57 protein-coding genes (1 of these 57 only partly in view) are annotated in these 56,070 nt (G+C 71.7%); 22 read left to right on the top strand and 35 right to left on the bottom strand.

The window, feature by feature from the left end:
• The 3 genes from ACLZOT_RS09705 to ACLZOT_RS09695 all read left to right on the top strand — a co-directional run.
• Positions 1-1,674, top strand: the 3' portion of a protein-coding gene (locus tag ACLZOT_RS09705) for a lysylphosphatidylglycerol synthase domain-containing protein (RefSeq protein WP_416968377.1). The gene continues 1,071 nt to the left of window position 1, outside the view; only the last 1,674 of its 2,745 coding nucleotides appear in the window; its start codon lies off the left edge, out of view; it ends in the stop codon at positions 1,672-1,674.
• 156 nt (positions 1,675-1,830) lie between these two features.
• Entirely contained in the window at positions 1,831-3,375 is a 1,545-nt protein-coding gene (locus tag ACLZOT_RS09700; protein ID WP_416968376.1) for an alpha/beta hydrolase, read from the top strand.
• 114 nt (positions 3,376-3,489) lie between these two features.
• On the top strand, positions 3,490-5,019 hold the full coding sequence (locus tag ACLZOT_RS09695) for an alpha/beta hydrolase (RefSeq protein WP_416968375.1): 1,530 nt from the start codon (positions 3,490-3,492) through the stop codon (positions 5,017-5,019).
• 65 nt (positions 5,020-5,084) lie between these two features.
• Here the strand turns inward: ACLZOT_RS09695 and moeZ are convergent, their stop codons facing one another.
• The 13 genes from moeZ to ACLZOT_RS09630 form a co-directional block, all read right to left on the bottom strand.
• Entirely contained in the window at positions 5,085-6,263 is a 1,179-nt protein-coding gene (gene moeZ, locus ACLZOT_RS09690; protein WP_416968374.1) for an adenylyltransferase/sulfurtransferase MoeZ, read from the bottom strand.
• A gap of 63 nt (positions 6,264-6,326) precedes the next feature.
• Positions 6,327-7,061 carry a spherulation-specific family 4 protein gene (locus tag ACLZOT_RS09685; protein WP_416968373.1) on the bottom strand — a complete coding sequence of 245 codons (735 nt, stop codon included), beginning with the start codon at positions 7,059-7,061 and terminating at the stop codon, positions 6,327-6,329.
• Positions 7,049-8,008 (bottom strand): NAD-dependent epimerase/dehydratase family protein, encoded by a 960-nt coding sequence (locus ACLZOT_RS09680; RefSeq protein ID WP_416968372.1) that lies wholly within the window; start codon positions 8,006-8,008, stop codon positions 7,049-7,051. The genes ACLZOT_RS09685 and ACLZOT_RS09680 overlap by 13 nt, the downstream gene beginning before the upstream one ends.
• A gap of 52 nt (positions 8,009-8,060) precedes the next feature.
• On the bottom strand, positions 8,061-8,276 hold the full coding sequence (locus ACLZOT_RS09675) for a hypothetical protein (RefSeq protein WP_416968371.1): 216 nt from the start codon (positions 8,274-8,276) through the stop codon (positions 8,061-8,063).
• Complete coding sequence (locus ACLZOT_RS09670; protein ID WP_416968370.1) at positions 8,270-9,673, bottom strand: hypothetical protein; 1,404 nt, start codon at positions 9,671-9,673, stop codon at positions 8,270-8,272. Before ACLZOT_RS09670 ends, ACLZOT_RS09675 begins: the two co-directional genes overlap by 7 nt.
• A complete protein-coding gene (locus ACLZOT_RS09665; protein WP_416968369.1) occupies positions 9,670-11,520 on the bottom strand; it encodes a glycosyltransferase in 1,851 nt (616 codons plus the stop codon). The genes ACLZOT_RS09670 and ACLZOT_RS09665 overlap by 4 nt, the downstream gene beginning before the upstream one ends.
• A 257-nt stretch (positions 11,521-11,777) precedes the next feature.
• Complete coding sequence (locus tag ACLZOT_RS09660) at positions 11,778-13,370, bottom strand: dipeptide ABC transporter ATP-binding protein (RefSeq protein ID WP_416968368.1); 1,593 nt, start codon at positions 13,368-13,370, stop codon at positions 11,778-11,780.
• Positions 13,367-14,365: an ABC transporter permease gene (locus ACLZOT_RS09655; RefSeq protein WP_416968367.1), complete on the bottom strand. Its 999-nt coding sequence runs from the start codon at positions 14,363-14,365 to the stop codon at positions 13,367-13,369. The genes ACLZOT_RS09660 and ACLZOT_RS09655 overlap by 4 nt, the downstream gene beginning before the upstream one ends.
• Positions 14,362-15,378 (bottom strand): ABC transporter permease, encoded by a 1,017-nt coding sequence (locus ACLZOT_RS09650; protein ID WP_416968366.1) that lies wholly within the window; start codon positions 15,376-15,378, stop codon positions 14,362-14,364. The genes ACLZOT_RS09655 and ACLZOT_RS09650 overlap by 4 nt, the downstream gene beginning before the upstream one ends.
• Before the next feature lie 36 nt (positions 15,379-15,414).
• A complete protein-coding gene (locus ACLZOT_RS09645) occupies positions 15,415-17,136 on the bottom strand; it encodes an ABC transporter substrate-binding protein (RefSeq protein ID WP_416968365.1) in 1,722 nt (573 codons plus the stop codon).
• A 256-nt stretch (positions 17,137-17,392) separates the two neighbouring features.
• The gene (locus tag ACLZOT_RS09640; protein WP_416968364.1) at positions 17,393-17,485 is read right to left on the bottom strand and encodes an Ms4533A family Cys-rich leader peptide; all 93 of its coding nucleotides are present in this window, start codon (positions 17,483-17,485) and stop codon (positions 17,393-17,395) included.
• A gap of 57 nt (positions 17,486-17,542) precedes the next feature.
• Positions 17,543-19,021 carry a DUF3152 domain-containing protein gene (locus ACLZOT_RS09635; protein WP_416968363.1) on the bottom strand — a complete coding sequence of 493 codons (1,479 nt, stop codon included), beginning with the start codon at positions 19,019-19,021 and terminating at the stop codon, positions 17,543-17,545.
• A gap of 5 nt (positions 19,022-19,026) precedes the next feature.
• The gene (locus ACLZOT_RS09630) at positions 19,027-19,992 is read right to left on the bottom strand and encodes an alpha/beta fold hydrolase (RefSeq protein ID WP_416968362.1); all 966 of its coding nucleotides are present in this window, start codon (positions 19,990-19,992) and stop codon (positions 19,027-19,029) included.
• Positions 19,993-20,226: 234 nt separating this feature from the next.
• Between ACLZOT_RS09630 and ACLZOT_RS09625 the strand changes: the two genes are divergently transcribed.
• The 4 genes from ACLZOT_RS09625 (at position 20,227) to ACLZOT_RS09610 (ending at position 22,123) form a co-directional block, all read left to right on the top strand.
• Positions 20,227-20,457, top strand: a complete 231-nt coding sequence (locus ACLZOT_RS09625; protein WP_416968361.1) for a hypothetical protein — start codon at positions 20,227-20,229, stop codon at positions 20,455-20,457.
• A 201-nt stretch (positions 20,458-20,658) separates the two neighbouring features.
• Positions 20,659-21,315 carry a TetR/AcrR family transcriptional regulator gene (locus ACLZOT_RS09620; protein WP_416968360.1) on the top strand — a complete coding sequence of 219 codons (657 nt, stop codon included), beginning with the start codon at positions 20,659-20,661 and terminating at the stop codon, positions 21,313-21,315.
• 144 nt (positions 21,316-21,459) lie between these two features.
• Positions 21,460-21,684, top strand: coding sequence for a DUF3107 domain-containing protein (locus ACLZOT_RS09615; RefSeq protein WP_010350493.1), 225 nt, complete (start codon positions 21,460-21,462; stop codon positions 21,682-21,684).
• Between the two features lie 169 nt (positions 21,685-21,853).
• Positions 21,854-22,123, top strand: a complete 270-nt coding sequence (locus ACLZOT_RS09610; RefSeq protein ID WP_416968359.1) for a hypothetical protein — start codon at positions 21,854-21,856, stop codon at positions 22,121-22,123.
• A gap of 132 nt (positions 22,124-22,255) precedes the next feature.
• Here the strand turns inward: ACLZOT_RS09610 and ACLZOT_RS09605 are convergent, their stop codons facing one another.
• A complete protein-coding gene (locus ACLZOT_RS09605) occupies positions 22,256-23,008 on the bottom strand; it encodes a ferritin-like fold-containing protein (protein ID WP_416968358.1) in 753 nt (250 codons plus the stop codon).
• Positions 23,009-23,487: 479 nt separating this feature from the next.
• Between ACLZOT_RS09605 and ACLZOT_RS09600 the strand changes: the two genes are divergently transcribed.
• Positions 23,488-26,256: a DEAD/DEAH box helicase gene (locus ACLZOT_RS09600; protein WP_416968357.1), complete on the top strand. Its 2,769-nt coding sequence runs from the start codon at positions 23,488-23,490 to the stop codon at positions 26,254-26,256.
• Positions 26,257-26,566: 310 nt separating this feature from the next.
• Entirely contained in the window at positions 26,567-27,517 is a 951-nt protein-coding gene (locus tag ACLZOT_RS09595) for an alpha/beta fold hydrolase (RefSeq protein ID WP_416968356.1), read from the top strand.
• Between the two features lie 17 nt (positions 27,518-27,534).
• Here the strand turns inward: ACLZOT_RS09595 and ACLZOT_RS09590 are convergent, their stop codons facing one another.
• The gene (locus tag ACLZOT_RS09590) at positions 27,535-28,431 is read right to left on the bottom strand and encodes an NYN domain-containing protein (RefSeq protein ID WP_416968355.1); all 897 of its coding nucleotides are present in this window, start codon (positions 28,429-28,431) and stop codon (positions 27,535-27,537) included.
• Between the two features lie 183 nt (positions 28,432-28,614).
• Between ACLZOT_RS09590 and ACLZOT_RS09585 the strand changes: the two genes are divergently transcribed.
• Complete coding sequence (locus tag ACLZOT_RS09585) at positions 28,615-28,767, top strand: hypothetical protein (RefSeq protein ID WP_355861963.1); 153 nt, start codon at positions 28,615-28,617, stop codon at positions 28,765-28,767.
• A gap of 72 nt (positions 28,768-28,839) precedes the next feature.
• Here the strand turns inward: ACLZOT_RS09585 and ACLZOT_RS09580 are convergent, their stop codons facing one another.
• The 3 genes from ACLZOT_RS09580 to ACLZOT_RS09570 form a co-directional block, all read right to left on the bottom strand.
• On the bottom strand, positions 28,840-29,445 hold the full coding sequence (locus ACLZOT_RS09580; RefSeq protein ID WP_416968354.1) for a MarC family protein: 606 nt from the start codon (positions 29,443-29,445) through the stop codon (positions 28,840-28,842).
• Between the two features lie 125 nt (positions 29,446-29,570).
• Complete coding sequence (locus ACLZOT_RS09575) at positions 29,571-30,428, bottom strand: PHP domain-containing protein (protein WP_416968353.1); 858 nt, start codon at positions 30,426-30,428, stop codon at positions 29,571-29,573.
• Positions 30,429-30,557: 129 nt separating this feature from the next.
• On the bottom strand, positions 30,558-31,199 hold the full coding sequence (locus ACLZOT_RS09570) for a DUF6758 family protein (protein ID WP_416968352.1): 642 nt from the start codon (positions 31,197-31,199) through the stop codon (positions 30,558-30,560).
• 156 nt (positions 31,200-31,355) lie between these two features.
• Here ACLZOT_RS09570 and ACLZOT_RS09565 point away from each other — a divergent pair, with 156 nt between their 5' ends.
• Positions 31,356-32,594, top strand: coding sequence for an MFS transporter (locus ACLZOT_RS09565; protein WP_416968351.1), 1,239 nt, complete (start codon positions 31,356-31,358; stop codon positions 32,592-32,594).
• A gap of 35 nt (positions 32,595-32,629) precedes the next feature.
• Here ACLZOT_RS09565 and ACLZOT_RS09560 read toward each other — a convergent pair whose 3' ends face one another.
• Complete coding sequence (locus ACLZOT_RS09560; RefSeq protein WP_416968350.1) at positions 32,630-33,217, bottom strand: suppressor of fused domain protein; 588 nt, start codon at positions 33,215-33,217, stop codon at positions 32,630-32,632.
• A 412-nt stretch (positions 33,218-33,629) separates the two neighbouring features.
• On the opposite strand from ACLZOT_RS09560, the gene ACLZOT_RS09555 reads away from it, so the two are divergent.
• Complete coding sequence (locus tag ACLZOT_RS09555; protein WP_416968349.1) at positions 33,630-34,769, top strand: magnesium and cobalt transport protein CorA; 1,140 nt, start codon at positions 33,630-33,632, stop codon at positions 34,767-34,769.
• Positions 34,770-34,779: 10 nt separating this feature from the next.
• Entirely contained in the window at positions 34,780-35,280 is a 501-nt protein-coding gene (locus tag ACLZOT_RS09550; protein WP_416968348.1) for a hypothetical protein, read from the top strand.
• Positions 35,281-35,302: 22 nt separating this feature from the next.
• Here ACLZOT_RS09550 and ACLZOT_RS09545 read toward each other — a convergent pair whose 3' ends face one another.
• A complete protein-coding gene (locus tag ACLZOT_RS09545; RefSeq protein ID WP_416968347.1) occupies positions 35,303-36,025 on the bottom strand; it encodes a hypothetical protein in 723 nt (240 codons plus the stop codon).
• A 175-nt stretch (positions 36,026-36,200) separates the two neighbouring features.
• Between ACLZOT_RS09545 and ACLZOT_RS09540 the strand changes: the two genes are divergently transcribed.
• From ACLZOT_RS09540 to ACLZOT_RS09530, 3 genes are read left to right on the top strand one after another with little or no spacing between them, the layout of a single operon-like run.
• Positions 36,201-37,484: a magnesium transporter MgtE N-terminal domain-containing protein gene (locus ACLZOT_RS09540; protein WP_416968346.1), complete on the top strand. Its 1,284-nt coding sequence runs from the start codon at positions 36,201-36,203 to the stop codon at positions 37,482-37,484.
• Positions 37,474-38,016 carry a DUF1003 domain-containing protein gene (locus ACLZOT_RS09535; protein ID WP_416968345.1) on the top strand — a complete coding sequence of 181 codons (543 nt, stop codon included), beginning with the start codon at positions 37,474-37,476 and terminating at the stop codon, positions 38,014-38,016. Before ACLZOT_RS09540 ends, ACLZOT_RS09535 begins: the two co-directional genes overlap by 11 nt.
• Positions 38,017-38,058: 42 nt before the next feature.
• The gene (locus ACLZOT_RS09530; RefSeq protein ID WP_416968344.1) at positions 38,059-39,192 is read left to right on the top strand and encodes an Mrp/NBP35 family ATP-binding protein; all 1,134 of its coding nucleotides are present in this window, start codon (positions 38,059-38,061) and stop codon (positions 39,190-39,192) included.
• Positions 39,193-39,200: 8 nt separating this feature from the next.
• On the opposite strand, the gene ACLZOT_RS09525 is transcribed toward ACLZOT_RS09530, so the two are convergent.
• The 6 genes from ACLZOT_RS09525 to sigE all read right to left on the bottom strand — a co-directional run bounded on the left by ACLZOT_RS09525 (position 39,201) and on the right by sigE (position 44,951).
• On the bottom strand, positions 39,201-39,611 hold the full coding sequence (locus ACLZOT_RS09525) for a hypothetical protein (RefSeq protein WP_416968343.1): 411 nt from the start codon (positions 39,609-39,611) through the stop codon (positions 39,201-39,203).
• 215 nt (positions 39,612-39,826) lie between these two features.
• Positions 39,827-40,486 (bottom strand): hypothetical protein, encoded by a 660-nt coding sequence (locus ACLZOT_RS09520; protein WP_416968342.1) that lies wholly within the window; start codon positions 40,484-40,486, stop codon positions 39,827-39,829.
• Positions 40,487-40,609: 123 nt separating this feature from the next.
• Positions 40,610-41,074: a sec-independent translocase gene (locus tag ACLZOT_RS09515; protein WP_416968341.1), complete on the bottom strand. Its 465-nt coding sequence runs from the start codon at positions 41,072-41,074 to the stop codon at positions 40,610-40,612.
• A gap of 225 nt (positions 41,075-41,299) precedes the next feature.
• Positions 41,300-42,895: a trypsin-like peptidase domain-containing protein gene (locus ACLZOT_RS09510; protein ID WP_416968671.1), complete on the bottom strand. Its 1,596-nt coding sequence runs from the start codon at positions 42,893-42,895 to the stop codon at positions 41,300-41,302.
• A 227-nt stretch (positions 42,896-43,122) separates the two neighbouring features.
• The gene (locus tag ACLZOT_RS09505) at positions 43,123-44,214 is read right to left on the bottom strand and encodes an anti-sigma factor family protein (RefSeq protein ID WP_416968340.1); all 1,092 of its coding nucleotides are present in this window, start codon (positions 44,212-44,214) and stop codon (positions 43,123-43,125) included.
• Between the two features lie 32 nt (positions 44,215-44,246).
• On the bottom strand, positions 44,247-44,951 hold the full coding sequence (gene sigE, locus ACLZOT_RS09500) for an RNA polymerase sigma factor SigE (RefSeq protein WP_416968339.1): 705 nt from the start codon (positions 44,949-44,951) through the stop codon (positions 44,247-44,249).
• A 237-nt stretch (positions 44,952-45,188) separates the two neighbouring features.
• Here sigE and ACLZOT_RS09495 point away from each other — a divergent pair, with 237 nt between their 5' ends.
• Positions 45,189-45,887, top strand: coding sequence for an O-methyltransferase (locus ACLZOT_RS09495; RefSeq protein WP_416968670.1), 699 nt, complete (start codon positions 45,189-45,191; stop codon positions 45,885-45,887).
• Between the two features lie 155 nt (positions 45,888-46,042).
• Here the strand turns inward: ACLZOT_RS09495 and ACLZOT_RS09490 are convergent, their stop codons facing one another.
• Positions 46,043-46,210 carry a DUF3117 domain-containing protein gene (locus tag ACLZOT_RS09490; RefSeq protein ID WP_187747395.1) on the bottom strand — a complete coding sequence of 56 codons (168 nt, stop codon included), beginning with the start codon at positions 46,208-46,210 and terminating at the stop codon, positions 46,043-46,045.
• 359 nt (positions 46,211-46,569) lie between these two features.
• Here ACLZOT_RS09490 and ACLZOT_RS09485 point away from each other — a divergent pair, with 359 nt between their 5' ends.
• Entirely contained in the window at positions 46,570-47,361 is a 792-nt protein-coding gene (locus ACLZOT_RS09485) for an enoyl-CoA hydratase/isomerase family protein (RefSeq protein WP_416968338.1), read from the top strand.
• Here the strand turns inward: ACLZOT_RS09485 and ACLZOT_RS09480 are convergent.
• The gene (locus ACLZOT_RS09480; protein ID WP_416968337.1) at positions 47,358-47,930 is read right to left on the bottom strand and encodes a DNA-3-methyladenine glycosylase I; all 573 of its coding nucleotides are present in this window, start codon (positions 47,928-47,930) and stop codon (positions 47,358-47,360) included. The two genes, ACLZOT_RS09485 and ACLZOT_RS09480, sit on opposite strands and share 4 nt — an antisense overlap.
• Positions 47,927-48,262: a DivIVA domain-containing protein gene (locus ACLZOT_RS09475; protein WP_416968669.1), complete on the bottom strand. Its 336-nt coding sequence runs from the start codon at positions 48,260-48,262 to the stop codon at positions 47,927-47,929. Before ACLZOT_RS09475 ends, ACLZOT_RS09480 begins: the two co-directional genes overlap by 4 nt.
• A 121-nt stretch (positions 48,263-48,383) precedes the next feature.
• Between ACLZOT_RS09475 and folP the strand changes: the two genes are divergently transcribed.
• Entirely contained in the window at positions 48,384-49,244 is an 861-nt protein-coding gene (gene folP / locus ACLZOT_RS09470; RefSeq protein WP_416968336.1) for a dihydropteroate synthase, read from the top strand.
• Between the two features lie 3 nt (positions 49,245-49,247).
• Here folP and ACLZOT_RS09465 read toward each other — a convergent pair whose 3' ends face one another.
• The 4 genes from ACLZOT_RS09465 to dapE all read right to left on the bottom strand — a co-directional run bounded on the left by ACLZOT_RS09465 (position 49,248) and on the right by dapE (position 51,872).
• Positions 49,248-49,571: a hypothetical protein gene (locus ACLZOT_RS09465; RefSeq protein ID WP_416968335.1), complete on the bottom strand. Its 324-nt coding sequence runs from the start codon at positions 49,569-49,571 to the stop codon at positions 49,248-49,250.
• A 48-nt stretch (positions 49,572-49,619) separates the two neighbouring features.
• Positions 49,620-49,883 carry a hypothetical protein gene (locus ACLZOT_RS09460; protein ID WP_416968334.1) on the bottom strand — a complete coding sequence of 88 codons (264 nt, stop codon included), beginning with the start codon at positions 49,881-49,883 and terminating at the stop codon, positions 49,620-49,622.
• A gap of 89 nt (positions 49,884-49,972) precedes the next feature.
• Entirely contained in the window at positions 49,973-50,719 is a 747-nt protein-coding gene (locus ACLZOT_RS09455) for a TIGR00730 family Rossman fold protein (protein WP_416968333.1), read from the bottom strand.
• Between the two features lie 76 nt (positions 50,720-50,795).
• A complete protein-coding gene (gene dapE, locus ACLZOT_RS09450) occupies positions 50,796-51,872 on the bottom strand; it encodes a succinyl-diaminopimelate desuccinylase (RefSeq protein ID WP_416968332.1) in 1,077 nt (358 codons plus the stop codon).
• An 84-nt stretch (positions 51,873-51,956) separates the two neighbouring features.
• Between dapE and ACLZOT_RS09445 the strand changes: the two genes are divergently transcribed.
• On the top strand, positions 51,957-52,913 hold the full coding sequence (locus ACLZOT_RS09445; protein ID WP_416968331.1) for a heavy metal transporter: 957 nt from the start codon (positions 51,957-51,959) through the stop codon (positions 52,911-52,913).
• A gap of 140 nt (positions 52,914-53,053) precedes the next feature.
• A complete protein-coding gene (locus ACLZOT_RS09440) occupies positions 53,054-53,473 on the top strand; it encodes an ATP-binding protein (RefSeq protein WP_416968330.1) in 420 nt (139 codons plus the stop codon).
• 120 nt (positions 53,474-53,593) lie between these two features.
• On the opposite strand, the gene ACLZOT_RS09435 is transcribed toward ACLZOT_RS09440, so the two are convergent.
• Both ACLZOT_RS09435 and fdxA read right to left on the bottom strand, forming a co-directional pair.
• Positions 53,594-54,685: a bifunctional succinyldiaminopimelate transaminase/glutamate-prephenate aminotransferase gene (locus tag ACLZOT_RS09435; RefSeq protein WP_416968329.1), complete on the bottom strand. Its 1,092-nt coding sequence runs from the start codon at positions 54,683-54,685 to the stop codon at positions 53,594-53,596.
• A gap of 79 nt (positions 54,686-54,764) precedes the next feature.
• Entirely contained in the window at positions 54,765-55,082 is a 318-nt protein-coding gene (gene fdxA, locus ACLZOT_RS09430) for a ferredoxin (protein WP_010350536.1), read from the bottom strand.
• 140 nt (positions 55,083-55,222) lie between these two features.
• On the opposite strand from fdxA, the gene ACLZOT_RS09425 reads away from it, so the two are divergent.
• Positions 55,223-56,070 (top strand): GNAT family N-acetyltransferase (locus tag ACLZOT_RS09425; RefSeq protein ID WP_416968668.1); only part of this gene is annotated, 848 nt, incomplete at its 3' end.

Genomic DNA, 56,070 nt, shown 5'->3' with positions numbered 1-56,070 from the left:
GCGCTGCTCGCGTACGCGGCGATCGCGGCGGGCGCCAACGCGCCCAAGCTGATCGCGATGTCCGAGCTGGGTCCGGACGCCGTGATGCTGGTCTACGAGCACACCGGCGGGCGCACGCTGGACTCGCTGGCGGACGCGGACATCACCGACGAGGTGCTGCACAACGCGTGGCACCAGGTACGCGCGCTCCAGTCGCGGCGTATCGCGCACCGCAGGCTGGCGGGGGACGCGATCCTGGTGGATCGTTCCGGCACGGTGATCCTCACGGATCTGCGCGGCGGCGAGATCGCGGCGAGTTCCCTGCTGCTGCTCATGGACGTCGCCCAACTGGTGACGACCCTGGGGCTGCGCGTGGGCGCGGAGCGGGCGGTGGCCTCGGCGGTGAGCGTGCTCGGTCCGGACGCGGTCGCCGACTGTCTGCCGATGCTCCAGCCGATCGCGTTGACGCGCTCCACCCGCGCGACGCTGCGCCGGCTGGCCCGGGAGCGGGCGCAGCGCGAGCGGGACGCGGTCCTGGAGGCGTCCAGACAGGCCAAGCAGGCCCGTTCCGAGGCCGCGGAGGAGCCGGAGGCGGTCTCGTCCGGGAAAGCCGCCAAAAAGACGCTGAAGGCCGAGGCACGGGCCGAGAAACGGGCCCTGGACGAGGCGCTGGAGGGGGCCCGCGAGGACGACCTCCTCACCCAGATCCGGCACGAGGTGCTGCTCATCCGCCCGCAGGCGCCGGTTGAACCGGCCCGCCTGGAGCGAGTGCGCCCGCGCACGCTGCTGAGCTTCATGGCGGGCGCCCTGGGCGCGTACTTCCTGCTGACCCAGCTCACCCACATCGAGTTCGGGCCGCTGATCTCCAACGCCGAGTGGGGCTGGGTGGCCGCCGCCGTGGCGTTCTCCGCGCTCAGCTACGTCGCCGCGGCGATGAGCCTGCTCGGGTTCGTGCCGGAGCGGGTGCCGTTCCCGCGCACGGTCGCCGCGCAGGTCGCCGGGTCCTTCGTGAAGATCGTCGCGCCGGCCGCGGTCGGCGGGGTCGCCCTCAACACGCGGTTCCTGCAGCGGCAGGGGGTGCGGCCGGGGCTCGCGGTGGCCAGCGTGGGCGCCTCGCAGCTCTTCGGGCTCGGCTGCCACATCGTGATGCTGCTGTCCTTCGGCTACCTGACTGGCATCGAGAAGACGCCGTCGCTGACACCGTCCCGGACGGTCATCGCCGGGCTGCTGACGGTCGCGGTGCTCGTCCTCGTCGTGACCTCGGTGCCGTTCCTGCGGAAGTTCGTCGCCACGCGCGTGAGGTCGCTGTTCGCGGGTGTCGTGCCGCGCATGCTGGACATCCTCCAGCGCCCGCAGAAGCTGATCACCGGCATCGGCGGCATGCTCCTGCTCACCGCCTGCTTCGTGATGTGCCTGGACGCCTCGATCCGCGCGTTCGGCGACGAGTCGACGTCGATCAGCCTCGCCAGCGTCGCGGTCGTCTTCCTCGCCGGCAACGCGCTCGGCTCCGCCGCGCCCACCCCGGGCGGCGTCGGCGCGGTGGAGGCCACCTTGACGGTCGGCCTGATCGCCGTGGGCCTCCCCAAAGAGGTAGCCGCCCCCGCGGTCCTCCTCTTCCGCCTCCTGACCCTCTGGCTCCCGGTCCTCCCCGGCTGGATCGCCTTCAACCACCTGTCCCGCAAGGGCGCGCTGTAGCTCTACGGGGCGGTACGGGCTGCTCTGTGCCGTCGGTACGGCCACGGCGGGCACGCGCGGGCGGGCGAGGCAGCGGGGCACACGAGCCTCACGCGCGGGTGCCCCGGTCCCTCGTACGGCTCCCGTCCCGCGCGCGCGGGAGTGTGCGGCGCCAGGATGGGGATCATGGCGAAACGTTCCGTCGCGATGATCTCCGGTCTGGTGCTGCTGTCGTCCCTGATGGCGGCCTGCGGAAGCGGGGCGGGGGATGAGGGTTCGGCGGGGCAGAAACTGAGCTGGAAGGACTGTCCGGCGCCCTCGCAGGCGGAGGGCGGAGGGAACGCGCCGTCTCCGCTGCCGAACGGCGGGACGTGGCAGTGCGCGACGATGCGGGCGCCCCGGGACTGGGCCGAGCCGGACGGGGACACGATCGGGATCGCGTTGATCCGCGCGCGGGCCAGTGGGGACGCGGACGACAGGATCGGTTCGCTGGTGTTCAACTTCGGCGGTCCCGGCGGCTCGGGCGTGACCACCCTGCCGTCGTTCGGCGCGGACTACGCCAAGCTGCGCACCCGGTACGACCTGGTGAGCTTCGACCCGCGCGGGGTCGGCCGCAGCGCCGGCGTGAAGTGCGAGAGCGACCAGCAGCTCGACGCCTACTTCCAGCAGGACATGACACCCGACGACGCCGCCGAGCGCACGCAACTCCTGGCCACCACCAAGGAGTTCAACGCCGCCTGCGAGAAGAACTCCCCGAAGATGCTCCCGTACGTACGGACCACCGACGCGGCCCGGGACATGGACCTCATGCGGCAGGTCCTGGGCGACGGGAAACTGCACTACTTCGGCATCTCGTACGGCACCGAACTGGGCGGCGTCTACGCGCACCTGTTCCCGAAGAACGTGGGCCGCGCGGTCCTGGACGCGGTGGTCGATCCCACGCAGACCTCCGAACAGGGCTCCCTGGGCCAGGCGAAGGGCTTCCAACTGGCGCTCGACAACTACGCGCGGAACTGCGTCTCCCAGACGGAGGACTGCCCCGTCGGGAACACCGCGCAGGAGGTGAAGGACCGCATCGCGGGGCTCCTCAAGAGCCTCGACGCCAAGCCGCTGCCGGGCAATTTCCCGCGCGTGCTCACGCAGACCGCCGCCACCAACGGCATCGCCCAGGCGCTGTACTCGAAGGACTTCTGGGAGTACCTCACCGAGGGCCTGGAGCAGGCGTACGACGGTGACGGCAAGGTCCTGATGCTGCTGTCGGACCTGATGAACGGCCGCAGCCCGAACGGCGAGTACAGCAACATGTCCGCCGCGAACACCGCCATCGACTGCGCCGACGACAAACCCCGTTACACCCTGGCGGACGTCGAGCGCCGGCTCCCCGAGTTCCGGGCCGCCTCCCCCGTCTTCGGCGACTTCCTCGCCTGGGGCATGGTCAGCTGCACCGACTGGGCCGTCCCCGGAGCCGCCGACCATCCCGACGTGAGCGCGCCCGGCGCGGCCCCGATCCTCGTCGTCGGCAACACCGGCGACCCGGCGACGCCGTACGAGGGTGCCCGCCGGATGGTGGAGGCGCTGGGCAAGGGCGTCGGCGTCGAGCTGACGTACAAGGGGCAGGGACACGGCGCGTACGACAGCAAGGACAAGTGTGTGCGGGCGGCGGTGGACGGCTACCTGCTGGACGGCAAGGTCCCGGCGGCGGGAACCGTCTGTCCCCGCTGAAGCTGCTGGTCACAGGGTTATCCACAGGCTCTCACAGCCATCGCTCGCTCCGCCTACGATGACTGCACAGCCGTTCGACGCACGGAGCGGACGGCACGAGGGCGGGGGTGCGCGATGGCGCGATTCGTACGGTGGGCCGCGCTGGGGGCGGTCGCGGCGCTGGTGCTGGCCGGGTGCGGCAGCGGATCGAAGGAGAAGGCGGACGACGGCGGGAAGACACCGGCCTCGGACGCTCCCGCGGCGTCCGGACTGCCCGTATCACTGACCGGACAGAAGCTCGACTGGCGGCGCTGCACGGGAGATTCGGCGCTGGACGACGCATGGCAGTGCGCGACGCTGAAGGCGCCGCTCGACTGGTCGAAGCCGGCGGGACGCACGATCGACGTCGCGCTGCTGCGGACGAGGTCGAGCGGATCGGCGAGCGAGCGGATCGGCTCGCTGCTGTTCAACTTCGGTGGTCCGGGCGGCTCGGGCATCGACACCCTGCCCTCGTTCGCCCCGGGCTACACGACGCTGCGCGAGCGCTACGACCTGGTGACCTTCGACCCGCGCGGAGTCGGCCGCAGCGAGGGCGTGCGCTGCCGCAGCGACAAGGAGATCGCCGCCGCCGAGAGCGTGGACGCCACTCCGGACACGCCCGCCGAGGAGCGGGCGTTCTTCCAGGACGCCGACAGCTTCGGCCAGGGCTGCGAGAAAGCGGCGGGCGAACTGCTGTCCCACGTGTCGACGACCGACACGGCGCGCGACATGGACCTGATGCGCCAGGTCCTGGGCGACAGGAAGCTGTACTACTTCGGCACCTCCTACGGCACCGAACTCGGCGGCGTCTACGCGCACCTGTTCCCGAAGAACGCGGGCCGGCTGGTCCTGGACGCGGTGGTCGACCCGACCGCCGACGCGGTGGGCCACGCCCGCAACCAGGCTCAGGGCTTCCAGCGGGCGCTGGACAACTACCTGAAGTCGACCGGCCAGGACCCGAAGGCGGGCACCCGGAAGATCGCGGCCCTGCTGGAGAGACTGGACGCGAACCCGCTGGCGACGTCGTCCGACCGCGAGCTCACACAGGTCCTGGCGATCACCGGCATCGTCACCCCGCTGTACTCCGAGTCCTCCTGGCCGAGCCTGACCAGCGCGCTCAAGGAGGCCGAGGACGGCGACGGCTCGGGCCTGCTGGCGCTCGCGGACGCCTACAACGAGCGCGACGCCTCGGGGCGCTACAACACGGCGACCCACTCCCAGCGGGTCATCTCGTGCCTGGACGACAAGCAGCGTCCGACGCTCGACGAGACGCGCGGGATCCTCCCGGAGTTCGAGAAGATCTCCCCCGTGTTCGGCCCCTTCCTCGCCTGGGACAGCACGGGCTGGTGCCACGACTGGCCGGTGCCGGGCCAGTACGAGACCCCGGAGGTGAGCGCCCCGGGCGCGGCCCCGATCCTGCTGGTCGGCAACACCGGCGACCCGGCGACACCGTACGAGGGCGCCCGCAGGATGGCCGACGAACTGGGCGAGAAGGTCGGGGTGCTGCTCACCTGGAAGGGCGAGGGACACGGCGCGTACGGCAGCGGCAGCGACTGCGTCGACTCGACGGTGGACGCCTACCTGATCGACGGGACGGTGCCGGGGGACGGAAAGGTCTGCTCATGACCGCGGCGGGGGCCTCCCCCACGCGTGGTGGGCGAGGCCCCCGCCGTCCGGGAGCGGGAGCGGTCTCAGTAGACCGGCTTGTGCGGTTCGATCTGGTTGACCCAGCCGATGACGCCGCCGCCGACATGGACGGCGTCGGAGAAGCCGGCCGACTTCAGGACGGCGAGGACTTCCGCACTGCGGACACCCGTCTTGCAGTGCAAGACGATCTTCTTGTCCTGGGGCAGCGACTCCAGGGCGGTGCCGAGCAGGAACTCGTTCTTCGGGATCAGTTTGGCGCCCGGGATGGAGACGATCTCGTACTCGTTCTGCTCGCGGACGTCGATGATCTCGATGTTCTCGCCCTCGTCGATCCACTGCTTGAGCTGCTTCGCGGTGATCGTCGAGCCGAGGGCGGCCTCCTGGGCCTCCTCGGAGACGACGCCGCAGAACGCCTCGTAGTCGATGAGTTCGGTGACCGTCGGGTTCTCGCCGCACACCGCGCAGTTCGGGTCCTTGCGGACCTTGACCTGGCGGTACTGCATCTCCAGGGCGTCGTAGATCATCAGACGGCCGACGAGGGGCTCACCGGTGCCGGTGAGGACCTTGATGGCCTCGGTGACCTGGATGGAGCCGATGGACGCGCACAGCACGCCCAGGACGCCGCCCTCGGCGCAGGAGGGGACCATGCCCGGCGGCGGGGGCTCCGGGTACAGGCAGCGGTAGCAGGGGCCGTACTCGGACCAGAAGACCGACGCCTGGCCGTCGAAGCGGTAGATGGAGCCCCATACGTACGGCTTGTTGAGCAGCACGCACGCGTCGTTGACCAGGTAGCGGGTCGCGAAGTTGTCGGTGCCGTCGACGATCAGGTCGTACTGGCTGAAGATGTCCATCACGTTCTCGGCTTCGAGCCGTTCCTCGTGGAGGATCACGTTCACGTACGGGTTGATGCCGAGAACCGAGTCGCGCGCGGACTCCGCCTTGGAGCGGCCGATGTCGGCCTGGCTGTGGATGATCTGCCGCTGGAGGTTGGACTCGTCGACCTCGTCGAACTCGACGATGCCCAGCGTGCCGACACCCGCCGCGGCCAGGTACATCAGCGCCGGCGAGCCCAGGCCGCCGGCGCCGACACAGAGCACCTTCGCGTTCTTCAGCCGCTTCTGCCCGGCCATCCCCACGTCGGGGATGATCAGGTGGCGGGAGTACCTGCGGACCTCGTCTACGGTGAGCTCGGCGGCCGGCTCGACCAGGGGTGGCAGCGACACGGGGACTCCGTTGGTCGGTCAATCACTACAGTTGTTCTCTCTGCAACACTGCCACGCGCTTCTTCATTCCGAGACACCTGTCCCGATCCGCGAGACGATCTCGTCCCAGTAGCCGGGCAGGGTCTCCCAGGGGTCGTCCCGGCCGCCCCGGTCGGAACGGTCGGTGAACCAGATCGTCGCCGCGCCCTGCCAGCGGGCGATCCGCAGCGCCTCGTCGAGGTGCGTACGCGGCACGCCGTGCACGAAGTGGCAGAAGCGCTCCGGGGGATGCTCGGCCGTCCACTGCGCCGCCTGCGACCAGCGGTACTCGCTCCAGGGCCCGGAGAAGGTCACCAGCTGGTCGGCGTGCTCGGCGTATCCGGGGTGCGGGTGGGTGCCGTGGCCGAGGACCAGGTGCGCGTCGTCGGCGAACTCCCGCAGCGCGGCGGCCAGTTCGCCCGTGCCCGCGAGACCGGCGCGCTCGGCGGGGCAGCGGTCCAGGAGGAAGCCGTCGACCCGGTACCAGCTCGCGTAGCGGCCCGCGTCGTCGAGGAGTTCACCCCGCGCGCGTGCCCCGCGCGCGGAGTCGAGGCGGCCCAGGACGCGCACGCCCGCGTTGCGCAGCCGTCCGGCGACCTCCAGGCAGTGCGGGTCGGGGCGCGCGCCGGGGCCGTCGGCGACGTCCAGGACGGCCCAGTGCAACGGCGTGCCCGGGCGGGCGAGTTCGCCCCACTCTCCCGGCGCCAGCAGGGGATGCGCGATCCCGGGGACACCGAAGCCGGTGCGCACCCCGGTGCTCGCCCCGGTCACATGCGGCACGCGGCCTCCATCCAGATGTCCGCGAGGGACTCCTCCAGGTTGATCCGGGGCCGCCAGCCGAGCCGGTCGCGCGCGGTGCGCACGTCGGCCTGCTGCCAGCTCCCGCAGCCGTCCGGGTACGGGTACGCGACCGGGGCGGCGGGGTCGTGCTCGTGCCGGGGGTGGCCGATGGCCGCCCGCATCGGCCCCGGAGGGACGTCGAGTTCGTGCAGCGAGCCCGCGTACCCGGCCACCCGCGCGAGGGTCGCGGCGGCGTCCCGCAGGCGCACCGCGCGGCCGGAGCCGATGTTGATGACGCCCTGCGCGGCGGACAGCGCGGCGGCGTGCACCGCGCGGGCGACGTCCCGGACGTCCACGAAGTCGCGCTGCGCGCCGAGGCCCGCGAGCTTCAGTTCGCCGTCGCCGGACTGCATGGCGCGGCGCATCGCCTCCGCGAGGCGGCCCAGCGGACTCCCCGCGGGCGTGCCGGGTCCGGCCGGGGAGAACACCCGCAGCACGACCGCGTCGAGGCCGGAGCCGAGGACGAGTTCGGTGGCGGCGAGCTTGCTCACGCCGTACGGGCCGCCCGGGCGCGGGACGGCGTCCTCCGCCGTCGACGAGCCGGGCTGGCTCGGGCCGTACTCGGCGCCGCAGCCGATCTGCACCAGGCGTGCGCCGCAGCCGCTGCGCCGCAGCGCCTCGCAGACCGTGGCGACGGCGACCGTGTTGTGCCGGATCAGCTCCTTCGCGCCGCCGCGTGTGGCGCCCGCGCAGTTGATGACGACCTGGGGGTGGACCGCGTCCAGGAAGCGCGTCAGCGCTCCCGGGCTGCCGGACGCGAGGTCGAACCGCACGTCGGCGTCGTCCCCGCGCCCGAGCGCGGTGAGCTGCGCCGCCGGGTCGGCGAGCAGCCGGTCCGCGACGAACCGGCCGAGGTATCCGTTGGCTCCGATCAGCAGCACCCTCATCGCGCCGCCCCCAGGAAGTGCAGGGCGCGGGTCGCTCCGGGTCGAGGCGTGGTCATCTGGTCTCTCCTTCGGGGGTGGTGCGGTTGCCCGCGGCGGGGTGGTGGGGCGCGCTCGCCACGCGCGTGGGGGGTGCCCGGCGCGGGCCGTGCACGGGGGCGAGGCGCCGTCCGGCCGTCATGACACGGCCGACACCGGCGCGGCCGTACGACGGGCAGGGGGACGGCTTGGCCGGCGTCGCGGCGTCGGCGGCGGGGCGGGCGCTCAGCACGGCCGGTCCGTCCGCGCGTGGGCCGACGCTTTCGTGAGGGTGCGGGCCGTGTGGATCAGGAGGACCGTGGCGGCGGCCGTCGCGGTGAGGGCGGGGATCGCGGCGGGGCTCCAGGCGGTCACCAGGGTGTCGACGGGGACGGAGAGCGCGTCGCAGCCAGGGAGGCGGCCCGCGAGGACGGTGGCCGGGGCGAGGGCCAGGGCGGCGGCAGCGGCGGACAGGACGACCGCGGGGGCGTGCGTGAAGCCGTGGACGGTGAGCAGGCGCGCGAGGAACAGGAGCAGGCCGAGGGGGACGACGCGCGCGTACGCGGCAGGTTCGCCCAGCAGCGCGCCGCACAGCGCGGTGAGGCCCGTGAGGGCGGCCGCGTACAGGGCGACCGTGCCCAGCAGCAGCGGTCGTACGGCTCTGGCGAACTCCTCCAGGCCGCGGCTGCCGCACAGTCGGCGGCCCGCGCGGACGGCGAGGAGGTGGGCGCAGCAGGCGGCGGGCGCGCAGGCCAGGGCGAGGGTCAGCAGGGGTGCGGCGGTCAGCGGCCAGGGGGCGTCCGGGGCGAGGCCGGGCGGGCCGTCGGGGCCCCCGGTGACGGCGCCCGCGAGGAGTCCGTCGCCGACGGCGGCGTACAGCAGCAGCCAGCAGGTCGCCGGGACGGTCCGGCGCGGCACCGGGCGCGGACGCCGGCGCGGGCTCAGCGGGCCGTGGCGCAGTACGGCGCGCAGCGCGAGGGCGACGGCGAGGACGCCCGCGCCGAGGACGGCCTGCCGTTCCGTGCCGGCCGTGCGGTGCAGCCCGGCGACCGTCGCGGCGCACAGGGCGCCCGGGAGGAGGCCGAGCAGCGCCCACGCGGGGCGGGTACCGGAGGCCAAGCGCTTGGAAGGCGCCTGCTCTGTCGGGGCGTTCTCCCTCGGCACGCGCGCGTACATCTCCTCGGCGAGCGAGAAGACGTCCCGGTGCCGGAACCGGGCGGCGTCCCGGTCGGTGAGCCCGTGCGCCTCCAGCCCGGCGGCGATCTCCAGGGGGTCCACGGCGCGTTCGCACAGCTCTCGGTGGCGGTGCAGCAGGGTCTTGACGGGGTCGACGCCGGTACGGCGGGTACCTACGGCGTTGTCCCGCGCCGCAGGGGAGCCGTCCCGGCCGACCTCTCGCGCTGCCGAGGGCCTGTCCGCGCCTGCGTCCCGGGCCACCGCAGGCTCGCCCCCACGCGCCGGCCGCGCCGCAACGGCCCCGCCCTCGCGCGCGTCCCGGGCAGCCGCACCCTCGCCCCCGCCCGACCCGCGCGCCGTACTCCCCGGCGACGGCTCCCCCAGCGCCTCCCCGACCCACTCGGCCGACCGCTCGTCCCACGCCCCCGCGCTCCCCGGCGCCTCGGCCCGGTCGAGCCCTTCCACCCCGCTCACAGGCGCCCCTCCCCCACCGGAACCGCCGTACACGCGGGCCTGCCCAAGCCCACCCCCACCGGCAGGGCAGCGGGCACACCGCACCCCGCGCTGCCCCCGCCTTCCGGCACCGCACGCGCGCCAGAGCCCCCGGCACCTCCCGCCCTCGCGAGCCCCTCGTCCCCGGCCTCACCGCCGCCTCTCCGCCCGGCCGCCCACCCCGGTACCCGGCGCCCGGCCCAGCGCCCCGCCAGATGCGCCTCCGCGGGCACCCCGAACGGCATCGGCTCCCCGTCCTCGCCGACGACGACACGCCGGACGGGACACCGGGACACGACGTCCAGATAGATCGCGTCGAACGCCGCGACGTTCTGCTCCACCGTGAACAGCTCCAGCGCGCGCGCCCGCGCCGCGGCACCCAGGCGCGCACGGCGCTCGGGGTCGCGCAGGAGTGCCACGCACGCCTCGGCGAGCGCCCGCGGGTTGCGCGGGGGGACGACGAGCCCGGTGCCGCCTATCGCCTCGACGACGGCACCGACGTCGGTGGAGACGGTGGCGCGCGCGCAGAGCATGGCTTCCACGAGCCCGTCGGGGAACCCTTCGACGACGCTGGAGAGGACGACGACGGAGCCGGCCGCGTACGCCTCGGCGGCGCCGGGGAGTTCGGGCCCGCCGGGTTCCTCGAAGGAGACGGGGTTGTCGCCGACGGCGTAGGAGCCGGGGGCCTCGTCGGGGAAGAGCTGGGCGGCCAACGCGCGGCAGTGGCCGAGGTAGGCGGCGCCCTCGGCGTCGGCGGGCGTGCCGACGACACGCAGCCGGGTGCCGGGCTCCTGGCGGCGGACCTCGGCGAAGGCGTGCAGGAGGGAGACCAGGTCCTTGGCGGGCTCGATCCGGCCGACCCACACGAGGGTGCGCGGGTCGGCGGTGTCGGGCGCCTCGCCGACCTCGGCGAAGGGGGCCGCGTCGAGCCCGGGGTGGACGGTGCGCAGCTTGGCCGGGTCGGCGCCGCACCGTTCCTGCCAGCGGCGCGCGTGCGCGTTGCCGGGCGTGATGCGGGCCGCGCCCCGGTACACCTCGGCGGCGAGCCGTCCGTGGAAGGCCGCGAGCAGGGCTCGTACGGGAGCGGCAGCGCCCTCCGGCACACCGCGCACCCCGCGCGCACCTGGCGCCCCGCGCCCCGCGCGCACATCGTCCGCGCCCCGCGCACTGTCACCGCCCTCGAAACCCCCACTGCCCGCCCCCTCAGAGCCGGCCGCACTCTCCAGATAGTGCGTCCGCAGCCTCACCCCGTACTCCGTCACCACGAGCGGCACCCCGAAGAAGTGCCCGGCGAGCAGCCCGGGAAGGGCCGTGATGCCCCCTGAGGCCGCGTGGCAGAGGTCGACGGACCCGAGGGCGTCCTCCTCGTACCAGGGCAGCGACAGGGGCCTCAGGGCGCGTTCCAGGCGGTCCGTGACGGCGAGCAGGTCGGGGACGCGGGCCTCGTGGGCGGCCGGACGGGCGCCGGGCGCGCGGCAGGCGCGTTCCAGGGCGCGTACGGCCCGCTCGGAGCGGAGCGCGCCGGGCAGTCCGCCGGTGTCGCGGGCGAGTTCGGCGAGTGCGTACAGCGCGTTGCCGAAACGGTCCGCCTCAGCGGTGGAGGGGGACGCCGAGCAGATGGCCGCCACCAGTTCGCCGTACGCGTCCAGGAAGCGCCGGCGGGCTCGGCGGCCGTGGGGGGCGCCGTCGTCGGGGCGGTGATCGGCGGGCGGGAGCGCGTAGACGGCGAACTCGTGCTGCCCGAGCCCGCGCACGAGCCGGTCGCACCAGAGTCCGGCGTCACCGCTCAGATGCGGCCGGCCACCCTCCGTCAGCAGTCCGATGCGCACGAGCGCACCCCCGATCTCCCCTTCAGGGAGCCGTCGTTGACCCGACGGCTCACAGCGGGAAGAACGTATGCGGACAAGGCGGTGGTGCGGCGGACGGTTGTCCGTCGCACCACCAAAAGGGGTGAACGGTCGTAACTTTCCCGTGCGGGTCGCGTTCTGTCGCGCTAAGAGATCACACGGTCACCGAAGGCGGGCCGAAAATCACACGAAAACGCCCCGAGGCGCGTCTCACGGCACCTCGGGGCGTTCGGGTTCGCTCACGCGGCGGCGAGTTCCCGCCGTTCGGCTCTCCTGCGCGCGGCGACGCCCGGATCGAGCGCCGGTACGGCCGCCAGGAGCTGCTTGGTGTAATCCTCGCGCGGCGAGTCGTACACCTCGTCGGCGGGCCCCTCCTCGACGATCCGGCCCTGCCGCATGACGGCCACCCGGTCGCTGACCTGGCGGACGACGGCGAGGTCGTGGGCGACGAAGACGAGGGCGAGGCCCAGTTCGCGCTGGAGCTCGCCCAGGAGGGCGACGACCTGCGCCTGCGTGGTGACGTCGAGCGCCGAGACGGGCTCGTCGCAGACGATCACGCGCGGGTCGGCCGCCAGCGCGCGGGCGATGCCGACGCGCTGGCGCTGGCCGCCGCTGAACTCGTGCGGGTAGCGGTCGTAGTGCCCCGCTTCCAGGCCGACGCGCTCCAGGAGCTGCGTCACCCGCGCGCGGATGCCCTTCTCGTCCCGCTCGCCCCGCGCGCGCAGGGGGTCGGCGATCGACTCGCCCACGGTGCGGCGGGGGTTGAGGGAGGAGACGGGGTCCTGGAACACCATCTGGACGGCGGGGTCCACGCGCGTGTGCGCGTGCCCGTCGTAACGGATCTCGCCCGCCGTGGGCTTCAGGAGGCCCACCAGCATGCGTCCCAGGGTGGTCTTGCCGCTGCCGCTCTCGCCGACGACCCCGAGGGTCTCGCCCCGGCGGACGGTCAGGGAGACCCCGTCGACGGCCGCGAACGCCTTCTTGCCACGCCCGAACTCGCGCCGCAGACCGGTGGCTTCGAGGACGACGTCGTCGGTCGCCTCGGAGACCGTGCGCCGTACGTCCACGCGCGGGACGGCGCCGAGCAGCTCGCGCGTGTACGCGTCCTTCGGGGCGGCGAGGACGTCCCCGATCGCGCCGTGCTCGACGAGCCTGCCGTGGCGCATGACGAGGACGTCGTCGACACTCTCGGCGGCCACGCCCACGTCGTGGGTGACCAGCAGGAGGCCCATGCCGGTCTCCTCGCGCAGGGTGTGCAGCAGGTCGAGGATCTGGGCCTGGACGGTGACGTCGAGGGCCGTGGTGGGCTCGTCGGCGATCAGCAGGTCCGGTTCGCAGGCGAGGGCCATCGCGATCAGCGCGCGCTGGCGCATGCCGCCGCTGAACTCGTGCGGCCGCGACCGGGCCCGGCGGGCCGCGTCGGGGATGCCGACCCGGTCCAGGACCTCGACGGCACGCGCGCGGGCGGCACGCTTCGCCGCGCGCGTGTGCACGCGGTACACCTCGGCGATCTGGTCACCGATCGCGTAGTACGGGTCCAGGGACGACAGCGGGTCCTGGAAGACCATCGCCGCCTTCCCGCCGCGCAGCCGCCGCAGCTCCTCGTCCGAGGCGTCCTGGACGGCCGTCCCGGCGACGGTCACGGAGCCGCCCACACGCGCTCCAGTGCCCCTGTGCAGGCCCAGGAGCGCCGAGGCGACCGTGGACTTGCCGGAGCCCGATTCGCCGACCAGAGCGAGCGCCGAGCCCTCCTGGAGGGTGAAGGAGAGGCCGTCGACGGCCTTCAGGGCGCCGAACTCGACCGTGAGGCCGCTGACTTCCACGAGGCTCACGCGAGCACCACCCGTCGGTCGGCCAGCGCGTACAGGACGTCCGCGACGGCGTTGGCGAGAACCACGAAGAACCCGATGACCAGGACCATGCCGACGACGACCGGGAGGTCGACGACGCTGACCGCGTGGACCAGCTCCTGGCCGATGCCGGGCAGACCGAACAGGGTCTCGATGAGGACGGCGCCACCCACCGCGCTGCCGAAGTCGTTGGCGTTGAGCGCGATGACCGGGGCGAACGCGCCGCGCAGGGCGTGCCGCCCGATGACCGCCCGCTCGCCGACGCCGTACGCGCGGAAGGTGCGGATGTGGTCCTCCGCGAGGGTCTCCAGCATCGATGTCCGCGTGACGCGCGCGAAGTAGGCGGCCTCGGCGAGCGCGAGGGTGAGCCAGGGCAGCAGGAGGTTCCACGCCCACTGTTCGGGGTCGTCGGAGAAGTTGACGTACTGCGGGAACGGCAGCAGTTCGAGCTGCCCGCAGACGACGATCATCAGCAGCAGGCCGATGACGAAGACCGGCATGGCGATCCCGGCGAGGGTGACGGCGGTCAGCGCGCGCTCGGTGAACCGGCCGCGCCGCCACACCGACAGCACGCCCGTGCCGACGCCCAGGATCAGCCACAGGACCATCGCGCCGAACACCAGCGACAGGCTGACCGGGAGCTTGCCGAGGATCGTCTCGGTGACCTGCTGGCCGGTCTGGTACGACATGCCGAGGCAGGGCGCCGAGCAGTGCTCGACGGAGGTACCGGTCGAGTAGTCGTGGCCGACGACGATCCCCTGGAGGAAGTCCCAGTAGCGCAGGTACAGCGGGTCGTCGAGCCTGAGCTGTTCGGTGACCTGTCGGACCTGTTCCGGCGAGCAGCGCGGGCCGCAGGTGATCTGGGCGACGTTGCCGGGGGTGACGTAGAAGACCACGTAGATGATCGCCGAGAGGGCGATCAGCGTGAGGACGACGCCGATCAGGCGGCGCACGAGGAATCCGGCGAGACCGTTCACTTCGCGGCCTCCTTCGCGGTCTCGGCCTTCGCCTCCTGCTTACGGCCCGTCCCCACGCGCAGGCGCGAGGCCGCGCGCGGGTCGAGGGCGACGCGTACGCCGTCGGCGAGGACCATGAGGGCCAGCACCGTGACGAACAGCGCGCCCGCGGGGAACAGCAGGTACTGCGGAGCCGTCTGGTACCAGACGTTGGCCGAGGTGAGCATCTGTCCCCAGGACGGGGTGGGCGGTTTGACGCCGACACCGAGGAACGACAGTGCGGCCTCGATGGCGATGTTGGCGGGTGCCATCAGCGCGGCGTACGTGATGACCGGTGCGGCGAGCCCGGGGAGGATGTCGCGGCGCGCGACGCGCCAGGTGCTCCACCCGCTGAGGCGCGCGGCGGCGACGTAGTCGCGCTCCTTGAGGGTGAGCGTCTGCGCGCGGGCGATCTTCCCGATCGTCCCCCAGGCGACGAACCCGATGACGAACGCGACGAGCACGGGGCGCGGGACGCTGTCCGGTACGACGGCCAGCAGCGCGAGCGCCATGATGATCAGCGGCATCGCGACGATGATGTCCGTGATCCGGCTCAACAGTTGATCAACCCATCGGTTGCCGAGCGCGGCCGTGACGCCGACGACGACCCCGAGGACGACCTGGACGACGGTCGCCGCGAGCGCGACCCCGAGGGAGACGCGCGCGCCGTAGACGAGGCGCGCGAACAGGTCGCGGCCGGTCTGCGGTTCGACGCCGAACCAGTGGTCGGCGCTGATGCCGCCGAAGGACCCGACGGGTACGCCGCCGCGCGCCGAGTCGACCAGGTCGGGGTGGTAGGTGGTGGGGTCCTGGCCCTCCAGGGCGGTGAGGAGGGGCGCGGCGAGCGCGACCAGGACGAGGAGGGCGACGACGGCCGCCGCGACCATGGCGGCACGCTGCGCGCGCAGCCGCCGCCAGAACTGACGGGCACCCGAAACCCCCGGGACGGCGGTGTCCGTCCCGGGGGTCTGGGTGGCGTGGAGTGCCTGACTCATGTTGATTGCTTGATCGTCATTGAGTGTGTGTAGGGACTACTTGACCGCGACCTGGGAGATGTCCAGGACACCCGTCCAGTCACTGATCACGACGTTCTTGATGTCCTTGCCGTAGAGCCGCTTGTAGACGGGGTGGAACAGCGGGACGGTCAGCGCCTGCTCGCCGATCTTCTTGTCGAGGGCGCCCCACCGCTTGGCGGCGGCGTCGAGGTCGGTCAACTTGTTGATCGCGTCGATCTCGTCGTTGACCGCCTTGTCGTTCAGCTGGGCGGTGTTGAAGTTCGCGCCGTCCTTGACGATCTGGCGGCCGTCGAAGATGGGGGCGAGGAACGGGCCGCCGGAGGGCCAGTCGGCACCCCAGTGGGCGAGGAAGAAGCCAGGCTCGGTCTTCACGCTCTGGATGGTGTCGGAGTAGTCGTTGTCCTCCAGACCCTGGAGCTTGACCGTGATGCCGGCCTTCTTGAGCGCGTCCTGGATCGCGGTCGCGATCTCGGGGCTCGTCTCGAAGTTCTTGTCGTTGGAATGCGTCAGCGTGACGGTCAGCCCGTTCGGGTGGCCCGCCTCCTTCAGCAGCTCCCTGGCCTTGGCGGCGTTGCCCGTAGCACCGGCCGGGAAGAGGTCGTACGGCGTGTAGCCGAAGGACTTCTGGTTCGGCAGGTAGGTGGTGGCGGCCTCGGCGAGCGCGGAGCCGCCGGCCGCGTTGATCACGGAGGAGCGGTCGACGGCGTAGGCGATCGCCTGGCGCACCTTCGGGTCGTCGAACGGCTTCACCTTCGGGTTGAAGGCGATGTAGTTCGTGTAGCCGAAGTGACCGGTGCCCACGCGCGAGGCGAGGCTCTTGTCGCCGGTCACCTTCGCCAGCTCGGCCGGGCCGAGGTTGGTGTCCGTGGTGACCGCGGCGGCGTCCGCGCCCTGGGACGCCGACAGCCGCTGGTTGATCACCGCGGAGTCGAGACCGGAGCGTACGTCGATCTTGTCCGGGTACGCCTTGCGCTCGGCGTCGGTCGCGGCGGACCAGTTGGGGTTGCGCTCCAGGACGACGTGCTCGCCGTTGTTCTCGTTCGTGACGACCTTGTAGGGGCCGGACGAGACCGGGTGCTCGACGTACTTGGTGCCGGTGTCCTTGGCCTTCGGGACCGGCGCGAACTGCGTCTGCGTGGCCAGGAAGGGGAACTCGCCCTCGGGCTTGTTCAGGTGGAAGACGATGGTCCGCGCGTCCGGCGTCTCGATCGCCGCGAGGCCCTTGGGGTCCTTGTAGGGGCCCTGGTAGCCGGCGGCGCCGACCAGCCAGTCCCGCAGGTAGGGGGCGCCGCCGGACAGCTCGGGCGCGAAGGAGCGCTCGATGCCGTACTTGATGTCAGCGGTCGTGATCGGCGTGCCGTCCTCGTACTTGAGGCCCTCCTTGAGGGTGTACGTCCACACGGTCGCGTCCTTGTTGGGACGGCCGGTGTCGGTGGCGAGGTCGGGGACGACCTTCGCGCCCTCGGCACCGTTCTCGCGGTTGCGGGTGGTGAGCGTGCGGAAGAGGAGGGAGGGGACGTTGCCGCCGCCCGAGGTGTAGAGGCGGGCCGGGTCCAGGTTCTTCTGGGGGTTGGCGTTCAGCACCGAAAGGGTGCCGCCCTTGTGGGGCGTGGCGTCGGCGCCGGAGGAGCCCTTGGCGTCGCTGTCCTCCGGCCCGCAGGCGGCGACACCCGCTGCCACCACCAGGCTGACGGACGCCGCGGCCACGCGGCGGGCTATGACGGACGGTTGACGCATCGGTGGGGGCCTCTCGATTGACCGGACCGGTCGGGTTGACCGGGCTGATGGTGTTGACCGTGGGGTTGATTCAGTGGACCGACTTGATCGGATCACCGCACATCTCGACAGCCGTCCCGGAATTCGAGACAGATTGACGAGGAGTGAGACGATCGCGGACAGACGTCTGCCCCGGCGGCGGAGAGTCGAAAAAACGTGGCCTGGGCCACGGCGTAAGGCTGGGGATCCGACGCGCGCACGCATGAGGGCGGTGGCGTCAGCAACAGTGGATGTCGGCTACGCAGAGCGCGGTCACGCCGATGAGCGCGAGCTCGATGGCCGCGCTGGCGACGACATGACTAGACCACATGAGCAGAAATATGAACGAAAATCGGTGCGCATGTCAACGTGACTTATGAGCCGTTTGTCAACTACCCGGGTACGCCCAGGGGTTGGGCCTGCACCGGATCCCCTTGAAGACCAGGAACTTCGTCTGCTGCTGCATGACGGGAGCCAGGTCACCCTGCTTGTCGCACGTCTCGTGCCCGTACCCGAGCCGGTGCCCCACCTCGTGGTTGATCAGCATCTGCCGGTACAGGTACATCTGGTCGCCGTAGGTCTCCGAGCCCTGCGCCCAGCGGTACGCGTTGATCATCACGCGCTCGGTGGCGGTGGAGTTGCAGGACACGTTGTCCTGCGTGGTGTCCAGGCCGGACTTGTCGCACCAGAAGGCGGTGGTGCCGGGGCTCGCGAGCGTGATGACGAAATCCGGCCTTCCGCTGTAGATCCGCTCGAAGGTACGGGCGCCGTTGTGCGCCCAGCTCCGGTTGTCGTTCAAGGTCTTCTGCACGGCCTGCGCGAACAGCCCGCCGTCAAGACCGAGCCCCTGTTCGACGTCGACGCGGTAGCTGTACTTCCGGCCCTTCCCCGGCGCCTTGTCGACGCCCGGCACCGCGTCGAACTTCCCCGACCCCTTGAGGTCCGCGGCCAGCGGGTACTTCGCGGCCATCCTCTCGTCGTACGACAGCGGCTTCACGGCCGCCGACGTGGACGGGCTGGGCACGATGCCCACCGCGCCGCCCGCCTGCGTGGACTGTTCGCTGCGCGACTCGGTGCGGGCCGTGTCGTCGCTCTCGCCGTCGGTGACCTGTCCGGCGACGACCACGGCGAGGACGGTGGTGACGGCCGCCGCGGCGATGCCGGTGAAGGCGCGGCCCTTGGTGCTCTTCGTCGAGGCCGGGGCCTCGGCGTCGATATCGGGGTTGATCGGGTTGATCGGATCGACCAGGTTGAGCGGAGTCGATGGATGGTCGATACCTCGATCAACACCATCACGTCGATCAAGTCGGTCAATGAGATCGACGTCCATATGGACAGCCGTGTCCATACGACCGGACCTGTTGACCGTGTTGACGGCACGACCGCCGCCGTCCACCTGAACCGGCGCATCCCCGAACGCGTCCACATACTCCTGCCGCGGTCCACCCCCCACCCGCGGCCTCGGCACGACAGACGGCCGCCCTGCGCCGCCCTCCCCGAACGCACCCCAGCCGCCCCCGGCCTCCCGCTGCTCGGGATGCCCCCCGCGCACCGGCGGGAACCCGTGCGCGGGCGTCCCGTCGAGCGGCACGAAACCGTAAGGAGGCGTCCCTTGGGGAACACCCCCGTGAGGGCCGCCCCCATAGGGCGCCCCGTTCCCGCGATAGGGCCCGGCGGACGGCGCCCCGCTCTCGTGCCAGGACGTCTCGGCGTTGCGCGTGGGCAGCGGAGGCCGCTCACCGGAGCCGCCCCCGAAACCGCCCCGCGTGGACGCGGCACCCTCGGAAGGAGCCCCGTTCTGCGCGGCGCCTCCGGCGACCTTCTTCGCCGGTTTCGGCGCGGGCCCTCGTCGGCTGTGCCGTCCCACGCGCCTCAGCTCCCGGCGCCGGCGGTCGAGGCGAGGAGGTCCCGGAAGGCGGCGGCGACGGCCTCCGGGTACTCCATCATCGCGACGTGCCCGGCGTCGGGGAGGGTGACCAGCCGGGAGTCCCGGAAGGTGCGTTCCGCCTTGCGGGCCATGCGGTAGCCGACGAGCTGGTCGCGGGCGCCGTAGACCAGCAGCGTGGGGGCGAGGACGCGGGCGGCCTGGCGCCACATGTTGTGCTGGCCGCCGAGGGTGTAGGAGTTGACGAGCCCGCGCGCGGAACGCGTCATGGCGTCCCAGAAGTACGGCAGCCGCAGCCGCCGCTCCATCTCCTCCACGGCGGCCCGGAAGCCCTCCGGGGTCACCTGGGCGGGATCGCCGTAGCACAGCGCCATGACACCCCGGACGCGGTCCTCCGGCGTCCAGTCGCGGCTGAGGCGGGCGAAGAGCGCGGTGACGCCGGGGACGGCGAGCAGGCCGGTCGGGACGGCGGTGCGCTGGACGCGGATCTCGGGGAGGGCCGGCGAGACCAGGGTGAGCGTGCGGACCAGGTCGGGCCGGACGGCGGCCACGCGCGTGGAGACCGCGCCGCCGAGGGAGTTGCCGAACAGGTGGACCGGGCCGCGCCCCGAGGAGTCGAGGAGGTGGATGACCGCGCGCGCGTGCGCGGAGACCGAGTAGTTGCCGTCGTCCGGGGGCGGGGAGTCGCCGAAGCCCGGCAGGTCGACCGCCTCGCCGTCGACGTCGCCCTCCAGGCGCTGCATCAGATCCGACCAGTTCTGCGAGGAACCGCCCAGACCGTGGACGTACAGCGCCGGGGGCAGCCCCGCGCGCGCGGGTGGCCTGGAACGAACGGAAAGCGTCACACCGGGCAGCCGTACGGACCTGAGGTGCTCGCCTTCCGCGACCCGGACGGGCAACACCTTGGGAAAGGCGTTGGCGGGCGGCGGAGTTGGCACCTCGGTCGAAGACATGCGGCAATGTTACGAGAGGATCACACACCCTTACACGCGATCAGCGCCACAGAAGGCGTGACAGAACGCACAAGGGGGGAACGGAACCGATCACGCACGAATGCGATCGGTCCGTGGGTGTCACCGCCCGCGCGACGTGGCACCCGCGCGGGACGTCTCCTAGGCTCGAAGGCGACTCGGAACCACCCGGGCCCACCGGAATCACCCGCACCCCCGTGGACAGGGAGACCCGCCATGGCCACCGATCCCGTCGACCCCACCGACCCGGACACCTTCGAGCACGACGGCCGGCCGGACGGCCAGGTCGCCGTCGAGGCCCCCGAGAACGACACCGCCGAGCAGCGCGCGGAGCTGACCCCGGCCGGGGACGACTCCCTGGAGGACGCGGACCCGACCCGGGCCGCCGAGGGGGACCTGCTGGAGCAGTCCCGGGTGGTAGCTCAGGACGAGGACGACTACCGCTGAACGGCGCGCGGCCGGCCGAGAGCGCCTCGTATGCCCGGTACGCGCCGGGCCGAAACCCCTCGCGTCACTTCTGTGCGGCTTTTCCCACCACCCCGGTCCGTGAAATTCTGCGCTCGCACCGCGCACACCACGGTTACCGAAAAGTACGATGGCCGCGCGGCCAGCACAGCACACCGCATGTGGACGACTTTGGGAGGCGGCGTGACAGCCATCGAGCAGACTGAGGCTACGCGCCCGCGAGGCACGCGCCTGCCGCGCCGTGCCCGGCGGAACCAGTTGCTGGGCGCCGCCCAGGAAGTGTTCGTGGCACAGGGCTACCACTCGGCCGCCATGGACGACATCGCCGAACGCGCGGGCGTCAGCAAGCCGGTGCTCTACCAGCACTTTCCGGGCAAGCTCGACCTGTACCTGGCGCTCCTCGACCAGCACTGCGAGGCGCTGATCCAGGCGGTGCGCACGGCACTGGCGTCGACGACCGACAACAAGCAGCGCGTGCGCGCGACGATGGACGCGTACTTCGCGTACGTGGAGGACGAGGGCGGCGCCTTCCGGCTGGTCTTCGAGTCCGACCTGACGAACGAACCGGCTGTGCGCGAGCGCGTCGACAAGGTGACGAACGAGTGCGCCGAGGCGATCTGCGACGTCATCGCCGAGGACACGGGCCTCTCGCGCGCGGAGTCGATGCTGCTGGCCTCCGGCCTCGGCGGGCTCGCGCAGGTCGTCGCCCGGTCCTGGCTGCACAGCGACCGCAGCGTCCCGCGCGACCAGGCCGTCCAGTTGCTGGCGTCGCTCGCCTGGCGCGGCATCGCCGGCTTCCCGCTGCACGGCGTCGAGCAGCACGGCACGGACGCGCACTGACGCGCGGTTCGCGTTTTTGTTCCCGGACGGTGTTCGCTCCTGGCGTGGGTGGCCCGCGCCGTGTCCGTCGCCCCGCCGGGCTAATGTGTGCAGCGTACGGCGCGGACGCCCGCGCACCTCACTGACCGTCGGAGGGACATAGCCGTGGAGGTCAAGATCGGCGTGCAGCACGCGCCCCGCGAGATCGTTCTGGAGAGCGGTCAGAGTGCCGAGGAGGTCGAGCGGGCCGTGGCCGAGGCACTGGCGGGCCAGTCGTCGCTGCTCAGCCTCGTGGACGACCACGGGCGCAAGGTCCTGGTCCCGGCGGACCGTCTGGCCTACGTGGAGCTCGGCGAGCCGGCTCCGCGCAAGGTGGGCTTCGGCGCGTAAGGCACCCACACGCGGCAAGGGCCCGGCGACTGTCACCAGTCGCCGGGCCCTTGATCGTTCCTTCACGGACGGAGCACATCTCCCGCACAGGGGAGGATTGCATTCCGCAGGTCACGGGTATGACCGCTACGACCTTGGTGCACGGGACGGCCGTACGGGAGGGACCCACATGATCTTCGAAGCGCTCGCCTCCGCGCTGCTCGGTCTGGCGCTCGCGTGGGCAGCGGTCCGCCGCCTCCCGCACCGCCTCCCGGCCGCCTCCCTGGTCCTGACGACCGGCACGGCCGGAGCCCTGTTCGGCGACTTCGTCACGCACACGGCGTTCGCCTCGGGCCTGCTGCCGAGCCTGACGGGAGCGGTCGTGGTGGCGACGGCGTCCCTGTCCCTGCTGCTGCGCCCGTCGGCGGGGCGCCTGCGGGAGCGATCGATCCCGGCGTGACGCCGGGACGCACACGCGGGCGCGGGTGACTCCCCCCGCGCCCCTCGCGCTCCGAGCCCTCCGCTCCCTTGACGCCCTCTCAGGAAGCCGCCCCTGAGCGGCCCCCGCAAGCCGTCGGCCCCGAGCAGTGCGCTACGCCGCCAGCCCCAGCGCGGCCATCCGCTTCGTGTGCGCCTCGGTGATCCGCGAGAACATCCGCCCCACCTCCGCGAGGTCGAACCCGTCGGCCACCCCGCCGACCAGCATCGTCGACAGCGCGTCCCGCTCGGCAACCACCCGCTGGGACTGCGACAGCGCCTCCCCCATCAGCCTGCGCGCCCACAGCGCGAGCCGTCCGCCCACGCGCGGGTCGGCGTCGATGGCCGCGCGCACGCGCTCGACGGCGAACCCGGCGTGACCGGTGTCGTCGAGGACGGCGAGCACCAGCGCGCGGGTGTCGGAGTCGAGCCGGGCCGCGACCTCCCGGTAGAAGTCGCTGGCGATGGAGTCACCGACGTACGCCTTGACGAGCCCTTCCAGCCAGTCGGAGGGGGCCGTCTGCCGGTGGAAGCCGTCGAGGGCGGCGACGAACGGCTCCATGGCCTCGGTGGGCTCCGCGCCGATCTCGGTGATCCGGTCCCGCAGCCGCTCGAAGTGGTGGAACTCGGCGGACGCCATCTTCGCCAGTTCCGCCTTGTCCGCGAGGGTGGGCGCGAGCTTCGCGTCCTCCGCGAGCCGTTCGAACGCCGCGAGCTCGCCGTAGGCCAGCGCTCCGAGGAGGTCCACGACGGCGGCCCGGTACTGCGGCTCGGTGGCCGCGTGCTCCCAGTCCTGGGCGGCGATGCCGGTGTGCTCGGGGGTTTCGGCGGACTCGTTGGCGTGGTCAGACGTCGTCATGAAACGCACAATAGTCCGCCGCCGAGCGGGGTCTCGGCCGTACGGCCGCGGGGCCCGAACCCTGTGAGAACCATGACGTGACCGAATCGGCCATCACATGTGCACGATTCCGGGGTATGGTGGTAATGCGCCTGCTGGTACCTCCCCGTACCAAGCGGGCCCATGTATGAGGATGCCCGGTCGCTGGCCCGATCGGCTCCGACCCGACAGCCCTCCTGTTCCGTACGGCACATCGCGTACGGCGTCCGGAGGGACCCTCAGCGGTACGAGCGCTAGAGCGTCGGCAGAGGTCCCGTGCCCTACGGCTGGTCCGTAAGGCCGCCGACGTCCCCCGGCACGGTCCGTCAAAGACCCCCGCGCTCGCCTCGCACCGCGTACACAGAAGAGGCAGCACCCTGACTACGACGTTCAGAGATCTCGGAATCCTTCCCGAGACGGCCGAGGCCCTTGAGGCCGTCGGCATCATCAACCCCTTCCCCATCCAGGAGATGACCCTCCCCGTCGCCCTCAGCGGCACGGACATCATCGGCCAGGCCAAGACGGGCACCGGCAAGACGCTGGGCTTCGGTCTGCCGCTCCTGGAGCGCGTCACCGTCCCCGCGGACGTCGAGGCCGGCCGCGCGGCCCCTGAGGCCCTCACAGACGCTCCGCAGGCCCTCGTCGTCGTCCCCACCCGCGAGCTGTGCACGCAGGTGACGAACGACCTGCTGACCGCGGGCAAGGTCCGCAACGTGCGTGTGACGGCGATCTACGGCGGGCGCGCGTACGAACCGCAGGTCGAGGCCCTCAAGAAGGGCGTCGACGTCGTCGTCGGCACCCCCGGGCGTCTGCTCGACCTCGCGGGCCAGAAGAAGCTCGACCTCAAGCACGTCCGGTGCCTGGTCCTCGACGAGGCCGACGAGATGCTCGACCTGGGCTTCCTGCCCGACGTCGAGAAGATCATGGACATGCTGCCGGCGCGGCGTCAGACGATGCTGTTCTCGGCCACCATGCCGGGCGCCGTCATCGGCCTCGCGCGCCGGTACATGTCCCAGCCGACGCACATCCGTGCGACCGCGCCGGACGACGAGGGCGCGACCGTCGCGAACATCGCGCAGCACGTCTACCGCGCGCACTCGATGGACAAGCCCGAGATGGTCGCCCGCATCCTGCAGGCCGAGGGCCGCGCGCTCGCGATGGTCTTCTGCCGCACCAAGCGCACGGCCGCCGACATCGCCGAGCAGCTGGAGCGCCGCGGGTTCGCCTCCGGCGCGGTCCACGGCGACCTCGGCCAGGGCGCGCGCGAGCAGGCGCTGCGCGCGTTCCGCAACGGCAAGGTCGACGTCCTGGTGTGCACCGACGTCGCCGCGCGCGGGATCGACGTCGAGAACGTCACCCACGTCATCAACTACCAGTCCCCCGAGGACGAGAAGACGTACCTGCACCGCATCGGCCGCACCGGCCGCGCGGGCGCGTCGGGTACGGCGATCACCCTCGTCGACTGGGACGACATCCCGCGCTGGCAGCTCATCAACAAGGCGCTGGAGCTCGACTTCAACGACCCGCCGGAGACGTACTCCACGTCCCCGCACCTCTTCGAGGACCTGAACATCCCGGCCGGCACGAAGGGTGTCCTGCCGCGTTCCGAGCGCACGCGCGCGGGCCTCGACGCCGAGGAGCTGGAGGACCTGGGCGAGCCGGGCGGCCGTAGCCGTGGCCGGGGCGGGCGCGGTGACCGCGACCGCCGCGGTGGCGCCGGTGACCGGGACCGCCGTCGCGGGGACGCCCCCGCCGAGGCTGGCTCCGAGCGCCCGTCGCGCACACCGCGCCGCCGTCGCCGTACGCGCAGTGGGTCGCCGCTGGAGCAGGGGGCCGCGCCCGCTGTGCCGCAGCAGCAGCCGTCCCCCGTCGCCGAGGAGTCGGCCCCGGGCGGACGTACGCCGCGCCGTCGCCGCCGTACGCGCGGTGGGGCGCAGGACGCGCCGGTGACGACGTCGGCGACGCCGTCCGTGGAGCAGGCGGCGCCCGCCGCCGAGGCCGTGGTGGAGACCGCCGAGGGCGTCGAGACCAAGCCGCGTCGCCGTACGCGCACGCGCCGGGGTGACGAGCAGCCGCAGACGCCGGTCACGGCTGTGGTGGAGGCCGCGCCGGTCGCCGCTACGACGCCGTCCGCCGCCGAGGTCGCCGTGGAGACCGTCGAGGCCGCGCCGCGTCGCCGTACGCGTACGCGCCGGAGTGACGAGGCTCCTGTGGTCGCGCCGGAGGCGTCGGCCGCTGCCGAAGCTGTGGTGGAGACGGTCGAGGCCCCTGCGGCCGAGGTCGTCGAGGTCAAGCCGCGCCGTACGCGCAAGACGGCTGCCGCCAAGGCCTCCGAAGCCGCTGCGGCCGAGGTCGTCGAGGCTCCGGCCGAGACCGCGCCGCGCCGGACGCGGAAGACCGCCGCCGCCAAGGCCGCTGAGGCCGTCGTCGACACCGTCGAAGCCGTCGAGACCAAGCCCCGCCGCACCCGCAAGACCGCCGCCACCAAGGCGGTCGAGGCGGAGGCTCCGGCCGAGACGGTCGAGGCCAAGCCGCGCCGCACCCGCAAGACCGCGGCCGCCGCGCCCGTCGAGGCCGCCGAAGCCGTGGTCGACACGGTCGAGGCGAAGCCCCGGCGTACGCGCAAGACGGCCGCCGTCAAGGCCGCCGAGGCCGCGCCGGTCGCCGAGGCTCCGGCCGAAGCCGCCGAGGCCGCGCCCCGTCGGACGCGGAAGACCGCCGCCGCCAAGGCCGCCGAAGCCGTCGTCGACACCGTCGAAGCCGTCGAGACCAAGCCCCGCCGCACCCGCAAGACCGCCGCCACCAAGGCGGTCGAGGCGGAGGCTCCGGCCGAGGTGAAGCCTCGTGCCCGTAAGGCGGCTGCCGCTGTGGAGACCGCCGAGGGCATCGAGGCGAAGCCGCGCCGTACGCGCAAGACCGCTGCCGCCAAGGCCGCAGAAGCCGCGGTGGACACGGCCGAGGGCGTCGAGGCTCCCAAGCCCCGGCGCACCCGCAAGACGGCCGCAGCCGCGGAGACGACCGAGGCCGCGGCCGAGGTGAAGCCGCGCCGCACCCGCAAGACCGCGGCCCCGGCCGAGGCCCCCGCCGCGCCCGTCGAGGCCGAGGAGCCCAAGCCCCGCCGTCGTACGACCCGGAAGGCGGCCACCGCGGCCGAGATCCCGGCGCAGGCGACGGAGGAGCCGGTGACGAAGCCGCGCCGCACCCGCAAGGCGGCGGCCGTGGAGCCCACGGACGGCTGAGCGGCAACGGATACCGACGGCCCGGTCCCCCACACGCGGGGGCCGGGCCGTCGGCGTCTCGCACGCGGGGGCGGGCCCTCCGCACCGAAGGAGCCCCGTCCGTGAGCCCGGTCGGCGTCTCGCGCGCGGGGGCGGGCCGCCGGCGTTCTCGTGGCGGGGCAGTCCCTCGGCGCCAGGGCACGCCCACCGAGGCTCTCAGGCCGATGCGTCGGCGTAGCAGCCCCGTCGCCGCCCGCCGACTCCCCAGGGCACAGCAGCTCACCGCTCCCCCGCCCCCACCTCCTCCGTCCCACCTGGATACCCTCCCCAAGTGACCTTCCCCCTGCCCCCCGCAGCCCGCCCCCTGACCCTCCGTACCGCCCGTGGCGACTTCGCGGCGATCGACACGCCCGCTTCCGGGACCGTGCCCTACAGGGGCGTCGCCCTGCTGCTCCCCGGTTTCACCGGCAGCAAGGAGGACTTCCACTTCGTGCAGGGGCCGTTGGCGGCGCGCGGGTACCGGACGGTCGCGGTGGACGGTCGGGGGCAGTACCAGTCGTACGGTCCCGAGGCGGACGAATCACCGTACGCGCAGGGCGAGTTGGCGAGGGATGTGCTCGCGCAGGCGGAACTCCTCGGTGGGCCGGTGCACTTGTTGGGGCACTCGATGGGCGGGCAGGTCGCGCGAGCCGCCGTGCTGCTCGGCCGACTGCCTTTCCGCAGCCTGACGTTGATGTCGTCGGGCCCGGCGGAGATCTCCGACTCGCAGAAGCAGCGCGTCACGATGCTGCACGAGGCGCTGGCGGTGATGAGCATGGCGGAGGTGTGGGAGGTGATCGTCGCGATGGGACCGCCGGAGGACGTCGGCGGACCGGCGAAGGGCTTCGGCACACCGGAGTTGATGCGGGCCCGTTGGACGGGTCACAGCCCTGCCCAACTCCTCGCCACGGGACGCCAGTTGTGCACGGAACCGGACCGCGTGGCCGAACTCGCCGCACTGGCGCTGCCGTTCCACGTCCTGTCGGGTTCGAGCGACGACACATGGCCGGTGCCGCTGCTGGACGAGATGGCGGTACGGCTCTCCGCGCGCCGGACGGTGATCGAGGGCGCGGACCACTCGCCGAACATGGATCAGCCCGCGTCGACCGCCGAGGCGCTGGCGGATTTCTGGGACGCGCAGACGGACGAACCGGCGGACGCGCAGGCGGGCACACAGGCAGGCACACAAACGCCCCGGCAGACGGCCGAGCGAGCGGACGACCTCGCGCGCGACCCCAACTGACCCCGGACGCCCAGGAGTCAGTACTGCGTCCGGACGTGATCCCAGAACCCGTCCCGCAGCGCGCGGCGCAGATCCGCCTGCCCCCGCAGCGAGTACTGCAACACCCCCTCCGCCTCGACCAGCAGATCCTGGTCGACGGAGCCCGGCAGATACGGATGCCCGGGCAGCAGCTCGGCGAGATTCTCCCGGCCCCGCTCCACGAGCCACTTCGCCGCGATCTGCGCCCCCACGAACCGCACGTCCTCGCGCGTGGGCCGGTTCGCGGCGGCCCCCTCGTAGGGGACGGCGGTGCGACGGGACACGTACGGCTTGAAGAATTCGAGGTCCAGGGTGCGTTGGCTGTCGACCTCCCACAGCAGCGGCTCCGCCTGGTTGCGGCCGTCCGGCGCCTCGATCCCCCAGAGGTGGACCCGCGCGCCGTACCCCTGCGCGGCCTCGACCGCCGAGACCAGGTCCTCGTCGCCGCCGAGGAGGGCGGCGTCGCTGATCGCGCGGTGGCGGGCGAGGGATTCGAGATCTGTACGGATCAATGAATCAACGCCCTTCTGCTGATTGTTCGCGTTGAGGTTGCCCAAGCGAACCTTGACGTCGGGAAGCTCCGCGATCGACTGCTGTTCGGCGGTGTGGATGCGGCGCCTCGCTCCGTCGTACCAGTAGACCCTGAGGAGCCTGCTGTCCGCGAAGACCTGCCGGGCTCGGTCGATGAGCGCCTCCAGGAGGCCCTCGGCGTCGAGGTCGAAGGACCTGCGGTCTTCCGTGCCGGCGATCAGGCGGCCCGCCGCCGCGTAGAGATACCCCGCGTCGACGAAGATCGCGTGCGTCGAGGGCGTCTTCGCCACCTCGGCGAGCACCCGTCTGAGCAGGTCGTTCGTATGGTCGATGCGGTCCACGAGGGGCCTGAGGTCGTCGCTCATCCCGTCCATTGTCCCGCCGGTCACGCAGCGAACACAACCGATCCCGTTCAGTCTTCCCTACTGCTTGGTAGTTAGCTGTTCGAAAAATTTCCTTAGCGTAGGGAATGTTTGTAACACGAACCCCGTTGACTCCATCTGTAACAGCGATTCTCCTCAGGAGGACAACCGACGAAGGGAGAAGCCATGCGCTTCGAAATCCTGCGACTCGACGACGTCGACGGCACGCCCGTGGACTGCACAGTCGTGGACGCCGCCTCCGTCAACCGGATCGTGCAGGACGCCGCCGCCATCGGGCAGCGGCTCTGGATCCGCCCGGCAGACCGCGCCGCCTCGTAACGCGCGAGCGCATCACACTTCAGAGCCCCCGTACGGTGCCGACACCGTACGGGGGCTCTGCGTGTACGGGGTTCACGATGCGTTGACCACCTGGACAACCCCATTGATGATCTGCTGCACCGCGATCGCCGACAGCATCATCCCGGCGAGGCGCGTCACCAGTACGACGCCTCCGTCCTTGATCAACCTGATGATCAGCAGCGAGTACCGCATCACCAGCCACAGCACGACGTGGATCGCGAGGATCGCGCACCACACGGACACCTGCATGGCGACGCTGTCCGCCTTCTGCACGGCGAGGATCACCGACACGATCGCCCCGGGCCCGGCCAGCAGCGGCATCCCCAGCGGCACGAGCGCCACATTGACGTCCTTGGTCTGCTTCGGTTCGTCGCTCTTTCCCGTCAACAGATCCAGCGCGATCAACAGAAGCAACAGACCGCCCGCGATCATCAATGCGGGCACCGAGACATGCAGATAGTCAAGTATCTGGTGGCCCAGCAGGCCGAACACCGTGATCACCCCACCGGCGACACACACCGCCTGGAACGCCATCCGCTTCTGCACCTTGGCGGGCCGCCCGGAGGTGAGGGCGAGGAAGATCGGCGTGATCCCGGGGGGATCCATGATGACAAAAAGGGTGAGGAAGAGAGAGCCGAAGACAGCGACGTCGAACATGGGTGGAGGAGCCTTGGGGAGAGGTGAAGGAGAGAGGTGGACGTCAGGGCGGGGCTTCAGGGCAGGAGGCAGCGACGGCGAGGCGACGGCACACGCCGTTCACGCCTCACCGGCAGCCCTGGCCCTCAGGCTCCCCCGGCCCCCGGCACCGGGAACGCGCCCCAGGCCCGGCGCGTGATCTCGCCGTACACCTCGGGGTCGGTCGTGTACTCACCCAGCACGCACGTCTTGCGGCTGCCGTGGTAGTCGCTGGACCCGGTGACGAGGAGCCCCAGCTCCCGGGCGAGCCCCCGCAGGCGGGCCCGGGTCCCGGGGTCGTGGTCCATGTGGTCGACCTCGATGCCGTCGAGCCCCGCGGCGGCCATCTCGGCGATGGCGGAGTCGGGGACGGTGAGCCCTCGCTTACTGGCGCCGGGATGGGCGAAGACGGTGACGCCGCCGGCCGCCTTGACCAGCCGGATCGCCTCGAAGGGGTCGGTCTCGTGCTTGGCGACGTGCGCGCGGCCCCCGTCGGAGAGCCACTGTTCGGTGAAGGCGTCGCCGACGCTCGCCACGACACCGGCCTCGACGAGGGCGGCGGCCACGTGGGGACGCCCCACGGACCCGTCCCCGGCGATGCGCGCGACCTGCTCCCAGGTGACGTCGACGCCGAGGTCCTGGAGCCGGGCGACCATCGCCTGCGCGCGGGGTACCCGGTCGTCGCGGACGAGTTCGCGCTCGGCGAGGAGCGCGGGCTCCTCGGGGTCGAAGAGGTAGGCGAGCATGTGCATCGAGATGCCGTCGACACGGCAGGACAGCTCGGCGCCGGTGACGAGGGTCAGCCCCTCGGGGAGCGCGGCGATGGCCTCGCCGTATCCGCGGGTCGTGTCGTGGTCGGTGAGGGCGACGACGTCGAGCCCGGCGAGGCCCGCGTTGCGGACCAGTTCGGCGGGGGTGTCCGTGCCGTCGGAGGCGGTGGAGTGACAGTGCAGGTCGATACGCACGAGTTACTCCAGACGGGCGCGTGACGGGACGGGGGCGATCCAAGGATAACCGTCCGGAAGAGTGCGATTGTCACACCTCAACTCCAGAGGCACCCCTTACCCACACCCCTCACCGACCCGCACTCCCCCTCACGGCCCCAACAACCGCGGCGACAACGCCCCGCACGGCACCATCTCCACCTCCGCCCCCGCGTCCCGCAGATCCGTCAGCACCAGCTCGTCGTACATCAGCATCCCCGACTGCTCGGGCCACACCACGGCCCACAGCCACATCCCGAGCGCCTCCCCCGCGAAGACGGCCCGGTCGTCCGGCGCCTCGGCGACATGCCACAACGGTGTGGGCCGCCCGGCGGCGAGGACCTTGGCCTGCGGGGGCTTCTCGACGTCGAGGTGCGGGCCGGGATCGGGCCCGTCGATGCCCGCGTACCGCGCCCCCAGCCCCACCCCCAGCTCCTCCGCGACGAGGATCAGCTCGCCGAGCCCGCCGAGCGGCCCGGGGCCGGTGCAGGCGACGGCGGTGGCCCGCCCCCCGCTGCGGTCGTCCCCGGCGCACGCGACGCCGGTGAACAGCCACCCCACGGGCAGCGGCCACGGCATCCACACGGGCACCTGGGTGCGGTGCACCACCACGCCGAGGGCCTCGACGCTGGGCGGGATCACAGGCTGGACCGGATGCACCGTGCCATGGTCAGCGCACTGCCAGGAATCGGCGAAGAGACCGGGAGCCCGGACCCGGCCACCACACTTCGGGCAACTGGGTTCGCCCCTCATAGGGCCCAACGGTCCTACCCCCACCGGCCCGCGTCAAGCGACGATCACCCATCCGGGAAACGGGGCCCACCCAAGTAGATGTAGCTTGCATTTATTAGCCGATCTAACTTACTGTATGTAAATACCAACTATCCACGTCCGGAGGGACTACAGGAGATGAAGGACGACAGCACAGACCCGTTCGACGCGGGCGCGGGCGGCCTCCTGAAGCAGCCGAAGGCGGTCTGGGCGACGGCGGGCGCCTCGGTCGTCGCGTTCATGGGCATCGGCCTGGTCGACCCGATCCTCCCGTCGATCGCCAAGGGCCTGGAGGCGACGCCGAGTCAGGTCTCCCTCCTGTTCACGTCGTACTTCCTGATCACCGCGTTCGCGATGCTGATCACCGGCTTCGTCTCCAGCCGCATCGGCGGCAAGAAGACCCTGCTGCTCGGCCTCGCCCTGGTCGTCCTGTTCGCGGCGCTGGCCGGCACCTCCGGCTCGGTCGCCGAACTCGTCGGCTTCCGCGCGGGCTGGGGCCTCGGCAACGCCCTGTTCGTCTCGACGGCCCTCGCGGTCATCGTCGGCGCGGCGGCGGGCGGCAGCGCGGCGGCGATCCTGCTGTACGAGTCGGCGCTCGGCCTCGGCATGGCCTGCGGCCCGCTGCTCGGCGCGCTCCTGGGCGACGCGAGCTGGCGCTACCCGTTCTTCGGTACGGCGTTCCTGATGGCCGTCGGCTTCCTGTGCGTCAGCGTGTTCCTGAAGGAGCAGCCGAAGCCGGCGAAGAAGACGTCGGTCCTCGACCCCCTGAAGGCCCTCGGCCACGGCGGGCTCGCCTCGGCGGCGGTCTCGGCGTTCTTCTACAACTACACGTTCTTCACGGTCCTGGCCTTCACGCCGTTCGTCCTCGACATGACGCCGTACAAATCGGGTGCCGTGTTCTTCGCCTGGGGTCTGCTGCTCGCGCTGTTCTCGGTCGTCGTCGCCCCGCGCCTGCAGGCCCGGTTCGGCTCGCTGAAGGTGCTCGGCGGTTCGCTGGTGCTGCTCGCGGCGGACGTCCTGGCGCTCGGGTACGGCGACCACCTGACGGCGATCGTCTGCACGGTCCTGTCCGGCGCGTTCATCGGCGTCAACAACACCGTCTACACGGAGCTGGCCCTCGGCGTCTCGGACGCCCCGCGCCCGGTGGCGAGCGCGGGCTACAACTTCGTCCGCTGGTTCGCGGCAGCGGCGGCGCCGTACTTCGCGCCGAAGATCGAGGAGTGGTCCGACATCCACATGCCGTTCGTGGTGGCGGCGGTGACAGCTGTGATCGGGGCGGGGGTCGTGGTCGTACGGCGCAAGGCGCTGACGCACGACGCGGAGGAGCTGGAGACCGCGCACGCGACGCGGGATTCGGTCACCGTCTTCGCGAGCTGACGGTGAGTTGAGTCACTCCAAGGTCACGTACCAACTCAGTCCAGCGGGACGGATCTCCGGGCCGGGTCCCGGAGGTCCGTCCCGTTCGTCAGCCACCGTTCCTGGAGCGCCTGCGCGCCGTGCACGCGTTTCCACGCGGCCTCGTTGGGGGTCATCGGCAGGAGGGGGAGGAAGTGCACGGGGTCGAGGGGGGCGTCGAGTTCGAGGTCCTCGACGAGACCGCCGGGCTCGGCGACGAGTACGGAGGTGAAGGGGGCGCCCGGCCACAGGGGCTCGCCCACGTCCAGCGAGGCGCCGGGGGCGACGACGACGCCCTCGACCTGCGGGGACGCGGCGAGGACGGCGAGCGGGCGGAGGACCTTGTCGGTGTCGGCGAGCCCGCCGCGCACCGAGAGGAGCAGCTCCGCGCGGGGTCCCTTGAGGGGGTCGGCGAGCATGCCCGTGGGGTCGGTCATGGGGCTCGCGGACATGCCGAGCGTGGCGTAGCGGACGATGCCGTCCTCCTTGCGGAAGCGGAGGACCTCGACGCGGTCGGTGCCGAGGAAGGTGACCGCCGCGCGCGCGTCCGGTTCGCCCAGCGCGGTGAGCAACCGGGCCTCGACCAGAGGAAGAACATCAGCCATGTCGCGAGCATAGAACTCGTCAGTACGGGGCAAAGCAGCACCTTGACACTTCTGTCTGCTGCTACTCTTGCCGAGTCGTTCCGGGCAGCTTGCAGAAGCACGCGTATCAAGCCCGGCCGACCAGGATCTCCCTTACGAGGGACCGGCCGGAGGAGGTGGGGCTGTCATGGATCGAAGTCACCCGGGCAGTACCACTCGCTCTTCCCGCCGCTGACGCGACAGCGTCCTCGCCTTTCCTTTCCCGCTGCGGAAGAGCACTTCGTTTCATCTCCCTGAAGTAAGCCGCCGCGACGGTGCGGTGCTCCCCGCTTTGTGGACGTGCGAAACATCCCAACGCTCAGGACGTCCTCATTCCGGGCAGTTCCACCCGTCGGTCGTGGCCTTTTCGTCACCGATGCGAAGGAGCCCTGCCATGTCCATGATCCGTGACCTGCGCGCCGCCGTGGTCCGCCCGTCCCGCGTCACGTCCCTGCGCAAGGTCGGCAAGGACACGGCCCAGACGGGCGCCTACGACGCGACGCGCGACCCCGCGACGCCGTCCGCCGTCGTCGACTGCGCGGTCTACCGGAACGGGGCGCGTGTCCAGTACGACCGGTCCCTCACCCCGCACGAGGCGATGCGCCAGGTGCGCCGCGACGGGGGGTTCGTGTGGATCGGGCTCCACGAGCCGACCGAGGCCGAATTCGCCGGTATCGCCAGCGAGTTCGGGCTCCACCCGCTCGCCGTCGAGGACGCCGTGCAGGCGCACCAGCGGCCCAAGCTGGAGCGGTACGACGACTCCCTGTTCACCGTCTTCAAGACCATCCACTACGTCGAGCACGCGCAACTCGACGCGAACAGCGAGGTCGTGGAGACCGGTGAGGTCATGTGCTTCACCGGCAAGGAGTTCGTCATCACCGTCCGGCACGGCGGGCAGGGCTCCCTGCGGGCGCTGCGCCACCGGCTCCAGGACGACCCCGAGTTGCTCGCGAAGGGGCCCTCGGCCGTCCTGCACGCCATCGCCGACCACGTCGTCGACGGGTACATCGCCGTCGCCGACGCCGTCCAGGACGACATCGACGAGGTCGAGACGGAGGTCTTCTCGCCGGGCCGCAACGGCTCGCCGCGCGGCACCGACCCGAGCCGGATCTACCAGCTCAAGCGCGAGGTACTGGAGTTCAAGCGGGCCGTGTCGCCGCTCCTGCGCCCCATGCAGCTCCTGAGCGAGCGCCCGATGCGGCTGATCGACCCCGACATCCAGAAGTACTTCCGCGACGTCGCCGACCACTTGGCCCGCGTCCAGGAACAAGTCCTCGGATTCGACGAGCTGTTGAACTCCATCCTCCAGGCCAACCTGGCGCAGGCGTCCGTCGCCCAGAACGAGGACATGCGCAAGATCACCTCGTGGGCCGCGATCATCGCCGTCCCCACCATGGTCTGCGGCGTCTACGGCATGAACTTCGACCACATGCCGGAACTCCGCTGGAAGTACGGCTACCCCATGGTCATGGTCATCATCGTGACCATGTGCTTCGGCATCCACCGCACCCTCAAGCGCAACGGCTGGCTCTAGGCTTGCGGCCATGACGACCCCTTTGGACCGGGCCCTGGTCGAAGAGGCCACGAAGAAGTCGGGCCTCATCTGGGTACGAGGCACCGCCGCCGCCCGCCCTCTCTGGCACGCCTGGCACGAGGGCGCGGCCCACGTCCTGGGCGACGGCCCCGGTGAACAGCCCCTGACCGGGCTGGCGGACGGGGACACGGCGGAGGTGACGGTCCGCAGCAAGGACAAGGGGGGCCGGCTGGTGACATGGGCGGCGAGGGTCGTCCACGTACAGCCGGGCACGGACGAATACGCCGCAGCGGTAACGGAGTTGAAGACCAAACGCCTCAACGCCCCGGACGGCGAGGCGATGGTGGACCGCTGGGCGAGGGAGTGCAGGCTGCTCCGCCTCGAACCCACCGGCGAGACATCGCCCATGCCGGAAGGCGACTTGGCGGCGCCCCCGGTCCCGACCCCGGCGACGACGAGGCAACCGATCCCGGCAGGAGTACCGAGGCTGCTGTTCAAGAAACGGAAGTAGCCCCCTCAAGAAGCAACCCCCGTCAAGAAGCAGGCAGTTGCTTCCCGTAGTCCACCGTCTCGTCCTTGGACGGCTCCGCGAGCGTGAAGTCCTGCCCCCACGAGGAGAACGCCAACGACCCGGCACTGCCCGCCCGTTGGAGCAGCAAGGGATACGGCTCCCCCTTCAGGGAGACGTCGAGCGTGCCGCCGCCCCCCTTGTCGCCCGTAATCCTGATCGTGCGGGTACCCGCCTGTTCGTGGTGGCCGTCCTTGGAGAGGGCGCCGTGAAGTGTCAGCAGGCCGTCGAGGAGGAGGTCCTTGTCAGTGAAGCCGCTGAATTTCGTGTACGAGGGATCCCCGGCCGGGATCTTGACGTACTTCCCGTCGAGCTTGCCGGCCGCGGCGGTCGCGTCGCCGTCCTGCTTCCAGAACTCGGCGTCGGCCTTGAGGAAGAGCGCCTCGCCGACCCGCAGGAGCTGGAAGGTGGTCCCGGCGACGGAGACCGACCCCGTCCCCCCGTCCTTCTTGAGCCGCATGTCGAGCCGGTACGTCCGCCCGCTGGTCACGACGCTCCCGGCGAGCCGTACGGCGTCGACCTTGGACGCCGCCTCCTTCGCCTGCGCCTGGATCTTGTCCGCGCCGAGCTTCCCCACCCCGTTGGTCCCCGCGTCGGGATCCTCGCCGCACCCGCTCACCCCGAGGGCGATCGCGCACACCGCCCCGAGCAGCGCGGTGCGGTTGCGGGCCGGAGAGGTCGCGGTCACGAAAGACACTCGCTTTCGACGAGGGCATGCGGGGCGTACGGCAGCGTACCGGGGTCGTGAAGACCCGGCGGACGCAGTCCTTCCGTACCCCTCACCAGGGCGTATCCGATCGGGACGGGCTAGCCTTAAGCACTCCCGAGCCGACATTCCGGACCATTGCAAAGGAACCTCAGTCATGGCAGCCGGCGCCCCCCGGATCTTCGTCTCGCACCTCTCCGGTGTCGCCGTCTTCGACCCGAACGGCGACCAGGTCGGCCGGGTCCGCGACCTGGTCGTGATGCTGCGCACGAACCGCAGAGCACCGAGGCTGCTGGGCCTGGTGGTCGAGCTGTCGACGCGCCGCCGTATCTTCCTGCCGATGACGAGGGTGACGGGCGTGCAGTCGGGCCAGGTCCTGACGACCGGCGTCCTGAACGTCCGCCGGTTCGAGCAGCGTCCCACGGAGCGCCTGGTCTTCGGCGAGCTCCTCGACCGCCGGGTCACGCTCGCGGAGACCGGCGAGGAGGCGACCGTACTCGACCTGTCCGTGCAGCAGCTGACCGCCCGCCGGGAGTGGGACGTGAGCCGCGTCTTCCTGCGCAAGGGGAGGCCGGCGAGCGCGTTCCGCCGGGCGAAGGGCGAGGCGGTGACCGTCGAGTGGGCGGCGATCGACGGCATCTCGCTGGAGGAGGAGGGGCAGGGCGCCGAGAACCTCCTCGCGACGTTCGAGCAGCTGCGCCCGGCGGACCTGGCGAACGTCCTGCACCACCTCTCGGCGAAGCGGCGCGGCGAGGTCGCGGCGGCTCTCGACGACGACCGCCTCGCGGACGTACTCGAAGAGCTCCCGGAGGACGACCAGATCGAGATCCTCGGGAAGCTGAAGGAGGAGCGCGCGGCGGACGTCCTGGAGGCGATGGACCCGGACGACGCGGCGGACCTCCTCGCGGAGCTGCCGGAGGCGGACCAGGAGCGGCTGCTGTCGCTGATGGAGCCGGACGACGCGGCGGACATGCGGCGCCTGCTGACGTACGAGGAGCACACGGCGGGCGGCCTGATGACGACCGAGCCGATCGTCCTGCGCCCGGACGCGACCGTCGCCGACGCGCTGGCCCGCATCCGCGAACCGGACCTCTCCCCCGCGCTCGCCGCCCAGGTGTACGTCTGCCGCCCGCCCGACGAGACGCCGACCGGCAAGTACCTGGGCACGGTCCACTTCCAGCGCCTGCTGCGCGACCCCCCGTACACGCTCGTCGGCTCGATCATCGACGACGACCTGCGGCCCCTGGACCCGGACGCCGCGCTGCCGGTCGTCGCCGGGTTCTTCGCGACGTACGACATGGTCGCGGCGCCCGTCGTCGACGAGTCGGGGTCGCTGCTCGGCGCGGTGACCGTGGACGACGTGCTGGACCACATGCTGCCTCAGGACTGGCGGGAGACGGAGTTCGACTCCGGGGAGGAGGCGGTCGGTCATGACGCCTGAGAAGACGTCCACCGGCGCGCGCCCGCGCGTACGGCTCGACCAGCCTCGTCCGCAGCGGCGGCGGCTGCTGCCGGAGTGGGATCCGGAGGCGTTCGGGCGGCTGTCGGAGCGGATCGCGCGGTTCCTGGGGACCGGGCGGTTCATCGTCTGGATGACCGTCGTCATCATCCTGTGGGTGCTGTGGAACATCTTCGCGCCCAAGGATCTGCGGTTCGACAACTACCCGTTCATCTTCCTGACGCTGATGCTCTCGCTCCAGGCGTCGTACGCCGCTCCGCTGATCCTGCTCGCGCAGAACCGGCAGGACGACCGGGCGCGGGTCGACCTCGAACTCGACCGCAAGCAGAACGAGCGGTCGATCGCGGACACCGAGTACCTGACGCGGGAGATCGCCGCGCTGCGGATCGGGCTCGGGGAGGTCGCGACCAGGGACTGGATCAGGTCGGAACTCCAGGACCTCGTCAAGGAGCTGGACGCGCAGGGCGTATTCCCGGCGGAACGGTCACCTGTGCGTGACGTAGACGACCGCTGAGGGGCGTATAGGGCGCCCTGTGAGGCGCCGTACCATCGTCGTATGGCTAGCGAAGACGCGGTGCGCGAGGCACTGGCGACGGTGAACGACCCCGAGATCAACCGGCCCATCACCGAGCTGGGGATGGTCAAATCGGTGGAGATCGGTTCGGACGGCGCGGTCGCGGTGGCCGTCTACCTGACCGTCTCCGGCTGCCCGATGCGCGACACGATCACGCAGCGCGTGACGGACGCGGTCGCGGCGGTCGAGGGCGTCACCCGGGTCGACGTCACGCTCGACGTCATGAGCGACGAGCAGCGCAAGGAGCTGGCGACGGCGCTGCGCGGCGGCCAGACCGAGCGCGAGGTGCCGTTCGCGAAACCGGGCTCCCTCACGCGCGTGTACGCGGTCGCCTCCGGCAAGGGGGGTGTCGGCAAGTCGTCGGTGACGGTGAACCTCGCCGCCGCGATGGCCGCCGACGGGCTGAAGGTCGGTGTCGTCGACGCGGACATCTACGGCCACTCCGTGCCCCGCATGCTCGGCGCGGACGGGCTTCCCACCCAGGTCGAGAACATGATCATGCCGCCGTCCGCAAACGGCGTGAAGGTCATCTCCATCGGCATGTTCACGCCGGGCAACGCGCCGGTCGTGTGGCGCGGGCCGATGCTGCACCGGGCGCTCCAGCAGTTCCTGGCGGACGTGTACTGGGGCGACCTGGACGTCCTGCTCCTGGACCTTCCCCCGGGCACCGGCGACATCGCGATCTCCGTCGCCCAGCTCGTCCCCAACGCCGAGATCCTGGTCGTGACGACGCCTCAGCAGGCGGCGGCCGAAGTCGCCGAGCGCGCGGGCGCCATCGCCGTACAGACCCACCAGAAGATCGTCGGCGTCGTCGAGAACATGGCCGGTCTTCCCTGCCCGCACTGCGGCGACATGGTCGACGTCTTCGGCACGGGCGGCGGGCAGCGGGTCGCGGACGGCCTGACCCGGACGACCGGCGCGACGGTCCCGGTGCTGGGCTCCATCCCGATCGACGTCCGCCTGCGCGAGGGCGGCGACGAGGGCAAGCCGGTCGTCCTGACCGACCCGGACAGCCCGGCGGGGTCCGCGCTGCGGGGGATCGCGGGGAAGCTGGGCGGCCGTCAGCGGGGCCTTTCGGGGCTGTCGCTGGGGATCACGCCGCGGAACAAGTTCTAGGCGCCGGGTCATGGCCGGCCCAGGACGTGGTCGCGGTAGCCGCGCCAGGCGTCCAGGGCCGACCTCGCGGTGTCCGGGGTGAGGAAGTCACCGGAGCCGAGGTCGAGGGCCCGGGCCGTGAGGGCCTCGGCGACCGCGAGGGCCGTGGGGGCCGATGCCGGGCCGCCGCCGTAGAAGTGCAGGGCGACGCTGGTGACCGGCTCGTCGCCGGCGCCCGAGACCGAGAGGTTGAGGGAGACGCCGGGGCCGTCGAAGTCACCCCAGCCGTCCTCGCCCAGCACGATGCCCGGCAGCGTCCGCGCGAGCACGGCACGGACCTCGCGGCCCGTGCCCAGACTCGGCGGCTCCCAGCCCTCGGGCAGCTCGTCCGTCCCCGTCAGTTCGGACGGGAATCTCAGGATGTACACGTCCCAGCTCATGCCGGCCGCCCTAGGGCGTGTTGCGAAAGTCCCGTCGTCCGCCCGGAGGGCGGGCCGAGCGGCGTCTGGTGCGTGCTCCCGGCGTGCCGGGCGGAAGCCCTCGTACTGGTTGTACGTGGGGTTTCGCCCGGTGCGGCGGGAGTGCGTGCCAGGCGTCGGGCGGCAGGCGGGACTTTCGCAACACGCCCTAGGAGCCGGCACTGACAACGGGACGGCTACGCGTACTCCTCCACGTCCTTCACCGTCGAGAAGCCCAGCCCGTACGCGCTCATCCCCCGCCCGTACGCCCCGAGGTGCACCCCCTGCTGGGTGGACCCGGCGAGGACCCAGCCGAACTCCGACTCCCGGTAGTGGAACGGGGTGGGCACCCCGTCCACGGGGAGGGTGAGGGTGGACCAGTCCTCGCCGGCGAGGTCGTCCGCGAGGACCCACGCCGTCTCCGTCTGCTGGTCCAGCCAGTCGTCGCGCAGGCTGTGGTCCATCTGGCCGGGCCAGGTGAAGGACAGCAGGCCGACACCGGCGAGCCAGGCCGCGGAGGAGACCGAGGTGGCCTCCAGGAGGCCCGTACCGTCGGCACTCCTCCGGGACGGGTTCGCGGCGACCGTGACGACGACCGCGAACTTGCCCCGGTCCTCACCGGCCGTCTCGTGGCGGACGGACGGCTCGTCGCCGTGTCCGATGGAACCGTGCTCGACCGCGCCGTCGGCGGCCGTACCGACCTGCATCAGCCACCGGCGCCCCGTGTACGCCTCATCGAGGCCGTACCAGGGAAAGGCCGCCTCCAGGAAGCCGTCGACGGTACGCCGGGCCGCGGGAACGGGTTGTCCGCCCTCCGCGACCGGCGCCTGCGCGACCGCTCGACTCGTCGTCTCCATGTGCCCGGACGCCTCCTCGCTCTCGGCGGACCCGTACGGCCCGCCCCCCCTTCGGGCGCACACGTCAGGTCCGCACAACAACTCGGCAGCATATCCACCCGGGTGAGCGCCCGGGCGTACGGCTCAGGTGGCGTCGTAGTCGAAGGGGGGCCGGTTGTCGGTGTCCGGCTTCTTCGTGAGGTCGGTCTTCGGCGCGTCCGGCGTGGCGGTGTCCGGCTTGCTCATGTCGACCTTGCCGGAGGGCAGCGGCGTGGCGGCGGCCTCGGCCGTGCTGTGCACCGCGTCGGTGACCTCCGCCATCTCCTTCTTCAGGTCGAACCCGTTGCGGATCTCCTTCAGCCCCAGTTCATCGCTGTCGAGCTGCTTGCGGATGAACGTCTTGGGGTTCAGGTCCTCGAACTCGAAGTCCTTGAACTCGGGACCCAGCTCCGTACGGATGTCCTGCTTGGCGCTCTCCGAGAACTCGCGGATCTTGCGGATCGTCCGCGTCATGTCCTGGATGACCTTGGGGAGCTTGTCCGGACCGAAGATGAGCACGGCCAGGACTGCGAGGGTCACCAGCTCAAGCGGTCCTATGTCATTGAACACCTGAAGCTCCTTGCGATGTCCGCGGTCCTCGGCCCTCCGCGGTGCAGGCGGGTTCTTCCGTGGTCCGGGCCGCGTCCACGGTACCTGTCGCACCTGGCGAACCGGTACCGCCCGGAGCCTGCCGAACGGCCCCGGCCGGGACGTTTTCCGCGATGTTTGCCTAGTGGGAAGGGCGCGCGCCGGTCACCTGTGAGGTTTCTGTCAGTTCCCGTCCGCACCCTTTTCTCACCCGCCGGCACTCCCCAGCACCAGCGACAGACTCATCGCCTTGCCCCCGCGTACGACGGTCAGCCGCAGTTCGTCGCCGGGCCGGTGCGCCCTGACCTTGACGATCAGCTCGTCGCTGGAGTTCACGGGCTTGCCGTCGACCTCCGTGATGACGTCACCGGGTTCGATCCCGGCGAGGTCTCCCGGGCCGCCGACGGTCACCGGCGGACCGGCCTCCCCGGCGTCCGTCCGCACGCGCGCGCCGTCGCCGGTGTAGGCGAGGTCGAGGGTGATGCCGATGACGGGATGGGTCGCGCGGCCGTTGTTGATGAGTTCCTCGGCGATCCGCTTCCCCTGGTTCACGGGAATGGCGAATCCGAGTCCGACCGATCCCGACTGCCCTGTACTGGTGTCCGCGCCACCGGCCGACCGGATCGCCGAATTGATCCCGATGACCCTGCCGCGCGCATCCAGCAGAGGCCCGCCGGAATTCCCGGGATTTATCGGCGCGTCCGTCTGCAAGGCATCCACATACGACACGTCACTCCCGTCCCCACCTGCGGTGATCGGCCGTTCCGTGGCACTGATGATGCCGGAGGTGACGGTGCCGGAAAGATCGAAGGGAGCGCCGATGGCGACGACAGGATCACCCACCTGAACCCCGTCGGAATTTCCGAGGGGAAGGGGAGTCAGATTCCGTACGCCTTTCACCCGCACGACCGCGAGGTCGTACCCGGCGTCCCGTCCGACGATCTCCCCCTTGACCGCCTGTCCCCCGTTGAAGACGACGGTTATCTCCCCGCCGTTCCCAGCGGGCTGCACCACGTGATTGTTGGTCAGGATATGACCGAGCTCGTCCAGCACGAACCCGGTCCCCGTCCCGGACTCCGACCCGCCCTTCACATGCAGGGTCACCACACTCGGCAACGCCCGCGCGGCGATCCCGGCGACGCTGTCGGCGTCCCGCCCGCTCGGCTCCGGCGCGGCCTGCGGCAACTCGATGCCCCCGATGCCGTGCCGCTCCAGCTGCACCCCGACCACACCCCCCACCCCGCCGGACACCAAGGCCAGCAGCAGCGCCCCCGCGACAAGGCCCTTCCGCCACTCCCGCTTCTTCTCCCGCTCACTGAGCACACCCTCCCCGGTCTGCTGCAGGGGAGACGCCGCCGCCCAGGGGTCGTACCGCGCCCACGGATCCCCCGCGGCAGGATGCTGCACAGGGGGAGCGGGCGCCCAGGGCCCGGGCTGGCCGTAGGGGGGCGTGCTGTAGGCGTCGGGGGCGTGGAGGGGGCGCGGGGACTCCACGCCGGGGGTGGCTTCGAGGGGCGGGTCGGGTACGGGGGTGGCGGGGGCGTCCGGCGCGGCTGCGGGAGGGGGCTCGGACAGGGGGGTGCCGGAGGCATCCGGCGCGGCTTGCGACGAGGCTTGCGGTACGTCGGCCGACGGGTCACCCGGCGCCACACCGGCCCCCGGCTCCTCCTTCACCAGCGACACCACCGGCCGCTCCGGATCCCTCAACGCGTAATCCCCACGCCCCTCCTCGGGCCGGGCAAGCTCGAAATCCCCACCGCCACCGCCGAGACCACCGCCCGCCTCCTCGCCACGATCCACCACGTCCCTGTCTACGCCGCCCCCTCCACTCTCGATGCTCACCACTGCCCCACCAACCTCCGACTCCCCAGCTACAACGGCATGGACACGGTCTCTCGCTCGGATTCAACCAGGTCGGACCCGCCCTCGGCAGTCACCTTCCGACCCACGAGGAAACACCTGCCGCACGCACCCCGCCCCGGCCCCCACCCCACCCTCCGGGCGAAGGCCGGACCCGCGACGCCGACGACCTAGGGCGCCGACGTGGCATTAGGCGACAACAACCCCGGCGCGCTCGTGGGCCAGGTGGCGGACAGCGGCCGTATCAGCGGCGACATGGCGGCCGCGCCCGCGACGACCGGCGCGGTCAACGCCCGCAGCGTCTCCTCGTGCCGCGCGGACACCGGCGTAGGGATACCCGGCAGCAGCGGCGCGGCCACTTCGACGGGGGCGGCGGGAGTGTCCCGCAGGACCCCCTGTCCGCCCTGCGAGAGGAGCGGCCCGGCGGATCGGCGCCGCGTGGCCCCGTCGGGAACGGCCGCCCCCGCCGCCCTGGACGGAATCACGTTGCTCCCGGCCCCGCCCCGCGCCTCGCTGGTCTGGTCGATCGGTGCCGACCCGGTCACTCCGCCCAGCGCGATGGCCGCGAGCGAGACGGCCCCGGCGGCGACGAACGCGAACCGCATGCTGCGGGACCGCTCCTCGTGCCGCCCGACGGGGTGGACCCGGAACCCCTTCTCGGCGACGGAAGCGGAGAACGTGGCGGCGGCGGACAGGGCCCCGGCACCTTCCCCGGGCCCCCGCGAGGACCCGACGCCCTTCACGCCCCCGGAGACATTCCCGGCACCCGCATCGGCCCCGAGATCGTCCCCCCGCCCCTCATGCCCTTCACCCGGGAGATACCCGAACTCGAACGGCTCCCCGGAACGCCCCCCGAAGACGGAACCGCCTCCGAGCACCCCGCCCCCACCGAGCGGACCGGACCCGCCGAAGACCCCGGCGCCCCGGCCGCCGCCGAGCGCTCCGGAACCGCTCCCGAACCCTCTGGACCCGAATCTGGCCCCTCGCTCACCGCCGAGGAGCCCACCGCTCCCCAGGGGACTTCCGCCCGCGGAGTCATCACCCCCGGGCAGCCCTTGGAGCCGCGCGAGGAAACTCTCGGAGGGGGTCGGAGGAGCCACTTCGGAGAAGACGCCCTTGAGCCGGCGCTGCGCGTCGACCTCCGCCTTGCACTGCGCGCAGGTCGCGACATGCGCGAGGACGCGCTCGCGCGCGTCATGGCCCAGCTCTCCGTCCACCAAGGCGGAGAGCCGGTCACCGAGATGCTGTTCCGCGTGGTACACGGAAGGTTTGGGCCTGGAGCCACCGAGTCCACTCACGCGGTCGCGCCCCCTCCTCCCAGGACGGGGACGCGGGCCATGAACGTCCGCCGCCGCTCGGCCTCGCGCGCCTGCGGCGAGCGGTGCGCGAGGGCCTTGCGGAGCTGCGAACGGCCCCGGTGGATACGGGAGCGGACGGTCCCGAGCTTGACGCCGAGGGTCGCCGCGATCTCCTCGTACGACAGTCCCTCGATGTCGCACAGGACGACGGCCGCGCGGAACTCGGGCGCGAGGGTGTCCAGCGCCTGCTGGACGTCCGCGTCGAAGTGGGCGTCGTTGAAGAGCTGCTGGGGGGTCGGCTCCTTGCTGGCGAGCCGCTCCGCCGCGTCGTCCCCGAGGGAGTCGAAGCGGATGCGCTGCTTGCGGCGGACCATGTCGAGGAAGAGGTTGGTGGTGATGCGGTGGAGCCAGCCCTCGAAGGTGCCCGGCGTGTAGGTCGACAGGGAGCGGAAGACGCGGACGAAGACCTCCTGCGTGAGGTCCTCGGCGTCGTGCTGGTTGCCCGTCAGGCGGTAGGCCAGGCGGTAGACGCGGCCGCTGTGCGTGCTGACGATCTCCTCCCACGTGGGCGGAGTCCACGCCTGCCCGTCCGCGTCGGTGGAGAAGGTCGCGGTCTGGGCGTAGTCGCCGGCGTGGCTGCGGTCAGCGGTGTCGTTCACGGATTTCGGCCTGCCCGCCGATCCGAGAAAGCGCCGGAGCACTCCTCCCCGATCCACAGACTGGGCCGCACCTCCCCTGTCGGCTCTGGTGGTGTCCAGTGGAGCCCCTACCATAGCCACCTCGCCCGTTAGCTCCGGATAAGCGGTTTTACCTGAATTTGATCTGGGCTGATACGGCTCATACGGCTGCGTCCTGCCGAACTCGCCGCCCCACCCGCCTTCGTGATCCAACTGTGTCCCCCCATCACCGTTCCCACCCCTTCAAACGCGCGGTCCCATCTGCGGGTTCCCGCCCGCAACGGATACAGTCACGCCGAGGCACATCATGGGGAACAGGAGAGGGTCATTACCGGCAACCGGCAGGCAAGCTGGGCGTTCGCCGACGCCTACGCCGCCGAGGACGACGCGCTGCGCTGGGCCCGCGACCGGGCCCGTGAGGCAGGGCTGCGCTCGGTGTCGCCCAGCACGGGCGCCGCGCTGCGGTTGCTGGCCGCCACGGTCGACGCGAAGGCGGTCGCCGAGATCGGCACCGGCACCGGCGTCTCCGGCCTCCATCTCCTGCACGGCATGCGGCCCGACGGGGTCCTGACGACCGTCGACCCCGAGCCGGAGCACCAGCAGTTCGCCCGGCAGGCGTTCCGGGCGTGCGGGTTCGCCAGCAACCGGGCGCGGTTCATCCCCGGGCGGGCGCTGGACGTGCTGCCGCGGCTCGCCGACTCCGGCTACGACCTCGTCTTCTGCGACGGTGATCGGCTGGAACTGCTCGACTATCTAGCTGAATCGTTGCGCCTGCTGCGGCCCGGCGGGCTGGTGGTCTTCGAGGGCGTCTTCGCCAACGGCCGTACCGTCGACTCCGGTCCCCAGCCGACCGAGGTGGCGCGCGTGCGCGAGCTTCTGCGCACGGTCCGCGAGAGCACGGAGCTGGTGGTGTCGCTGCTGCCGGTGGGCGACGGGCTGCTGTGCGCGGTCAAGCGCTGAGCGGCGGCGTACCCCGTACCTGTCCGGTGAAAACGGCAGCCCCGGCGCCGCACGCGATGCCGGGACTGCCGTAAGGGGCTGCTGCTTGCGCCAGCTGACGACGGGATCACCCCCGCCTCGGCAGGAAGTCCGCCTCAGCTTTCAGCGCGACGCGGTCAGCTGACGACCTTGTTGAGGGCCTCGCCGAGCGCCAGGGCCTCGTCAGGGGTCAGCTCGACGACGAGCCGCCCGCCGCCTTCGAGCGGAACGCGCATGACGATGCCCCGCCCCTCTTTGGTCACCTCAAGCGGGCCGTCGCCCGTCCGCGGCTTCATGGCCGCCATGCTCGTTCCCCTTCCTGAAACCAGCTCAACCGTCAAAGCCGACGGCCCCTGGGAGGGCACGCGCGGTCCTGCGTGGGACACGCGACACCGGCATCGAACACATTGCTTCCCAGCCATTATCCCGCATCTCAGGACCCGATGACCAACTTCGGACGGCATCGCTTGGGCAACGCGCGCGAGCAAAACCACCCAATTCGGCGGTGTGGCTGCGATACTGCGCCGCCCTGCGGCGTTAGGCCGTCCGGGAACGGGGTCTCATTCTTTGACGCAGGTCACACGCTCCGTCCGGTCCTCGGGCGCCGGACTCCGCCATGCTGAGTGCCTAGCGACGCTACTTTTCGATGCGGAGGGGACACTCCATGGCCGACACGGTGCTGTACGAGGTGACCGACGGACTGGCGATCATCACCTTGAACCGACCGGAGGCGATGAACGCGCTGAACGTCGCGACGAAGGTCGCGCTGCGGGACGCCGTCGAGTCGGCGGCGGGCGATCCCGCCGTACGCGCGATCCTGCTGACCGCCGCCGGGGAGCGGGCGTTCTGTGTGGGGCAGGACCTCAAGGAGCACATCGGGCTGCTGGCCGAGGGGTCGGACGTCGTGATGAGCACCGTGAGCGAGCACTACAACCCCATCACGCGCGCGCTGACGGGCGCCGCGAAGCCGGTGGTCGCCGCCGTGAACGGGGTCGCCGCGGGCGCCGGGTTCGGGTTCGCGCTCGCCGCCGACTACCGGGTCGTCGCCGACACGGCGTCCTTCAACACGTCGTTCGCCGGGGTCGCCCTCACCGCGGACTCCGGGATCTCCTGGACCCTCCCGCGCGTGGTGGGCCCGTCCCGGGCGACGGACCTGCTGCTGTTCCCGCGCAGCATCGGCGCGCAGGACGCGTACGACCTGGGCATCGCGAACCGTGTCGTACCCGCGGCTTCCTTGCGGGAGGAGGCGCTCAAGGTGGCCCGTGCTCTCGCCGAGGGCCCGACCGTCGCGTACGCCGCGATCAAGGAGTCGGTCGCGTTCGGGTTGACGCACTCGTTGACGGAGACCCTCGACAAGGAGGACGAGTTGCAGTCCCGCGCGGGCGCGGCGGAGGACCACGCGATCGCGGTGTCGGCGTTCGTCAACAAGGAGAAGCCGAAGTACGTCGGGCGCTAGCCCCGTGCGCCGCAGTCCTTGAGGTGGTCGTTCACCAGCCCGCACGCCTGCATGAGCGCGTACGCGGTCGTCGGGCCCACGAACCTGAGGCCCCGCTTCTTCAGCTCCTTGGCCAGCGCCTTCGACTCGTCCGTCACGGCGGGGACGTCGGTGAGGGTCCTCGGCGCCTTGCGGGGCTTCTTCGGGGCGTGGGACCAGATCAGCGCGTCCAGTTCGCCGGGGGTCCAGTCGGCCAGCACGCGCGCGTTGGCCATCGTCGCGTCGACCTTGGCGCGGTTGCGGATGATCCCGGGGTCGTCCAGCAGGCGCGTACGGTCCTCGTCGGTGAACGCGGCCACCTTGGCGATCTGGAAGTCGCTGAACGCCGTACGGAAGGTGGGGCGGCGGCGCAGGATCGTGATCCAGGACAGGCCCGACTGGAACGCCTCCAGGCTGAGGCGTTCGAAGAGGGCGTCGTCGCCGTGGACCGGGCGGCCCCACTCCTCGTCGTGGTACGTGACGTAGTCCGGCGTCGAGAGGGCCCAGGGGCAGCGCGGGACGCCGTCCGGGCCGGCGAGGGTGTCGGTCACGGGGTGTCCTCGGGGGCGGCCTTCTCGACGGACACGCGCGGGGGCGTCAGGGCGGCCTCCAGGTCGGCGATCCGGGCGTCGCGCTCCGCGAGTTCGGCGGCGAGTCTGCCCAGCGCGTCGTCCACGTCCGACATGCGGTAGCCGCGCGCGGCGAGCGGGAAGCGGAGGCTGTCGACGTCGGCGCGGGTGACCGGGCGGTCCCACGGCAGCGGGTCGTGCAGCCGCTGCGGGGCCTCCTCCGGCAGCGGGCCCGTGCCCTCGCCGCCGCCCACCACCGCGAGCGTCACCGCGGCGACCACCACGGCGAGCGCGATGACCAGGAACAAGAACATAACCATCGGCGGGCCCCGCTCGAACGTCGGACGTGTTGTGCCTCCGATCGTGCCATGCGGGTCGGACAGTTAGGGTCTCAGGCGGCGGATGTCCCGCATGTACTAGGAGAGGTCACAGGGGATGCTCAGGCTGGGCAGGCGCGAATTCGGTACGCACGAGCCGGTGATCATGGCGATCGTCAACCGAACCCCCGACTCCTTCTACGACCAGGGCGCCACCTTCGGCGACGAGCCCGCGCTCGCGCGCGTGGAGCAGGCGGTCGCCGAGGGCGCCGCGATCGTCGACATCGGCGGCGTCAAGGCGGGCCCCGGCGAGGAGGTCACCGCCGAGGAGGAGGCCCGCCGGACGGTCGGTTTCGTCGCCGAGGTCCGCCGCCGCTTCCCCGAGGTGATCATCAGCGTCGACACCTGGCGCGCGTCCGTGGGCGAGGCGGTCTGCGAGGCCGGCGCGGATCTCCTGAACGACGCGTGGGGAGGCGTGGACCCGGGTCTGGCGGAGGTGGCGGCCCGCTACGGCGCCGGCCTGGTCTGCACGCACGCGGGCCGCTCAGAGCCGCGTACCCGCCCCCACCGGATCGCGTACGACGACGTCATGACCGACATCCTCGACGTCACCCTGGGCCTCGCGGAACGCGCGGCTGCGTTGGGCGTTCCCCGCGAGTCGATCCTCATCGACCCCGGGCACGACTTCGGCAAGAACACGCGGCACAGCCTGGAGGCGACGCGCCGCCTGGGCGAGATGGCCGCCACGGGCTGGCCGGTGCTGGTCTCGCTGTCCAACAAGGACTTCGTCGGGGAGACGCTGGACCGGCCGGTGAAGGAACGCCTGATCGGCACCCTGGCGACCACCGCTGTCTCCGCCTGGCTGGGCGCCCAGGTCTACCGCGTCCACGAGGTCGCGGAGACCCGGCAGGTCCTCGACATGGTCGCGTCGATCGCGGGGCACCGGGAACCGGCGGTGGCGCGGCGGGGGTTGGCGTGAGGGTCAGCGGTCGAGGTCGAGTACGGGGACTCCTCGTCCTTCGTACGGCTTCGGCTCGACGGTGGCGATCAGCGCGTCCGCGCCCGGCTCCGGGAGGTGCCGGACGGCGTGCAGCGCGGCGCCGATGCCGGGTGGGACACCGTCCCGGTTCAGCTGGGCGATGGTGAGCGTCGCCGGGTAGTCCAGGTCCACGGTGTGAAAGACCTCCAACTGCCCGATGTGCTCGGCGAGTCCCAGGTGTTCGCGGTCGGCCTCCAGGACCGACAGAGCCGGCACCCACAGGCGCGTCTCGGTCTCGAAGCGGGCCCGGTGAACGAGCGCGGACACCTGGCGGTTTCCCGAGAGTCGGCGTATCGAGGGCCAGGTGGTGCAGGATCACGCGGTCGCGTCCTCCACCCGGGCGAACGCCTCACGGATCCTGACCCCCATGGCCGCGCTCTCCCCGTCGGTCACCTCGACGCCGAAGTGCTCGGCCATGTAGGCGCGGGCCCGCTCGGCCCGCTCCCGGCGCTCCTCCGCGGCCGGCGTCGACTCCGCGAACTCCTGGACGAGAGAGCGGATCGAGGTCCCCCGCGACTCTGCGATCACCGCAAGGCGGTCCCTGACCTCGGCCGATACCCGAATCATCGCATCAGACATGGGCCGAGAATACGTCGCTGTCCACAGCGGGCTGGGCACATGAGAGAACCCCGGCACCTCACCGGCACCGGGGGATCCTCACGGCTGCCTCAGCGCCCCGCCTCCTTCGAGACCAGCGCCACCGCCTCGTCCACGTCGTCCGTGACGTGGAAGAGGAGCAGGTCCTTCTCCGATGCCTTGCCCTCCGCGACCAGGGTGTTCTTGATCCAGTCGACGAGGCCGCCCCAGTACTCCGTGCCGAAGAGCACGATGGGGAAGCTGGTGACCTTCTGGGTCTGGACGAGGGTCAGGGCCTCGAAGAGCTCGTCGAGGGTGCCGAGGCCGCCGGGGAGGACCACGAAGCCCTGGGCGTACTTGACGAACATCATCTTGCGGACGAAGAAGTAGCGGAAGTTGAGGCCGATGTCGACGTAGGGGTTGAGGCCCTGTTCGAAGGGCAGCTCGATGCCGAGGCCGACCGAGATGCCGCCCGCCTCGCAGGCGCCCTTGTTGGCGGCCTCCATGGCGCCGGGGCCGCCGCCGGTGATGACGGCCCAGCCCGCGTCGACGAGGGCGTGGCCGAGGCGGACGCCCGCCTCGTACTCGGGGGAGTCGGGCTTCGTCCGCGCTGAGCCGAACACGCTGATCGCGGGCGGGAGTTCGGCGAGGGTGCCGAAGCCCTCGATGAACTCCGACTGGATGCGCAGGACGCGCCAGGGGTCGGTGTGGACCCAGTCCGACGGGCCGCCGGCGTCCAGCAGGCGCTGGTCCGTGGTGCTCGCCGTGACTTGGGAGCGCCTGCGCAGGACCGGCCCCAGACGCTGTTCTTCCGGCTTGGGGGTTCCCTCGACCGTCATGTGCGCTCCCTTCACTTGCACTTGCTGGTGGTTCCGTACCTCAGCCTAGATCCGCGGGGGTTACGGACGGGGGACGTCAGCGTGTCAGCCAGGTCCGGAGGCGTTCCTCGGCGTGCAGGATCTTGGCCGTCTCGACGCGCTCGTCCCGCTTGTGGGCCAACAGGGGGTTGCCGGGGCCGTAGTTGACGGCGGGGACACCGAGGGAGGAGAAGCGACTGACGTCCGTCCAGCCGAACTTGGGGCTGGGGGTGCCGCCGACCGCCTCGACGAAGGCCGCGGCGGCGGGGTGGGAGAGGCCGGGGAGGGCGCCGGGGCTGTGGTCGGTGACCGTGAAGTCGTCGTAGCAGCCCGCGAAGACCTCCCGGACGTGCGCGATCGCCTCGTCCTCGCCGCGGTCCGGCGCGTAACGGAAGTTGACGGTCACCACGCACTCGTCGGGGATGACGTTCCCCGCCACTCCCCCGCTGATCCCGACCGCGTTGAGCCCCTCGTGGTACTCCAGCCCGTCGATGACCGGCCGACGCGCTTCGTACGCCGCGAGGCGGGCCAGGATCGGGGCGGCGGCGTGGATCGCGTTGGCGCCCATCCAGGAGCGGGCGGAGTGCGCGCGCTCGCCCTTGGTGCGGAGCTGGACGCGCAGCGTGCCCTGGCAGCCGCCCTCGACCTGGCCGTCGGACGGCTCCAGCAGGACGGCGAAGTCGCCGGCCAGCCACTCGGGGTGGGCGCGGGCGACGTGGCCGAGGCCGTTGCGGGTGGCCTCGACCTCCTCGTTGTCGTAGAAGATGAAGGTGAGGTCGCGGTTGGGCGCCGACACCGTTGCCGCGATGCGGAGTTGGACCGCCACCCCGGACTTCATGTCGCAGGTCCCGCAGCCCCACAGGACGCCGTCGGCGTCGAGGCGTGAGGGGACGTTGTCGGCGATCGGGACGGTGTCGATGTGGCCGGCGAGGATGACGCGCTCCGGCAGACCCAGCCGCGTACGGGCGATGACGTTGTTGCCGTGACGGTCGACCGTCAGGTGGGGCAGCGCGCGCAGGGCGGCCTCGATCGCGTCGGCGAGGGGCTCTTCCGCGCCGCTCTCCGAGGGGAAGTCGACGAGACGCGCGGTGAGCGCGGCGGCATCCAGCGTGAGGTCAAGAGGGGTGTCGGCCATGGCGTCGACCCTAACGCGCCAAGCAGTCGGACGAGTGTTCCAGCCTGACCCGTACGCGACCGTACTCTCCAGTACCTTGTACGCGTGTCAGCCCCGTCCCCCTCCTCCCAGCGCCCTGGCCGCCTGCTGCGCTCCCTGGCCGCGGTCGTCGTTCTGCTCGCCGTCGCGGGCTATGTGGTGGTGCAGTACATCACCGGCGGGACCGGTGACCCGGGCTGCAAAGTCGTCGCCGCCCAGAAGGGCGGGAAGACGTACGAGTTCACGCCGGAGCAGGCCGTCAACGCGGCGACGATCACGGCCGTCGGAACGAACCTGGGGATGCCGCAGCGGGCGGTGACGATCGCGCTGGCGACCGCGCTCCAGGAGTCGGGGCTGCGCAACCTCGGGCACGGCGACCGGGATTCGCTCGGCCTGTTCCAGCAGCGGCCCTCGCAGGGCTGGGGCACGGAGGAGGAGGTGCAGGACCCGGCGTATTCGGCGGGCGAGTTCTACAAGCACCTCAAGAAGGTCCGCGGCTACGAGGAACTCCCCCTGACCGTCGCCGCGCAGCGCGTCCAGCGCAGCGGCTACCCGGACGCGTACGCCAAGCACGAACCCGACGCGACGGTCCTCGCCGCCGCCCTCACGGGGCGCTCCGCCGCGACCCTGACGTGTACGGGGCGGCCGGACGCGACCGTCACCGCGACCGGTTCGGACGCCGTACGGGCCGCGCTGGTGCGGGACTTCGGGCGCGACGCGGTCCAGGGGGAGGCGGTGGCGTCCTCGGCGAGCACCAAAGCGGAGGGGCCGACGGCCGTCAGCGGCGGCGAGACCGTCGCCCTGCCCGTCGTCAGCGACACCGCCTCCGCCGGGCGGTCCGTGCCGGAGCGGGGGTGGCAGCTCGCGCACTGGGCCGTCGCCAACTCCTCCGCGCTGCACATCCAGCGCGTCACCTACGCCGGCCGGACCTGGGTCGCCGGGAACAGCGACAGCCAGTGGCAGCCGGCCGGCGAGACGCGCGCCGACCGCGAGAAGTCCGTGCGGATCACGACCGGTCAGTAGTACGAGGCGTACGTCGGCCGGGGTGTTCACAGCCGATAATGCGACGCATTGCCAACTCTTTGCTTTACCGGTCCGCAACCTTCTTGGGGCCTACAGGTGTTCTCACGGCGTCACAGTCCGAACCAGCTTGTAGGAGCGCCATGTCCTCCCTTCCCCTGACCCGTCGGATCGCCCGTGCCGCGCTGCTCGTCGCCGCGGGGGCGGCCGCCGGGGTCGGGGCGGCCGGCTCCGCCAGTGCGGCGCCCGCGGCTCCCGCGCCGAACCTCGGCGGGTTGACCTCCCTCGACTCGGCCAGTGTGTCCAACACGCTCGACAGCACGGCGCAGGCGGCGACCGAGACCGCCGGCCAGAACGGCGCGAAGGTCGCCAAGCAGGCGGTGCCCGGTGTCGGCAAGAGCGGGGGGCAGGCCGTGGAGAAGGTGACGCCGCCGGCGGCGAAGACGACGGGGGCTGCCGCGGGGGCCTCGGGGGACCTTGTCGGCGAGACCGCCAAGTCGGCCACGAAGGGTGGGCTGCCGACGGATTCGCTGCCGCTGAAGGGGCTGCCGCTCGGTGGCTGAGGTTTCTTGAGCCGCGGGGCCCGGAGGGTGTTCACCTCTGGGCCCCGTTGTCGTCTGCGGGTAGTGGGTGGTTCTCGCGCCCACGCGGCGGTAGCCGCAAATCGATACAGCCCCGCGCCCCTAAAGGAGTCGGTCAACCGCCGCTGCTACGCGCTCGTCCGTTGCGGTCAGGGCAACCCTTACGTAATTGGCCCCCGCCTCGCCATAGAAGTCCCCCGGCGCCACCAGGATGCCCAACTCCGCCAAGTGCGCCACCGTCTCCCAGCAGGATTCGCCCCGCGTCGCCCACAGGTAGAGGCTCGCCTCGCTGTGTTCGATGCGGAAGCCGTGGGCGACCAGGGCTTCGCGCAAGGCCGTACGCCGCGCCGCGTAGCGTTCGCGCTGTTCCTGTACGTGCTTGTCGTCGCCCAGGGCCGCGATCACCGCCGCCTGGGTCGGGGCGGACGTCATCATGCCGCCGTGCTTGCGGATCTCCAGGAGCGGGCCGAGGATCGCGGGGTCGCCGGCGAGGAACGCCGCCCGGTACCCGGCCAGGTTGGACCGCTTGGACAGGGAGTGGACGGAGACGATGCCGTCGTAGGAGCCGCCGTTGACGTCGGGGTGGAGGACCGAGACGGGGTCGGCCTCCCAGCCCAGTTCCAGGTAGCACTCGTCCGAGAAGACCAGGACGCCGTGCTCGCGGGCCCAGGCGACCGTGCGGGTCAGCTCCTCCTTGGTGAGGACCTTGCCGGTCGGGTTCGAAGGGGAGTTGAGCCAGAGGAGCTTGAGGTTGGCGGGGTCGAGGGCGGTGGGGTCGTCGTAGACCTCGTAGTCCGCGCGAGCCAGCCGTGCACCTACCTCGTAGGTGGGATAGGCGAGGCGCGGGTAGGCGACCTTGTCGCCGGGGCCCAGGCCGAGTTGGGTCGGGAGCCAGGCCACCAGCTCCTTGGAGCCGACGATCGGCAGGACGTGGTGGTGGGTGACGTCACGCGCGCCGAGGCGGGTCTGAAGCCAGGCGGTGATCGCGTCGCGCAGGGCGGGGGTGCCCCAGACCGTGGGGTAGCCCGGGGAGTCGGCGGCGGCGGTCAGGGCCTGCTGGATCAGGTCCGGGACGGGGTCGACCGGCGTGCCCACGGAGAGGTCGACGATGCCGCCGGGGTGCGCGGCGGCCGTCTGCTTGTAGGGGGCCAGCTTGTCCCAGGGGAAGGCGGGAAGAAGATCGGCGAGAGACAACGGGGACGCTCACTTTCTGGTACGGCAAACGCCTCGGCCCCATGAACGGGACCGAGGCGGCAGGACGTCCTACAGGGCTTTACGCCTGCGGCGGCAGCGCGGCCACGAACGGGTGGTCCCGCTCGATCAGGCCCAGCTTGCTGGCGCCGCCCGGGGAGCCCAGCTCGTCGAAGAACTCGACGTTCGCCTTGTAGTAGTCCTTCCACTCCTCCGGAGTGTCGTCCTCGTAGAAGATCGCCTCGACCGGGCAGACCGGCTCACAGGCACCGCAGTCGACGCATTCGTCCGGGTGGATGTACAAGGACCGTGAGCCCTCGTAGATACAGTCGACCGGGCATTCCTCGATGCACGCCTTGTCCTTCACGTCGACACAAGGCTGCGCGATGACGTAGGTCACGCTGTCATTCCTCCTCGATAGGGCGCTGGCGGGCCTCCTCAGGCTCCGCCGCCTGGCGCGCGGGAGCGCGGCGTCGTCGATGCCCACCCCTAGTATCTCCGTTCTTGGGCATGATCCGAACAGGAGGGGTGAACGGACTCGTGGAAATCCGTGGCGCAGGTCGGCTCGAAGTCCGCATTACGGCCGCTGACGTGGGCAAACGCGTCTCCGTACGGCGGATTTCCGATCCTGCCGTGACGGAGGGGAAATTCACCGACACGGTGGGTGTTCTCACATCATGGGACGACGATGTGGTCGTGATCACTCGCCGGGACGGTGCGGCGGTGCGGATTCCCGAATCGTCCCTCGTCGCGGGCAAGGTCGTCCCGCCCGCGCCCGCCCGCCGCCGGGGGCCCGCGGTGTCGTACGAGGAACTCTCGCGGGTCGCCGCGCGTGCCTGGCTGCCGGTCGAGAGTTCGCCGCTCGGGGAGTGGGAGCTGCGGGCCGCCGCCGGGTACACGCGGCGGGCCAACTCCGTGCTGCCGCTGGGGGATCCGGGGGTGCCGGTCGACGAGGCGCTGCGGGTGGTGCGGGAGTGGTACGGGGTGCGGGGGCTGCCCGCGTACGTCCAGGTCGGCGGCGGGGAGGCGCTGTGCGGGGAGCTGGAGGCGCGGGGGTGGGTGCGGGAGGTGACCTCTCGGGTGATGGTCGGGGGGCTGGCGGGGCTGGCGGACCGGGATGTGCGGGCGGAGGTGGCGCTGTCGCGGGAGGCCGATGCGGGCTGGCTGGGGCGGTATCAGCGCAAGGGGGTGGGTGAGGTGGCGTTGCGGGTGCTGAGGAGTGGGGCTTCGGTGTGGTTCGCGAGTGTGGCGGGCGGCGGGGGTGCTTCCCGGGATGCCGTGGGCGACGGCGCCGGCAGTGCCCTGCGGGATGCCGTGGGCGACGGCGCCGGCAGTGCCCTGCGGGATGCCGTGGGCGACGGCGCCGGCAGTGCCCTGCGGGACGCCGT

It is taken from the genome of Streptomyces sp. 4F14 (genome assembly GCF_048159485.1).
Classification (GTDB): Bacteria; Actinomycetota; Actinomycetes; order Streptomycetales; family Streptomycetaceae; genus Streptomyces.
The sequence above is the reverse complement of the archived record's forward strand: the minus strand, read 5'-3'. Positions and strand labels throughout refer to the sequence as shown.

Excerpts from the sequence above, each read along its gene's own strand:
- ACLZOT_RS09600 (WP_416968357.1), top strand. The coding sequence starts at position 23,488 with ATGACCCTCCCCGTCGCCCTCAGCGGCACGGACATCATCGGCCAGGCC.
- ACLZOT_RS09650 (WP_416968366.1), bottom strand. The coding sequence starts at position 15,378 with ATGAGTCAGGCACTCCACGCCACCCAGACCCCCGGGACGGACACCGCC.
- dapE (WP_416968332.1), bottom strand. The coding sequence starts at position 51,872 with ATGGCCGACACCCCTCTTGACCTCACGCTGGATGCCGCCGCGCTCACC.
- ACLZOT_RS09455 (WP_416968333.1), bottom strand. The coding sequence starts at position 50,719 with ATGACGGTCGAGGGAACCCCCAAGCCGGAAGAACAGCGTCTGGGGCCG.
- ACLZOT_RS09520 (WP_416968342.1), bottom strand. The coding sequence starts at position 40,486 with ATGGAGACGACGAGTCGAGCGGTCGCGCAGGCGCCGGTCGCGGAGGGC.
- ACLZOT_RS09530 (WP_416968344.1), top strand. The coding sequence starts at position 38,059 with ATGGCTAGCGAAGACGCGGTGCGCGAGGCACTGGCGACGGTGAACGAC.
- ACLZOT_RS09640 (WP_416968364.1), bottom strand. The coding sequence starts at position 17,485 with ATGTGGTCTAGTCATGTCGTCGCCAGCGCGGCCATCGAGCTCGCGCTC.
- ACLZOT_RS09485 (WP_416968338.1), top strand. The coding sequence starts at position 46,570 with ATGGCCGACACGGTGCTGTACGAGGTGACCGACGGACTGGCGATCATC.
- ACLZOT_RS09440 (WP_416968330.1), top strand. The coding sequence starts at position 53,054 with ATGTCCTCCCTTCCCCTGACCCGTCGGATCGCCCGTGCCGCGCTGCTC.
- ACLZOT_RS09585 (WP_355861963.1), top strand. The coding sequence starts at position 28,615 with ATGCGCTTCGAAATCCTGCGACTCGACGACGTCGACGGCACGCCCGTG.
- ACLZOT_RS09700 (WP_416968376.1), top strand. The coding sequence starts at position 1,831 with ATGGGGATCATGGCGAAACGTTCCGTCGCGATGATCTCCGGTCTGGTG.
- ACLZOT_RS09580 (WP_416968354.1), bottom strand. The coding sequence starts at position 29,445 with ATGTTCGACGTCGCTGTCTTCGGCTCTCTCTTCCTCACCCTTTTTGTC.
- ACLZOT_RS09695 (WP_416968375.1), top strand. The coding sequence starts at position 3,490 with ATGGCGCGATTCGTACGGTGGGCCGCGCTGGGGGCGGTCGCGGCGCTG.
- ACLZOT_RS09490 (WP_187747395.1), bottom strand. The coding sequence starts at position 46,210 with ATGGCGGCCATGAAGCCGCGGACGGGCGACGGCCCGCTTGAGGTGACC.
- ACLZOT_RS09565 (WP_416968351.1), top strand. The coding sequence starts at position 31,356 with ATGAAGGACGACAGCACAGACCCGTTCGACGCGGGCGCGGGCGGCCTC.
- ACLZOT_RS09560 (WP_416968350.1), bottom strand. The coding sequence starts at position 33,217 with ATGGCTGATGTTCTTCCTCTGGTCGAGGCCCGGTTGCTCACCGCGCTG.
- ACLZOT_RS09610 (WP_416968359.1), top strand. The coding sequence starts at position 21,854 with ATGATCTTCGAAGCGCTCGCCTCCGCGCTGCTCGGTCTGGCGCTCGCG.
- ACLZOT_RS09625 (WP_416968361.1), top strand. The coding sequence starts at position 20,227 with ATGGCCACCGATCCCGTCGACCCCACCGACCCGGACACCTTCGAGCAC.
- ACLZOT_RS09475 (WP_416968669.1), bottom strand. The coding sequence starts at position 48,262 with ATGTTCTTGTTCCTGGTCATCGCGCTCGCCGTGGTGGTCGCCGCGGTG.
- ACLZOT_RS09570 (WP_416968352.1), bottom strand. The coding sequence starts at position 31,199 with ATGAGGGGCGAACCCAGTTGCCCGAAGTGTGGTGGCCGGGTCCGGGCT.
- ACLZOT_RS09525 (WP_416968343.1), bottom strand. The coding sequence starts at position 39,611 with ATGAGCTGGGACGTGTACATCCTGAGATTCCCGTCCGAACTGACGGGG.
- ACLZOT_RS09645 (WP_416968365.1), bottom strand. The coding sequence starts at position 17,136 with ATGCGTCAACCGTCCGTCATAGCCCGCCGCGTGGCCGCGGCGTCCGTC.
- ACLZOT_RS09630 (WP_416968362.1), bottom strand. The coding sequence starts at position 19,992 with ATGTCTTCGACCGAGGTGCCAACTCCGCCGCCCGCCAACGCCTTTCCC.
- ACLZOT_RS09550 (WP_416968348.1), top strand. The coding sequence starts at position 34,780 with ATGACGACCCCTTTGGACCGGGCCCTGGTCGAAGAGGCCACGAAGAAG.
- ACLZOT_RS09590 (WP_416968355.1), bottom strand. The coding sequence starts at position 28,431 with ATGAGCGACGACCTCAGGCCCCTCGTGGACCGCATCGACCATACGAAC.
- folP (WP_416968336.1), top strand. The coding sequence starts at position 48,384 with ATGCTCAGGCTGGGCAGGCGCGAATTCGGTACGCACGAGCCGGTGATC.
- ACLZOT_RS09540 (WP_416968346.1), top strand. The coding sequence starts at position 36,201 with ATGGCAGCCGGCGCCCCCCGGATCTTCGTCTCGCACCTCTCCGGTGTC.
- ACLZOT_RS09680 (WP_416968372.1), bottom strand. The coding sequence starts at position 8,008 with ATGAGGGTGCTGCTGATCGGAGCCAACGGATACCTCGGCCGGTTCGTC.
- ACLZOT_RS09460 (WP_416968334.1), bottom strand. The coding sequence starts at position 49,883 with ATGTCTGATGCGATGATTCGGGTATCGGCCGAGGTCAGGGACCGCCTT.
- ACLZOT_RS09535 (WP_416968345.1), top strand. The coding sequence starts at position 37,474 with ATGACGCCTGAGAAGACGTCCACCGGCGCGCGCCCGCGCGTACGGCTC.
- ACLZOT_RS09555 (WP_416968349.1), top strand. The coding sequence starts at position 33,630 with ATGTCCATGATCCGTGACCTGCGCGCCGCCGTGGTCCGCCCGTCCCGC.